Annotated in this window: 50 protein-coding genes and 9 pseudogenes (1 of these 59 cut by a window edge); 38 read left to right on the top strand and 21 right to left on the bottom strand. The window is 29.5% G+C overall.

Annotation, left to right across the window (positions count from 1 at the left end):
• Nucleotides 1–716 precede the first annotated feature (716 nt).
• From thrS to N5A56_RS02820, 9 genes and pseudogenes are all read left to right on the top strand, one after another.
• Nucleotides 717–2657, top strand: a complete 1941-nt coding sequence (gene thrS / locus N5A56_RS02780) for a threonine--tRNA ligase (protein ID WP_265726703.1) — start codon at nt 717–719, stop codon at nt 2655–2657.
• A 104-nt stretch (nt 2658–2761) separates the two neighbouring features.
• On the top strand, nt 2762–3289 hold the full coding sequence (gene infC / locus N5A56_RS02785; protein WP_265726702.1) for a translation initiation factor IF-3: 528 nt from the start codon (nt 2762–2764) through the stop codon (nt 3287–3289).
• Nucleotides 3290–3366: 77 nt separating this feature from the next.
• Nucleotides 3367–3564, top strand: coding sequence for a 50S ribosomal protein L35 (gene rpmI, locus N5A56_RS02790; protein ID WP_265726701.1), 198 nt, complete (start codon nt 3367–3369; stop codon nt 3562–3564).
• A 94-nt stretch (nt 3565–3658) separates the two neighbouring features.
• Nucleotides 3659–4002, top strand: a pseudogene (gene rplT, locus N5A56_RS02795) (50S ribosomal protein L20).
• Between the two features lie 166 nt (nt 4003–4168).
• Entirely contained in the window at nt 4169–4663 is a 495-nt protein-coding gene (locus tag N5A56_RS02800) for a hypothetical protein (protein ID WP_265726699.1), read from the top strand.
• Between the two features lie 143 nt (nt 4664–4806).
• Entirely contained in the window at nt 4807–6207 is a 1401-nt protein-coding gene (locus tag N5A56_RS02805) for a glycogen synthase (protein ID WP_265726698.1), read from the top strand.
• Nucleotides 6208–6210: 3 nt separating this feature from the next.
• Nucleotides 6211–7475, top strand: a pseudogene (locus N5A56_RS02810) (glucose-1-phosphate adenylyltransferase).
• 25 nt (nt 7476–7500) lie between these two features.
• Entirely contained in the window at nt 7501–9408 is a 1908-nt protein-coding gene (gene glgB, locus N5A56_RS02815; RefSeq protein ID WP_274270166.1) for a 1,4-alpha-glucan branching protein GlgB, read from the top strand.
• Between the two features lie 259 nt (nt 9409–9667).
• Nucleotides 9668–12073: a glycoside hydrolase family 31 protein gene (locus N5A56_RS02820; protein ID WP_265726697.1), complete on the top strand. Its 2406-nt coding sequence runs from the start codon at nt 9668–9670 to the stop codon at nt 12071–12073.
• Nucleotides 12074–12352: 279 nt separating this feature from the next.
• Here N5A56_RS02820 and prfA read toward each other — a convergent pair whose 3' ends face one another.
• The gene (prfA, locus tag N5A56_RS02825) at nt 12353–13429 is read right to left on the bottom strand and encodes a peptide chain release factor 1 (RefSeq protein WP_265726696.1); all 1077 of its coding nucleotides are present in this window, start codon (nt 13427–13429) and stop codon (nt 12353–12355) included.
• A gap of 104 nt (nt 13430–13533) precedes the next feature.
• Between prfA and N5A56_RS02830 the strand changes: the two genes are divergently transcribed.
• Complete coding sequence (locus N5A56_RS02830) at nt 13534–13935, top strand: DUF6265 family protein (protein WP_265726695.1); 402 nt, start codon at nt 13534–13536, stop codon at nt 13933–13935.
• Between the two features lie 7 nt (nt 13936–13942).
• Here N5A56_RS02830 and N5A56_RS02835 read toward each other — a convergent pair whose 3' ends face one another.
• Nucleotides 13943–15124: a pyridoxal-phosphate-dependent aminotransferase family protein gene (locus tag N5A56_RS02835; protein WP_265726694.1), complete on the bottom strand. Its 1182-nt coding sequence runs from the start codon at nt 15122–15124 to the stop codon at nt 13943–13945.
• A gap of 335 nt (nt 15125–15459) precedes the next feature.
• On the opposite strand from N5A56_RS02835, the gene N5A56_RS02840 reads away from it, so the two are divergent.
• Complete coding sequence (locus N5A56_RS02840) at nt 15460–16335, top strand: LytR/AlgR family response regulator transcription factor (protein WP_265726693.1); 876 nt, start codon at nt 15460–15462, stop codon at nt 16333–16335.
• Nucleotides 16336–16444: 109 nt separating this feature from the next.
• Nucleotides 16445–17590, top strand: coding sequence for an acyltransferase family protein (locus N5A56_RS02845; protein ID WP_265726692.1), 1146 nt, complete (start codon nt 16445–16447; stop codon nt 17588–17590).
• A 132-nt stretch (nt 17591–17722) separates the two neighbouring features.
• Here N5A56_RS02845 and N5A56_RS02850 read toward each other — a convergent pair whose 3' ends face one another.
• Nucleotides 17723–18694, bottom strand: a complete 972-nt coding sequence (locus N5A56_RS02850; RefSeq protein WP_265724304.1) for a transposase — start codon at nt 18692–18694, stop codon at nt 17723–17725.
• 357 nt (nt 18695–19051) lie between these two features.
• Between N5A56_RS02850 and N5A56_RS02855 the strand changes: the two are divergent.
• The 3 genes and pseudogenes from N5A56_RS02855 to N5A56_RS02865 all read left to right on the top strand — a co-directional run bounded on the left by N5A56_RS02855 (nt 19052) and on the right by N5A56_RS02865 (nt 21126).
• Nucleotides 19052–19890, top strand: a pseudogene (locus N5A56_RS02855) (helix-turn-helix domain-containing protein).
• A gap of 130 nt (nt 19891–20020) precedes the next feature.
• Nucleotides 20021–20419 carry a GlcG/HbpS family heme-binding protein gene (locus tag N5A56_RS02860; RefSeq protein WP_265726691.1) on the top strand — a complete coding sequence of 133 codons (399 nt, stop codon included), beginning with the start codon at nt 20021–20023 and terminating at the stop codon, nt 20417–20419.
• A 65-nt stretch (nt 20420–20484) separates the two neighbouring features.
• Complete coding sequence (locus N5A56_RS02865) at nt 20485–21126, top strand: MIP/aquaporin family protein (RefSeq protein WP_265726690.1); 642 nt, start codon at nt 20485–20487, stop codon at nt 21124–21126.
• A 157-nt stretch (nt 21127–21283) separates the two neighbouring features.
• Here N5A56_RS02865 and N5A56_RS02870 read toward each other — a convergent pair whose 3' ends face one another.
• The 3 genes and pseudogenes from N5A56_RS02870 to N5A56_RS02880 all read right to left on the bottom strand — a co-directional run bounded on the left by N5A56_RS02870 (nt 21284) and on the right by N5A56_RS02880 (nt 26034).
• Nucleotides 21284–22255 (bottom strand): transposase, encoded by a 972-nt coding sequence (locus N5A56_RS02870; protein WP_265724304.1) that lies wholly within the window; start codon nt 22253–22255, stop codon nt 21284–21286.
• Between the two features lie 345 nt (nt 22256–22600).
• Complete coding sequence (locus tag N5A56_RS02875; protein ID WP_265726689.1) at nt 22601–23779, bottom strand: AIR synthase related protein; 1179 nt, start codon at nt 23777–23779, stop codon at nt 22601–22603.
• A gap of 72 nt (nt 23780–23851) precedes the next feature.
• A pseudogene (locus N5A56_RS02880) lies at nt 23852–26034 on the bottom strand (glutamine synthetase III family protein).
• A gap of 171 nt (nt 26035–26205) precedes the next feature.
• Here N5A56_RS02880 and N5A56_RS02885 point away from each other — a divergent pair.
• Complete coding sequence (locus N5A56_RS02885; protein WP_265726687.1) at nt 26206–27219, top strand: glutamine synthetase beta-grasp domain-containing protein; 1014 nt, start codon at nt 26206–26208, stop codon at nt 27217–27219.
• Between the two features lie 69 nt (nt 27220–27288).
• On the opposite strand, the gene N5A56_RS02890 is transcribed toward N5A56_RS02885, so the two are convergent.
• Together N5A56_RS02890 and N5A56_RS02895 are read right to left on the bottom strand one after the other, a co-directional pair.
• The gene (locus tag N5A56_RS02890) at nt 27289–27834 is read right to left on the bottom strand and encodes a DUF4136 domain-containing protein (protein WP_265726686.1); all 546 of its coding nucleotides are present in this window, start codon (nt 27832–27834) and stop codon (nt 27289–27291) included.
• Between the two features lie 93 nt (nt 27835–27927).
• Nucleotides 27928–29948 (bottom strand): annotated as a pseudogene (locus N5A56_RS02895) (urocanate hydratase).
• A 464-nt stretch (nt 29949–30412) separates the two neighbouring features.
• Here N5A56_RS02895 and N5A56_RS02905 point away from each other — a divergent pair.
• A pseudogene (locus tag N5A56_RS02905) lies at nt 30413–33852 on the top strand (methylmalonyl-CoA mutase family protein).
• Nucleotides 33853–33967: 115 nt separating this feature from the next.
• On the opposite strand, the gene N5A56_RS02910 reads toward N5A56_RS02905, so the two are convergent.
• The 5 genes from N5A56_RS02910 to N5A56_RS02930 are packed head-to-tail and all read right to left on the bottom strand — an operon-like array spanning nt 33968 to nt 36146.
• The gene (locus N5A56_RS02910) at nt 33968–34369 is read right to left on the bottom strand and encodes a hypothetical protein (RefSeq protein WP_265726682.1); all 402 of its coding nucleotides are present in this window, start codon (nt 34367–34369) and stop codon (nt 33968–33970) included.
• A 22-nt stretch (nt 34370–34391) separates the two neighbouring features.
• The gene (locus N5A56_RS02915; RefSeq protein WP_265726681.1) at nt 34392–34883 is read right to left on the bottom strand and encodes a hypothetical protein; all 492 of its coding nucleotides are present in this window, start codon (nt 34881–34883) and stop codon (nt 34392–34394) included.
• Nucleotides 34880–35230, bottom strand: a complete 351-nt coding sequence (locus N5A56_RS02920; RefSeq protein WP_265726680.1) for a hypothetical protein — start codon at nt 35228–35230, stop codon at nt 34880–34882. The genes N5A56_RS02915 and N5A56_RS02920 overlap by 4 nt, the downstream gene beginning before the upstream one ends.
• Entirely contained in the window at nt 35227–35604 is a 378-nt protein-coding gene (locus tag N5A56_RS02925; protein ID WP_265726679.1) for a hypothetical protein, read from the bottom strand. Before N5A56_RS02925 ends, N5A56_RS02920 begins: the two co-directional genes overlap by 4 nt.
• Before the next feature lie 38 nt (nt 35605–35642).
• Nucleotides 35643–36146: a GbsR/MarR family transcriptional regulator gene (locus N5A56_RS02930; protein ID WP_265726678.1), complete on the bottom strand. Its 504-nt coding sequence runs from the start codon at nt 36144–36146 to the stop codon at nt 35643–35645.
• 103 nt (nt 36147–36249) lie between these two features.
• Here N5A56_RS02930 and N5A56_RS02935 point away from each other — a divergent pair, with 103 nt between their 5' ends.
• The 11 genes and pseudogenes from N5A56_RS02935 to N5A56_RS02985 all read left to right on the top strand — a co-directional run bounded on the left by N5A56_RS02935 (nt 36250) and on the right by N5A56_RS02985 (nt 42965).
• The gene (locus tag N5A56_RS02935) at nt 36250–36777 is read left to right on the top strand and encodes a hypothetical protein (protein WP_265726677.1); all 528 of its coding nucleotides are present in this window, start codon (nt 36250–36252) and stop codon (nt 36775–36777) included.
• A 41-nt stretch (nt 36778–36818) separates the two neighbouring features.
• Nucleotides 36819–37172 (top strand): DUF3703 domain-containing protein, encoded by a 354-nt coding sequence (locus tag N5A56_RS02940; RefSeq protein ID WP_265726676.1) that lies wholly within the window; start codon nt 36819–36821, stop codon nt 37170–37172.
• A gap of 222 nt (nt 37173–37394) precedes the next feature.
• A complete protein-coding gene (locus N5A56_RS02945) occupies nt 37395–37934 on the top strand; it encodes a sigma-70 family RNA polymerase sigma factor (RefSeq protein ID WP_265726675.1) in 540 nt (179 codons plus the stop codon).
• A gap of 10 nt (nt 37935–37944) precedes the next feature.
• Nucleotides 37945–38424, top strand: coding sequence for an HD domain-containing protein (locus N5A56_RS02950; RefSeq protein ID WP_265726674.1), 480 nt, complete (start codon nt 37945–37947; stop codon nt 38422–38424).
• Between the two features lie 123 nt (nt 38425–38547).
• Nucleotides 38548–38730: a hypothetical protein gene (locus N5A56_RS02955; protein ID WP_265726673.1), complete on the top strand. Its 183-nt coding sequence runs from the start codon at nt 38548–38550 to the stop codon at nt 38728–38730.
• Entirely contained in the window at nt 38714–39127 is a 414-nt protein-coding gene (locus N5A56_RS02960) for a class I SAM-dependent methyltransferase (protein WP_265726672.1), read from the top strand. Before N5A56_RS02955 ends, N5A56_RS02960 begins: the two co-directional genes overlap by 17 nt.
• 80 nt (nt 39128–39207) lie before the next feature.
• Nucleotides 39208–39540, top strand: coding sequence for a hypothetical protein (locus N5A56_RS02965; protein WP_265726671.1), 333 nt, complete (start codon nt 39208–39210; stop codon nt 39538–39540).
• A pseudogene (locus N5A56_RS02970) lies at nt 39540–40970 on the top strand (FAD-dependent oxidoreductase). Before N5A56_RS02965 ends, N5A56_RS02970 begins: the two are co-directional and overlap by 1 nt.
• Nucleotides 40971–41009: 39 nt before the next feature.
• A complete protein-coding gene (locus N5A56_RS02975; protein ID WP_265726670.1) occupies nt 41010–42203 on the top strand; it encodes a BaiN/RdsA family NAD(P)/FAD-dependent oxidoreductase in 1194 nt (397 codons plus the stop codon).
• Nucleotides 42204–42301: 98 nt separating this feature from the next.
• On the top strand, nt 42302–42610 hold the full coding sequence (locus N5A56_RS02980; RefSeq protein WP_265726669.1) for an exodeoxyribonuclease X C-terminal domain-containing protein: 309 nt from the start codon (nt 42302–42304) through the stop codon (nt 42608–42610).
• Nucleotides 42603–42965, top strand: a complete 363-nt coding sequence (locus N5A56_RS02985) for a hypothetical protein (protein ID WP_265726668.1) — start codon at nt 42603–42605, stop codon at nt 42963–42965. Before N5A56_RS02980 ends, N5A56_RS02985 begins: the two co-directional genes overlap by 8 nt.
• Before the next feature lie 2 nt (nt 42966–42967).
• On the opposite strand, the gene N5A56_RS02990 is transcribed toward N5A56_RS02985, so the two are convergent.
• On the bottom strand, nt 42968–44932 hold the full coding sequence (locus N5A56_RS02990; RefSeq protein WP_274270167.1) for a YgiQ family radical SAM protein: 1965 nt from the start codon (nt 44930–44932) through the stop codon (nt 42968–42970).
• Between the two features lie 212 nt (nt 44933–45144).
• The gene (locus N5A56_RS02995) at nt 45145–45891 is read right to left on the bottom strand and encodes a DJ-1/PfpI family protein (RefSeq protein ID WP_265726666.1); all 747 of its coding nucleotides are present in this window, start codon (nt 45889–45891) and stop codon (nt 45145–45147) included.
• 107 nt (nt 45892–45998) lie between these two features.
• On the opposite strand from N5A56_RS02995, the pseudogene N5A56_RS03000 reads away from it, so the two are divergent.
• The 5 genes and pseudogenes from N5A56_RS03000 (at nt 45999) to N5A56_RS03020 (ending at nt 50725) form a co-directional block, all read left to right on the top strand.
• Nucleotides 45999–47911 (top strand): annotated as a pseudogene (locus N5A56_RS03000) (CocE/NonD family hydrolase).
• Between the two features lie 45 nt (nt 47912–47956).
• Entirely contained in the window at nt 47957–49405 is a 1449-nt protein-coding gene (locus N5A56_RS03005; RefSeq protein WP_265726665.1) for a flavin-containing monooxygenase, read from the top strand.
• Between the two features lie 24 nt (nt 49406–49429).
• Nucleotides 49430–49594 carry a C1orf53 family protein gene (locus tag N5A56_RS03010; protein WP_265726664.1) on the top strand — a complete coding sequence of 55 codons (165 nt, stop codon included), beginning with the start codon at nt 49430–49432 and terminating at the stop codon, nt 49592–49594.
• 53 nt (nt 49595–49647) lie between these two features.
• The gene (locus N5A56_RS03015) at nt 49648–50358 is read left to right on the top strand and encodes a DUF4197 domain-containing protein (RefSeq protein WP_265726663.1); all 711 of its coding nucleotides are present in this window, start codon (nt 49648–49650) and stop codon (nt 50356–50358) included.
• A 178-nt stretch (nt 50359–50536) separates the two neighbouring features.
• Nucleotides 50537–50725, top strand: coding sequence for a hypothetical protein (locus N5A56_RS03020; RefSeq protein WP_265726662.1), 189 nt, complete (start codon nt 50537–50539; stop codon nt 50723–50725).
• On the opposite strand, the gene N5A56_RS03025 is transcribed toward N5A56_RS03020, so the two are convergent.
• From N5A56_RS03025 to pyrF, 3 genes and pseudogenes are all read right to left on the bottom strand, one after another.
• Nucleotides 50715–51596, bottom strand: a complete 882-nt coding sequence (locus N5A56_RS03025) for a sterol desaturase family protein (protein WP_265726661.1) — start codon at nt 51594–51596, stop codon at nt 50715–50717. The genes N5A56_RS03020 and N5A56_RS03025 overlap by 11 nt on opposite strands.
• Nucleotides 51597–51634: 38 nt before the next feature.
• Nucleotides 51635–52420 (bottom strand): ABC transporter substrate-binding protein, encoded by a 786-nt coding sequence (locus N5A56_RS03030; protein ID WP_265726660.1) that lies wholly within the window; start codon nt 52418–52420, stop codon nt 51635–51637.
• A 1-nt stretch (nt 52421) separates the two neighbouring features.
• Nucleotides 52422–53236, bottom strand: a pseudogene (gene pyrF, locus N5A56_RS03035) (orotidine-5'-phosphate decarboxylase).
• Between the two features lie 84 nt (nt 53237–53320).
• Between pyrF and N5A56_RS03040 the strand changes: the two are divergent.
• The 5 genes from N5A56_RS03040 to N5A56_RS03060 all read left to right on the top strand — a co-directional run bounded on the left by N5A56_RS03040 (nt 53321) and on the right by N5A56_RS03060 (nt 56072).
• The gene (locus tag N5A56_RS03040) at nt 53321–53815 is read left to right on the top strand and encodes a TlpA family protein disulfide reductase (RefSeq protein WP_265726658.1); all 495 of its coding nucleotides are present in this window, start codon (nt 53321–53323) and stop codon (nt 53813–53815) included.
• An 81-nt stretch (nt 53816–53896) separates the two neighbouring features.
• On the top strand, nt 53897–54655 hold the full coding sequence (tpiA, locus tag N5A56_RS03045) for a triose-phosphate isomerase (RefSeq protein WP_265726657.1): 759 nt from the start codon (nt 53897–53899) through the stop codon (nt 54653–54655).
• A 91-nt stretch (nt 54656–54746) separates the two neighbouring features.
• Nucleotides 54747–55583: a 50S ribosomal protein L11 methyltransferase gene (gene prmA, locus N5A56_RS03050; RefSeq protein WP_265726656.1), complete on the top strand. Its 837-nt coding sequence runs from the start codon at nt 54747–54749 to the stop codon at nt 55581–55583.
• Nucleotides 55584–55593: 10 nt separating this feature from the next.
• Complete coding sequence (locus tag N5A56_RS03055; RefSeq protein ID WP_265726655.1) at nt 55594–55869, top strand: ATP-dependent Clp protease adaptor ClpS; 276 nt, start codon at nt 55594–55596, stop codon at nt 55867–55869.
• Between the two features lie 2 nt (nt 55870–55871).
• Entirely contained in the window at nt 55872–56072 is a 201-nt protein-coding gene (locus N5A56_RS03060; protein ID WP_265726654.1) for a hypothetical protein, read from the top strand.
• Between the two features lie 341 nt (nt 56073–56413).
• Here N5A56_RS03060 and N5A56_RS03065 read toward each other — a convergent pair whose 3' ends face one another.
• The 3 genes in view from N5A56_RS03065 to N5A56_RS03075 are tightly spaced (at most 59 nt apart) and all read right to left on the bottom strand, a layout consistent with a single transcriptional unit that may run on beyond the window.
• On the bottom strand, nt 56414–56980 hold the full coding sequence (locus tag N5A56_RS03065; RefSeq protein WP_274270168.1) for a PAS domain-containing protein: 567 nt from the start codon (nt 56978–56980) through the stop codon (nt 56414–56416).
• 42 nt (nt 56981–57022) lie between these two features.
• Nucleotides 57023–57583, bottom strand: coding sequence for a hypothetical protein (locus N5A56_RS03070; RefSeq protein WP_265726651.1), 561 nt, complete (start codon nt 57581–57583; stop codon nt 57023–57025).
• Between the two features lie 59 nt (nt 57584–57642).
• Nucleotides 57643–57671, bottom strand: partial view of a hypothetical protein gene (locus N5A56_RS03075; protein ID WP_274270169.1) — the final stretch only. 448 nt of this gene lie beyond the right edge of the window; the window shows 29 of its 477 coding nt (coding positions 449–477); its start codon lies beyond the right edge, outside the window; the stop codon is at nt 57643–57645.

The raw sequence follows: 57671 nt of genomic DNA on the forward strand, positions 1-57671 counted from the left end.
TTTAATCTAACAATGACTTTTTTAATGTTTTTTTGAAAAATATTAATAGAAATTCTTAATCGCAAGAAAACGAGTATCTTACAATCTGAAAAAAAATAGGATTTAGAAAAACATTTTCCTTAAAACCATATTTTAGCAATAAATTTTTCTTTTTAGAATAAAACATCTTGAATTTATAATCATATAATTATAACATTTCACTAAAATGATTCCATATTTGTTATATAGAACAGCCTCTTATTTTATTGAACTTTACGCTTTAATTATACATAATTTACAAAAGAAGTGCATCATAGAGGAGAATAACAATCAATATCTTTATAATAAACATCATACAAAAGGGTTTATAAAAGTTTATTATAAATAACATAAAAAGATGTACTTTACATAAAGAACATCTCTTTATAAGATGATTATATCTGTTTGAACTAAAAAAATGAGATCCTAAATTTATTTTTACTATAATACTGAAATTAAAATACGTCTTAGTTTTACATAACTATTAACTCGTGTTAGGGATTGAAACGACATCCTTTTTAACGTGTTATTGAAGCGATAGCTGAAATAAAACATTAAAAAGATATAGTGTAAAGCCCGACCACGCCTTTTATGGCGTGGTAACATACAAGAAAAAGAAGAACTTTAATAAGTATGTATATATATTGTGTGAAATATTGTTTTCTAATATCTTTGCAACCTCAAATATTAAACATTAAATGATTAAAATAACTTTACCTGACGGAACTATTAAGGAGTTTGCTAAAAATAGCACTCCAATGGATGTTGCAAAAAGCATTAGTGAAGGGTTTGCTAGAAACGTAATATCTGCAAATTTTAACGACGTAACTGTTGAAACCACTACCCCATTAACCACGGATGGTTCTTTAATTTTATATACATTTAATGACGATGGTGGTAAGAAAGCTTTTTGGCATTCTTCTGCACACGTTTTAGCAGAAGCAATTTTAAGTTTTTATCCGAAAGCTAAATTAACTATTGGGCCTGCAATTGATAATGGTTTCTATTATGATATTGATTTAGGTGAAAATGTTATTTCTGATAAGGATTTCCCTGTTATTGAAAAGAAATTCTTGGAAATTGCGCGTGGAAAACATGAATTTTCTTTACGTTCTATTTCTAAAGCGGATGCGTTATCTTTATATAAAGAAGAAAATAACGAATATAAAGTTGAATTGATTGAAAACTTAACCGATGGTGAGATTACTTTTTGTGATCATAGCAACTTTACAGATTTATGTAGAGGAGGCCATATACCTAATACCGGTATTTTAAAAGCTATAAAAGTAATGAGTGTTGCTGGAGCTTATTGGCGTGGCGACGAGAAAAACAATCAATTAACACGTGTTTATGGAATTAGTTTTCCTAAACAAAAAATGTTAACTGAATATTTAGCTTTATTAGAAGAAGCAAAAAAACGTGATCATAGAAAACTTGGTAAAGAGTTAGAGCTATTTACTTTTTCTCAGAAAGTTGGCGCAGGTTTACCTTTATGGTTACCAAAAGGTGCAGCTTTAAGAAGTCGTTTAGAGGATTTTTTAAAAAAAGCTCAGAAAAAAGCAGGTTACGAAATGGTAATGACTCCTCATATTGGTCAGAAAGAACTTTATGTTACTTCTGGGCATTATGAAAAATATGGAGAAGATAGTTTTCAGGCAATAAAAACGCCTAAAATGGATGAAGAGTTCTTATTAAAACCTATGAATTGTCCACATCATTGTGAAGTTTATAATTTTAAGCCTTATTCTTATAAAGACTTACCAAAACGTTTTGCAGAATTTGGTACTGTATATAGATATGAACAAAGTGGAGAATTACATGGATTAACACGTGTTAGAGGTTTTACACAAGATGATGCCCATATTTTTTGTACACCAGAACAATTAGATCAAGAATTTAAAGAAGTGATCGATTTAGTTTTATATGTATTCGGTTCTTTAGGTTTTGAAGATTTTACAGCTCAAGTTTCTATTAGAGATAAAAGCAACCCTGATAAATATATAGGAGACACTGAAACTTGGGAAATAGCAGAACAAGCAATTATTAACGCAGCAACAGATAAAGGATTAGATTTTGTAATTGAAGAAGGTGAAGCAGCATTTTATGGTCCAAAATTAGATTTTATGGTGAAGGATGCTTTAGGTAGAAGTTGGCAGCTTGGTACTATACAAGTTGACTATAACTTACCTAAACGGTTCGACTTAACTTACAAAGGTGCAGATAATCAGTTACACAGACCTGTAATGATTCATAGAGCACCGTTTGGTTCTATGGAGCGTTTTATTGCTGTATTGCTAGAGCATACGGGAGGAAACTTCCCTCTTTGGCTAACTCCAGATCAAGTTATCTTATTGCCAATCAGTGATAAATATCAAAAATATTCAGAAAAAGTTTTAGAATCGTTAGAAAATTCCGAAATTCGCGCCCTGGCAGATAACCGAAGTGAGAAAACTGGACGAAAGATTAGAGATGCCGAAGTTAGCAAGATACCATTTATGGTTATTGTTGGAGAGAAAGAAGAACAAGATGGCACAGTTTCTGTGAGAAGACATGGAGAAGGAGACATTGGAACATTTACTATTGAAGAATTTATTTCTTTAATAAAAACAGAAGAAAGTAAAACATTGAAGAAATTTTAATTAATTTTGAATTTCAAGAAAAAATTAAAGGTTGGAGAACAGCCATAAGTTAAATTTTAAATTTATTAGCCATAGCAATACGTAGAAGTAGGTCGAGAAGGCCGTTGAGAGTAATCAAAGAAGATCAGCATAGAATTAATGAAAAAATAAGATATGTTGACGAAGTTCGTCTTGTAGGCGACAATATAGAAGTGGGTGTATATCCTTTAGATAAAGCTAAAGAATTAGCCAGAGAACAGGAATTGGATTTGGTTGAAATTTCACCAAAAGCAAAACCACCTGTTTGTAAAATTATTGATTACAAGAAATTCTTGTATGAGCAAAAGAAACGTGAAAAAGCTTTAAAGTCGAAAGCAACAAAAGTGACTATTAAAGAAATACGTTTTGGACCTCAAACCGATGAGCATGATTATGAATTTAAAAAGAAACATGCAGTTAAGTTTTTACAAGATGGTGCTAAATTAAAAGCATTTGTATTCTTTAAAGGACGTTCAATTATTTTTAAGGAACAGGGTCAAATTTTATTATTAAAACTAGCCCAAGAACTTGAAGAATATGGTAAAGTAGAGCAATTTCCTAAATTAGAAGGTAAACGTATGATTATGTTTATTGCTCCAAAAAAATTGAAATAAATAGAATTAACATTCTATGAGTACTGGACATTGTTCAGCATAAACAATCTTATAAGCAAGATAAAAACGAAGGATAGATGCCTAAAATGAAAACCAAATCTAGCGCCAAAAAACGATTTAAAGTTACTGGTACTGGAAAAATCAAAAGAAAGCACGCGTTTAAAAGTCACATCTTAACAAAGAAGTCTAAAAAACGTAAATTAAAGTTAACTCATGACGGTTTAGTACATAAATCAGATGAGTCTAACATTAAGCAAATGTTAAACTTAAAGTAAGTTTAACCAGGGAATTTAATTATTAACCATGGAGTTAGGCAAAAAATAAAAAGTATTCTTAATTGAATCGCCTACTACAAAACACATTGAAATTATGCCAAGATCAGTAAATTCAGTAGCCTCAAGAAAAAGAAGAAAAAAATCTTGAAGGCAGCAAAAGGTTACTTCGGACGTAGAAAAAACGTTTACACAGTAGCAAAAAATGCGGTTGAAAAAGGAATGCTTTATGCATACCGTGACCGTAAAAATAATAAAAGAAACTTTCGTTCTTTATGGATTGTACGTATTAACGCTGCAGCTCGTTTACACGGAATGTCTTACTCTCAGTTTATGGGAAAAGTTAAAGCCAATCAAATCGAATTAAACCGTAAGGTTTTAGCTGATTTAGCTGTAAATAACCCAGAGGCTTTTAAGGCAGTTGTAGAGAAAATAAAATAATTATAAATTACTTGCTTATAATAAAAACCCAAACGAATTCGTTTGGGTTTTTTTCATAAATTTACACTCTAAATAACATTATAATGAAATTTAAAATATTAATTGCTTTATTTTTTTCTCTATCACTGCCTCTTTTGCACAAGAAACGGTGCTAGAAGATAAAACTATGAAAGGTCAGTTTGAAAAGATATATCGAATTTCTACAACTTATCAAACTTATAAAGTAATAGGAAAGGATCGATTTCAAAAACTAAAAGAAAATGTTTTAGACTCTTTATTAAAATCTAAAAAAACAATTTCTGAAAAAGAAAGTTTATTAAAATCTGAAAGAAAAAACATTCAAAAACTAAACACAGAATTATCTAAAACTAAACTTGATTTAGAAGCTGCTTTGAAGAAAGAGAACTCAATATCTTTATTAGGTGCTCAACTTAACAAAACTACTTATAATTTAATTTTATGGTTTATAATTATTGCTCTTAGTTTAGCATTAAGTTTCTTTGTATTTAAATTTTCTCGAAGCAATATATTAACTAATAAAGCTCAAGGTAGCTTACAAGATGTTGAACTTGAATTCGAAAACCATAGAAAAAAAGCAATTGAAAGAGAACAAAAATTACGAAGACAATTGCAAGATGAAATTAATAAACACAGAAATTAGCAATCAAATTCTCAATAAAAAGAGAATTCTTAAAAAAAAATGATAAAAATTCGATATAACTGAATTTTTATCAATTCTTTTTAATTTAACCTAAACCGAACTTTTATTTCTTAGATTTGTTTTGAACCTATATGAAATAAAAAGTGAATTTACTACACATTACCGCAGAGTGCTATCCAATAGCAAAAGTTGGAGGTTTAGCTGATGTTGCTGGAGCTTTACCTAAATATCAAAAAGAATTAGGTATAAATAGTAGTGTTATTATGCCTTATTATAACAATGTTTTTACTCAGAAAAATGAATTCGAAAAAATATACCAAAGTAATTTAATTCTCGGAGATAATTATTTAGAATTTAGTATCCTAAAATTAACAAACAACTCACTTGGTTTTGACTTATTTTGTGTAGATGTACCCAATTTATTATATAAAGACTACGTATATTCTTTTGATGATACAGAACGTTTTTTAGCTTTTCAAATTGCTACTTTAGATTGGGTTTTAACATTAGAAAACAAACCTGATGTTATTCATACTCATGATCATCATACTGGTTTAATTCCATTTATGGTTTCTCAATGTTTTAAATATGAAACTTTAAAAAACACACCCACTATTTTAACAATACATAATGCTCAATATCAAGGTTGGTTTGCACATAACAAAGTGTATTTATTACCTCCTTTTAATTTTGACAATGTAGGATTATTAGACTGGGATGGAAGTATTAATCCTTTAGCTGCTGCAATAAAATGTGCTTGGAAAGTTACTACAGTTTCCCCTTCTTATATGGAAGAACTAAAACTAAAAGCCAACGGTTTAGAAAATCTTTTAAATCATGAAAGTAGTAAATGTGTAGGAATCTTAAATGGGATAGATTTCGAAGTTTGGAATCCTGAAACCGATAATTTTATAATAAAAAACTACAATAAAGATAGTTATATCTCTGGTAAAAGTGAAAATAAAAACTGGCTTTGTGAAAAGTATTCTTTAGACAATACTAAACCTCTTTTTGTTTTTATTGGTAGATTGGTTCATGAAAAAGGAGCTGATTTGTTTTCAGATATTTTTAAAATTGCCTTAAAAGAAAATGACATTTCAATATTGCTTTTAGGTTCTGGAGATAAAGAAAATGAAGAGTCTTTAAAACCTTTGATAGAATTAAAAAATTTTAATGCACATATTGGTTATAATGAAAAATTATCTCATATAATTTATGCTGGCGCTGACTTTTTATTAATGCCATCTAGAGTAGAACCTTGTGGTTTAAACCAAATGTATTCGTTGCGTTATGGAACAATACCTGTTGTTAATGAAATTGGAGGATTAAAAGACACAGTAATAGATATTAAAGATGATGGTTTTGGGATTCGTCATGATGGAGTTACAATAGAGAAAGCTACAGATGCCATAAAAAGAGCTTCAGATTTTTATAAAAATAAAAACGAATTCTTAAAAAATTCAAAAAAAATAATGGAAATAGACCATTCTTGGAATAATTCTGCCCAAGAATACTTAAACTTATATAAATCGTTAAAACAATAAACTATGAATGATAACAATGTACTATCAATTATTTTAGGAGGTGGACAAGGTTCAAGATTATATCCTTTAACTGCTGACAGGTCTAAACCTGCAGTGCCAATTGCGGGTAAATATAGATTAGTAGATATTCCAATATCAAACTGTATCAATTCGGATATTAAAAGAATCTATGTTTTAACGCAATTTAATTCAGCTTCTTTAAATCAACATATAAAAAATACATATCATTTTAGTTTTTTTAGTAACGCTTTTGTAGATGTTTTAGCAGCAGAACAAACTATGAAAAGTGACAAATGGTTTCAAGGAACCGCAGATGCTGTTAGGCAAAGTATGCATCATTTTTTACAAAACGATTTTGAATATGCATTAATTCTATCTGGTGATCAACTTTACAATATGGATTTACAAGATATGATTCAAAAGCATAAAGAGAGTGATGCAGAAATATCAATTGCAACCTATCCTGTAAACGCAAAAGACGCCACTGGTTTTGGCCTTTTAAAAACAAACTCAGAAAACCAAATTACTTCTTTTATTGAAAAACCTGGAGAAGATCTATTAAAAGATTGGACATCTGAAGTAAGTGATGAAATGAAAACAGAAGGTAGAAACTATTTAGCTTCAATGGGAATCTATATTTTTAATAGAGACTTATTAATAAAACTAATGGATAACCCAGATACTATTGATTTTGGTAAAGAAATTATTCCTCAATCTATTCATAAACACAAAACAGTTAGCTATCAATACGAAGGTTATTGGACAGATATTGGTACAATTGAATCTTTCTTTGAGGCTAATTTAGGTTTAACAGATGATATTCCTAAATTCGATTTATATGATAAAAAAGAGTTTATACAAGGGCAAGAATTTTACCTACTTCTAAAATTACAGGTACAAGAATTAATAAATCTGTAATTTCTGATGGTTGTATAATTCATGCAGATATAATTGAAAAAAGTGTAATTGGTATTCGTTCTAGAATTGGAAAAGACACTACAGTTACTAACACTTACATGATGGGTAATGACACCTATGAATTATTAAAAGATAAAGAAGTTTTAAAAATTGATAATCTTTTAGGAATTGGAGAAAGATGTAATATAAATAACTGTATTATAGATAAAAACTGCAGAATAGGAGATGATGTAATTATAAATGGAGGAACTCATTTAGAAGATACAGAAACCAACAGTTATTCAATTAAAGACGGTATTGTAGTAATTAAAAAAGGAGCAACCATTCCAAAAGGAACCATAATACAATAAATTCATTTTCACTTAAAACAACTAAATGTCTAAAGTTATAGCTCATAGTTTATTTACCGAATTTGATGTTAGCTTATTTAAAGCTGGTAAACATTATAGATTATACGAAAAATTTGGTTCGCATATTACTACTGTAAAAGGTATAGAAGGCACTTATTTTGCTGTCTGGGCACCTAGTGCAAAAGAAGTTTCTGTTATTGGAGATTTTAACTATTGGAACGATTCTGAACATCAACTTAATGTAAGATGGGATTCTAGCGGTATTTGGGAAGGTTTTATACCACATGTTGGTAAAGGGGACGTTTACAAGTATAAAATTAAAAGTAACAATAATAATATTGTTACAGAAAAATCTGATCCTTACGCTCGTAGGTGTGAGCATCCACCTAAAACGGCTTCTATAGTTTGGGAAGATAATTATGGTTGGAAAGACAAAAAATGGATGAAATCGCGTAAAAAGAATAATGCTTTAGACGCACCATATTCTGTTTATGAAGTTCATTTGGGTTCTTGGAAAAAGCAAATAGAAGATGATCGTTTTTTAAGTTACACAGAGCTAGCAACTGAATTAGTAGATTATGTTGATGAAATGAATTTTACACATGTAGAATTTATGCCTGTTATGGAATATCCTTACGACCCTAGTTGGGGATATCAATTAACCGGTTACTTCGCTCCTACTTCTAGATTTGGTTATCCTGATGAATTTAAATTTTTGGTAGATAAATTTCACGAAAAAGGTATTGGAGTTATTCTCGATTGGGTTCCTTCACACTTTCCTTCTGACGCTCATGGTTTAGGTAATTTTGATGGTTCAAACTTATATGAACATCCGGATGTTAGGAAAGGTTATCATCAAGATTGGAAAAGTTTAATTTTTAATTATGGTAGAAACGAAATAAAATCTTTCTTAATAAGTAATGCATTATTTTGGTTAGACCAATACCATGCAGATGGGCTTCGTGTAGATGCAGTTGCTTCTATGTTGTTTTTAGATTATTCTAGAAAAGATGGAGAATGGGAACCAAATGAATATGGTGGGAGAGAAAATTTAGAAGCAATTTCTTTTATCAAAGAAATGAACGTTGCAGTTTATGAAAACTATCCAGATGTACAAACAATAGCAGAAGAATCCACTTCATTCCCTAAAGTATCTAGCCCAGTTTTTTCTGGCGGATTAGGTTTTGGTATGAAATGGATGATGGGTTGGATGCATGATACCTTAGACTTTTATGCTAAAGAACCAATTTATAGAAAGCATAATCAAAATGAATTAACTTTCAGTTTAAATTACGCATTTACAGAAAACTTTATGCTACCACTATCGCATGATGAAGTTGTGTATGGTAAAAAAGCTATTGTAGATAAAATGCCAGGTGATGAATGGCAAAAATTTGGTAATTTAAGATTATTATATAGTCTTATGTTTATGCATCCAGGAACAAAATTATTGTTTCAAGGTGGTGAATTTGGTCAAACATCAGAATGGAATTTTAATGGAAGTCTAGATTGGCATTTACTAGAATATGATGTACATAAAGGCGCGCAAACCTTAGTAAAAGAGCTAAATAAACTATACAAAAAAGAACCTGCTTTACATGAAAAACAATTTTCTCATGAAGGTTTCGAATGGATAGATCATGGAGATCATAAAAACTCCGTTTTATCTTTTATTAGAAAAGGTAAAAATGAAGCTGATAACATAATTGTTGTATTGAACCTTACTCCTGTTCCAAGAGAAAATTATAGAATAGGAATTCCTAAAAAAGGAACACTAAAACAAGTTTTTAATAGTGATGACAACAAATATTATGGTACAGGAAACTTTAAAACAAAGAAACTTACTTCTAATAAAAAAGAGTGGAACGGTCGGAAAAACTCTATAGAATTAAACCTACCACCTTTGGGAATGATAGCATTCAAATATAAATAAATTAAAAGCTCTTTCTTTGCTAATAAATCAGCAAAAAAAGAGCTTTTAATTTTCATATACTTTAATAAAACTGCTCGATTTTAAGACTTTAAAAATTCTTTAACTAATAAACAAAAGAAGTTACAGAACCAATCAATTTAAAGATTAAAGCAATAAATTAACCATAATAAAGACGAATACGATATCGTAAAAAAAGAGGTTTTACCAAACTTTATATTCAAACTTTTACGATTTTTGTAAACCAAAAACAACCAAAATTATGATTGTTAATACAGAATTAGAACAGAAAGGAAATTTATTTCCTTCCGAAATAATAAGTTATAAAAAAGATGTAGATACGCTTTCTTTTACTGCCAAAAACAATGTGGTATTACAAGTTACAGTGGTTAGAGATAGTGTTATAAGATTCAGATATTCTACGACAGGAAAATTCGAAAATGATTTTTCATATGGAGTAACTGTACATGCAAGTAGAGGATATAGTTTTTTAGATGTATCCGAAGATGAAACTCATTATATTATTACTACTTCAAAATTAATTTGTAAAGTAGAAAAACTTAGCTTACAAGTAAGTTTATTTGATGCTATAGATTTAAAATTAATTAATGAAGACGAAATTGGTTTTCATTGGGAAGAATGTTATGAACATGGTGGAGACATCGTTAAAATGAGTAAAACCTGTCAAAAAGCAGAAAGTTTTTATGGTTTAGGAGATAAACCTGTAGACGTTAATTTAAAAGGTAAACGTTTTCAAAACTGGGCAACAGATTCATATGCTTTTGGTAAAAATACAGATCCTATATACAAGGCAATACCATTTTATACAGCAATACAAGACAATAAGTCTTACGGAATATTTTTTGACAATACTTTTAAAACATCTTTCGATTTTGCACAAGAAAGAAGAAATGTAACAAGTTTTTGGGCACAAGGTGGTGAAATGAATTATTATTTCATTTATGGTCCGCAAATGGAAGATGTAGTTAAAAACTATACAGATTTGACTGGTAAACCTCATGCTTTACCACCATTATGGGCTTTAGGGTTTCATCAATGTAAATGGTCTTATTACCCAGAGGCAAATGTTAAAGAGGTAACAAATACATTTAGAGATTTAAAAATTCCTTGTGATGCTATTTATTTAGACATCGATTATATGGATGGTTTCCGTTGTTTTACCTGGGATAAAAATTACTTTCCAGACCCAAAAAGAATGGTAAAGGAATTAGAAGATGATGGTTTTAAAACTGTTGTTATCATAGATCCGGGAATTAAAATAGATTTAGAATATGATGTTTTTAAAGAAGCATTAGATAAAGATTATTTCTGTAAACGTGCAGATGGACCATACATGAAAGGTAAAGTTTGGCCTGGAGAATGTTATTTTCCAGATTACACAAAGCCAGAAGTTAGAGAATGGTGGTCTGGTTTATTTAAAGAATTAATAGAAGATATTGGTGTAAAAGGTGTTTGGAATGATATGAACGAACCTGCCGTTATGGATGTTCCTAACAAATCTTTCCCAGATGATGTACGTCATGACTATGATGGAAACCCTTGTTCACATAGAAAAGCACATAATATTTACGGAACCCAAATGGCACGTGCAACGTATCATGGCCTAAAAAAATATGCATATCCTAAAAGACCTTTTGTAATTACAAGATCTGCTTATTCTGGCGCACAACGTTATACTTCTACTTGGATGGGAGATAATGTAGCTACTTGGGAGCATTTAGCAATTGCCAATAACCAAGCACAGAGAATGGCAATGTCTGGTTTTTCTTTCGCGGGTTCAGATATTGGTGGATTTGCAGAACAACCTCAAGGTGAATTATTTGCTCGTTGGATTCAATTAGGAATTTTTCATGCTTTTTGTAGAGTTCATTCTTCTGGTGATCATGGAGATCAAGAACCTTGGGTTTTTGGTGATGAAATTACTGATATTGTAAGAAAATTTGTTGAGATTAGATATCAACTTTTACCTTATTTGTACACCGCTTTTTGGAAATATTTAAACGATGGAACTCCAATTTTAAAGTCTTTAGTTTTATACGACCAAGAAGATACAGCTACTCATTATAGAAGTGATGAGTTTGTGTATGGTGAACAAATTTTAGTTTGTCCTATTCAAGAGCCAAATGCCAAAGGAAGAAGAATGTACATACCAAAAGGTAAATGGTATAATTTCTGGACAGATGAAGTTGTAGAAGGAGGAAAAGAACTTTGGGTTGATGCCGATTTAGATAGTATGCCAATATTTATTAAAGAAGGAGCTGTTATACCTAAATATCCTGTACAACAATATGTTGGTGAAAAAGAGTTTGATGAAATTACGTTAGATGTTTACTATAAAGAAGGTAAAGAATCTTCCAAATTATATGATGATGCTCATGATGGATATGATTATAAAAAAGGAAGATTTAGTTTACGAACGTTTAAAGTAACTGGTAAAAAAGAAGAATTTATTTTACAACAGCATAAAAGAGGAGATTTTAATGCAGGTTATACAAAGTTTAAAATTGTTTTACACAACTTACCTTTTACAATAACTTCTGTTCAAATTGATAATGTAGAAGTAGAACTAAATCAATCAGGAACTGATAGAACCCAAGCTATAACTGTAGATAAAGAATTTACAGAGCTACATTTATTCGGCGAATAAATGTAAATTTTTTAAGATTAAAAGAGAAGCCTCCCTAAAAACAGGGAGGCTTCTCCCCTTTTATAGGGAGGTTAAAATTTCATCAAAAATGGGGATTGTACAGTAACTATTTCTGTTGTAAATTTGAAGTATAAATATTAGTATCCCCCCAAAACTCATATTTTTATTTAATAAAGCGACGATGGTTCCCCCTAAAACCGGAGTCGCTTTTTTTAATTCTAGAACATAAAAAAAGCCTCAATTTACATTTGAGGCTTTTTATTTATTTTTGGAAATTAATTATATTCCATCAGCTAACCCTTTTAACTTTTGAGTATTCTCTGCTAGCATTAATTCATCTATAATTTTTTGAATATCACCATTTACAATATTTGGCAAATCATATAACGACAAACCTATTCTGTGATCTGTAACTCTACCTTGTGCATAGTTATAAGTTCTAATTTTAGCACTTCTATCACCGGAAGAAACCATAGAACCTCTTTTTAATGCATCCTCAGCATTCTTTTTTTCTAATTCCATATCATATAAACGAGAACGTAAAACTTTAAAAGCTTTTTCCTTGTTTTTATGCTGAGATTTTTGATCTTGACATTGTGCAACTAAGCCAGAAGGAATATGCGTTAATCTAACCGCAGAATATGTAGTATTTACAGATTGACCACCTGGACCAGAAGAACAGAAAAAATCTATTCTTACATCTTTAGGATTAATTTCTACATCAAATTCTTCTGCCTCAGGAAAAACCATACAAGTTGCAGCAGATGTATGTACACGGCCTTGAGTTTCTGTTTGTGGCACTCTTTGAACACGGTGAACACCAGCTTCAAATTTTAAAGTACCATAAACATCAGGTCCATTAACTTCAAACTGAATTTCTTTAAATCCTCCATTTGTACCTTCAGAATAATCTACCGTAGAAACTTTCCAACCTCTACTTTCGCAATATTTAGAATACATTCTAAATAAATCTCCAGCAAAAATACTTGCCTCATCTCCACCTGTTCCTGCTCTTAGTTCTACTACTGCATTTTTAGAATCTTCAGGATCTTTAGGTATTAATAAAAATTTTATTTCATTTTCTAATTCAGGAATTCTAGAATTGGCTTCTTCTATTTCCATCTTTGCCATTTCATTCATTTCTGCATCAGATCCATCTGCAAGAATTTCTTTTGCTTCTTCTATATTGTTTGTTAAAGTTTGGTATTCATCCCCTTTTTTAACAACATCTCCTAAATCTTTATATTCTTTCATCAAAGCAGCATAGCGTTTTTGATCCATGATAATATCTGGTTGAATAATCAAATCAGAAACCTCATCATAACGCTGCTTAACAATTCTTAACTTATCTAACATCTTCTACTCTTTTCTTGGATTGCGAATTTACGATTTTTATAAGTATATTTGGAATAACCAAAACATTTTTTATGAGATTGCTCTTCTTTTTTTGCTGTTTACTAATGATTGTTTCATGTAAAAACGAAATTAAAAAAACACAAAAACCTGTTTTTTTAATAGGAAATTGGATACGGTTAAATGACAAACCAGGTAATCAAACTTATGAAAATTGGGACTTGAATTTTAAAGGAATTGGCTATACAAAACAAGGAAAAAAAACATCATTTAAAGAAATACTAAGCATAGTTACTATAAATGATACTTTAAATTTAAAAGTAGAAGGTGTAAATGAAAAACCTACATTCTTTAAATTTACAGCACAAACAGACACTTCATTTGTTTGTGAGAATCTAAAAAATGAGTTCCCCAAAAAAATACAATACTATCTAGACAATCAACATCTAAAAGCAATAGTATCATCTGAGGACTTTAGAATTGATTTTGTTTTTAAAAAACAAAACTAAAGCCTCATTAATTGTTAATTGTGGTTTTGTAAATCTCTTCTTGAAATGTTTTTAAACTTATTCCAAATTCAAATTTATAATTTACAAATTTTAAAGCATTTTCAATTGCACTTAAAGTAGCTACTATATCTTTTGTAGAAACTGAACCCATATGACCAACTCTAAAATATATTGTTTTAAGTTCTGGCAATAATCCGCCTGCTACAATAATATCATTTGCTGCCATTTTAGCACAAAACTCTCCACCATTTACATCTTCTGGATAATAAATTGCAGATAAAGTATTAGCACAAATATTGTTAGAAATTGGCATCAACTTTAAACCTATACTTTGTATTGATCTTCTAAACGCTGCAGCAATTGTTTGATGGCGTTTTACTCTTTTTTGAATTCCTTCTGTAACAATAATCTCTAAACTTTTCTCTAGTGCAAAAATTAAATTTACGGGAGGTGTTCCAAAATATGAAGGCTTCCCTTCTTCATAAGCTTTCATAATTGGAAGCCAATTCTGCCAATCGCAATAATAATTAGACACCAAAGTTTTTCTTTGCTCCCAAACACTCATTGCTTTTTTTGAAACTACTAATAAAGCCAACCCTGGAGGAACACCAATTGCTTTTTGTGATGCTGTTAATACAATATCTAAACCCCATTCTTCTTGTTTAATTTCTTCTCCAGCAACTGAGCAAACACCATCTAGAATAGATAAAACATTGTATTTTTTTGCTAATTCAGCTATAGGTTTCGGGTTTACTAATACACCAGTGGAAGTATCTACATGTGTAAAAGTTAACAATTTATATTTTTTCTTTTTTAAAGCATCATTTACTCTATCAATTTCTATCGTTTTACCAGGAACAACATTTAAAATTGTAACATTTGCTCCATATCTTTCTAAAATATCTTTATAACGATCTCCAAAATATCCTGTAGAAATCACCAAAGCATTGTCTCCTTGCTCAATAAGATTTGAAGCAGCCATATCCATTGCTAACGTTCCACTACCAGAAATTATAAACGGTTGCCCATTTTTAGTTTGCCAAATTTTACGCATACTACGAATACAGTTTCCAAAAGTAGCTATAAAGTTTGGAGCTACATGGCTTGCAGTTTGTGCACCCAAAACTCTTAATACTTCTGGCTCAAATTCTATTGGACCTGGAATCATTAATAATTTTCTACCTTTCATTATGTTGCTTAAAAATTAGTATATAAAATATTTCTTTACAATAATAGTAAAACTAAACAACAAAAAGAAGCGAACGTTCGCTAATTATTTTAATTCATGTCTATTTTATACTATATTAAAGAATTTAATATAAATAATTAAGGTAATTTAAAAAATAATTGGTGGTTTTAAAATTGATTTTGTTTTTTAGAAGGAGAAGTAATTTAGTTTGTTTCTAAGGTCTTAAATCGCTAACTTCGTTATCGTCTGATATAAAACATTAGAACGATTTTATATCATTAAAGTTGGCAACAAGCTGAAAAAATATCTAAACCGAACTTGACTGAATAAATTTAATGCAAATTAAAGCCTACATAAAACAACCTTACCCATTTTATTATGAGCAATTAAAAAGAGTATTCTTATTGCTTTGCTTTCTTGCAATAGCAAGTTTTATTTTCACCTATTTATTTGAACCTTTTATTGTAAATATTGAAGAACATAAAATAGATAATTTTTGGATTATGGTAATACATTCCGTTATACCAATCCCTGTTGCTTTTACGTATTTTTTCTTGCTCAAAAAATCGATAAAAAATATTGAAAATTGGACATTAGGCAAGGAGTTTTTGCATTTGGCAGTAATTCTATTACTTATAGGTTTTGTTAGCTTCTTGATTCGAGATTTTATTTATACAAATCCTGATAATTGGTCTTTTCGCTACTTGTGGGAAGAAATAAGAAATACGTTTTTAGTCGGTATTTTATTGCTGATGATTATTTTACCATTAAATCTTCATCGTTTGATTATTAAGCACTCAAATGATTTAAAAAAAATATCCGTTACGCAACAATATATCAATGACGTTAATGCAACTGTTCAAATTGTTACGCCAATAAAAGAGGAGAATTTTGAGTTAAACATTCAGACTTTTCTTTATGCAAAAGTGGATAGTAACTATCTAGAAATATTTTATGACTATTCAAATACTAATGAAAAGGACTTAAAAAGATTAACTCTAAAAGAATTTTTAGACCAATTAAAGTCTTATCCGTTTATTTTTAAAACTCATCGCTCTTATGTTGTAAACCTTAACGCAATTGAATCTGTTTCTGGAAATGCCCAAGGATATGTACTTTATTTAAAAAACTACTCCAAAAGAACAATCCCTGTTTCTCGTTCTAAAATTGAAGAATTTAACCAAGTTCATAACAGTTTAAAAAACCAATAGCTTGTAATTCGACCTTTTCAGTTGTATTTCGTCACTTTCGGTTGCTATTCATCCCACTAGTATAAACCGTGTTGATTTTGTTTTTATCATTGCCAAAAAAACAAAATTAATGAGTATTTCAAAAAGAAGACACGATTTAGATTGGTTAAGAGTTATTGCTATTTTGGCTGTTTATTTCCATCATTTAGGTATGCCTTTTAATGGAGATGATTTTCATATTATGAATGCCGATTCTAGCAAATTATTAGACGACATAATGGTTTACTTTGAGCAGTTTAGACTTCCTCTACTATTTTTGATATCTGGTACAGGAACAGTACTCGCATTTTCTAAGCGGAATTGGAAGCATTTTTTAAAGGAACGTACGGGAAGACTTTTAATTCCACTCTTCTTTGGTGTGCTATTTATTGTACCACCTCAAACATATTATCAATACATCAATGAATTCAATTCTTACTGGCAGATATACACAGAAGGTAGATTTGAAACTAATCATCTTTGGTTTATAGAAAATCTTTATGTGATTTCTATAATTATAATTCCTTTAATTATTTTTCTTAAATCCAAAAAATCTGAGGGATTTATAAATTGGTTCGAAAAAATATCCTCTTATAAAATGGGACTTTTATTGAGCGGACTTCCTCTTATCATTTTAACAGTAATACTAAAAAGGTATTATCCAACTGGGTCTTCTTCATTAACTAATCTTTCAGAAACATTCTTTTACACTTACTTTTTTATTTCTGGTATTTTGTTTGCAAGTTCAAAAATGTTTTGGGAAAATTTGAAGAACTTTAGACTTGTTCATCTTAATAGTTTCATTATTAGCACACTATTATTCTACGGTTACTATTTCATACCGAATACTATCGTGGAGCCTTATTTAACCGTTTCTGTTCGTTGGGATATCTGGTATGTCCTGTGTAGTCTATTGGGCTGGTGTTTTGTTTTGACCATATTAGGATATGGACAAGTTTACTTTAATAAACCTAGTCTTTACCTTAAACGAATGAACGAAGCTATTTATCCATTTTATATTTTACATCAAACAGTTATTATAATTTGTGCATATTACATCATTCAACTAGACTTAAATATTCCTGCTAAGTTTATCGTTCTTTTAGTTATTTCATTTTTTATTATTGTAGTAATTTACCGTTTTGCCATTTACCCTTTTAGAATTATGAGAGTGCTTTTCGGAATGAAACCACGAAAAAGACCACTGAATAAAAGCCAGTTGCCAACAAAGAACTGAGTTAAAAACCAAACAAATTCTTCATTAAATTTAGGCAATAGTCTTCTAGCATTGTTGAAGTAGAATAAATCTCCTTTGGTCGATTTATTTCCAATTCAACAAGCTAAAATTATCATTATAACTTTTATTTTTTTATTTCACTTTTAAGACTGAAACGTGAGCTTCATCATAAGGAATTCCTGATTTAACTATCGAAAAACATTGTTTTAATAGTTTATTGGAAACTGCGATTAATGCTAGTTTTTTACTCTTTCCTTTGTTGGTTATTCGTTCAAATATTGCTGCACAACCCTTATTATGTTTATAGGCGCTAAAAGAACATAAGAAAAGTAAATTCCGTAATTTTCTATTACCAACTTTGCTTATTCTGGCTCTACCTCTTACACTGCTTCCACTTTCTCTAATTGTGGGTGTTATTCCTGCATAACTACACAATTGTGATGACGTCTCAAACTTCTTAAAACCATCTGTAACTACTATTAAAAACAACGCTGTCTTCAAACCAATACCAGGAATACTTTGCAATAGCGTCAACTGTTTTTGATGTTCTTTCTTTACTAAAGACAACAATTTATGCTCTATTCCTTTTAACTCTTTATCTAAATATTTAAGCGTTCGTTTTAGTGAACGATACACATAAGGTGATGGGATTCCTAAAACTTTTTCGCCGTGAATTTTGTTTTTTGTAGCCGTTCTTATTTTTAATTGATTATCCATCAAGCGAAACAACTGCAAACATTCACTTTGAACATCTGTAAGTGCAGTATAAAAAGGTACTTCTTGGGTTAATCCATAATTACAAATCGCTTTTGCATCAGCCTTATCCGTTTTTATCTTTGCTAATTTCATCTGTACAAATCGCTTGATAGACAAAGGATTTACAACTGAAACACAAATACCTTGCTTGTACAAAAACTGAGCAAACCTGTAATGATAATAACCTGTAGCCTCCATAACTACTAAACTATTTTTGGGTAGTAATTTGCGAAACTTTTTAAAGCCTAATTCATCATTCTTGAATTGTAAATGACCTTGTATACTACCATAACAATCGAAGACATTTTTACTAATGTCAATTCCAAAAATTTCACTATATTTATTCATAAGAAAATGTTTTATGAAAGAATAACCTACTGGAATCACAACAACTTAAAATCGAGATCTAAAGTCTCACAGAACTGAACGTAATTTTAGTAGAAAAGAGAGAGGATTATCAGTGTTGTCTGAGTCTAAACTCAACCGTATATAGTAACCTTAATTCTCTCTTTTATTCTTTCTGATTAAGTATCAAATTTATTAAAAGACAAACTTAAGCCGTATATAATTTATTGCTGGCTTCTCGCCTACTTACGAAAGTCCTCGCGGACTTTCTTGGTTGGTAATTATTTACTAAATTAGTTGCTTAAAACACGCAACAAACCATATACAACAACGTTACCTGCAAGCTGAAAAAACATCTAGATGCTAATAGAAAATATACCTGAAATTTACATTAAGGACAATCAAAAAAAACTTGACTTGTTCGTGTATGACTTTAAAATGACCAATGATGTTGTTAAAAGTAAGGTCAATTTGGGAATGAATATGTTTAGCTTTTTACAAGTTGGAAAAAAACAAGTACACTTCGCAGGAACAACAGTAGCAGTAAACAAAGACCAATCTTTATTATTAAAAAAAGGAAATTGGCTTTGGACAGAGTTATTAGATACAGAGACTATTTATTATTGTAAACTTTTCTTTTTTTCAGAAAAAAACTAAAAGAGTTTCTAGAAAAGCACACAGAAAACAGTAAAATAGTAAAAGAAGAAACACCTTATTTCATAATTAGAAATGACTCATACATTAGTTCATATCTAAATTCATTATCTACAATTAGTGAAGCACCAACAGTTTTTGCTAATAATTTACTTTCAGTAAAATTTGAAGAATTGATGCTTTATCTTCTACAGAAATATGGAAGAAAATTTGAACTTTACCTTCATTCTTTAATCATTAAAGAAACTTCACCTTTTAAAAAAATTGTTGAAAGCAAAATACATTCAAATCTAAAGTTAGAAGAAATTGCTTTTTTATGTAATATGAGTTTATCTACTTTTAAACGCCATTTTATTAAAGAATATAAAACATCACCCGGAAAATGGCTTCAAGACAAACGACTTCAAAAAGCAAAAGAAACTTTAGAGCGCGATAATTTAAAACCTTCAGACATCTATTTGGATTTTGGTTATAACAATCTTTCAAACTTTAGTATTGCCTTTAAAAACAAATTCGGATTTAATCCAAGCGAAATAACTTCATAAGTATCTTATTTCAGCTTCATTTTTAAATTTGACCTTTTTTCATAAGTTATTGAACTGTTTTAGTAATTCATAAAGACAACTCTCATTGTAGATTTGCATCAGAATAATAACAATACTAAAACATAAAATTATGAACATTACATTAGAACAAGCAGAAAAAGCAATTGTAGCAGCAAAACAAAAATCTACAGCAATTGACACAAAAATGAATATTGCAGTTGTAGATGCTGGAGCAAATTTAGTAGCATTTGGAAGAATGGATGGTGCTTGGTTAGGCTCACTTGATATATCGATTAAAAAAGCAAAAACAGCTCGTTTTTTTGATATGAATACTGGAATTATTGGAGAGTTATCTCAACCAGGACAGCCTTTATTTAATATCGAACATTCAAATAATGGGTTAATTACTTTTCCAGGTGGTGTACCAATTAAAAACGCAAATGGCGAAATTATTGGAGCTATTGGAGTAAGCGGAAGTTCGGTTGAAAACGACCATACTGTTGCAGAAGCTGGAGCATCAGCAATTTAATAACAGACTAATTAATATAAAGAGGATAATTAAAACAAATTATCCTCTTTTTTTATCAAATAATTATGAAAAAATATTTAGCTGAATTCATTGGAACGTTTGCTTTGGTATTTTGTGGTACAGGAGCAATTATTGTAAACGAGCAATCTAATGGAAGTTTAGGATTAATAGGAATCGCTTTAACTTTCGGAATAATAATAAGTGCTATGATTTATGTTTTCGGAAACATTTCTGGAACACATATAAATCCTTCAGTAACTATAGCTTTAGTAATTGGAAAATTAACATCATTAAAAGACGCATCATTTTATATTTTCGCACAAATTTTGGGAGCAATATTAGCAAGTGTTTTACTTAAATTTATGTTTTCAGAAAACCTAACATTAGGTGCTACAATTCCTTCTGGCGAATTAGTGCAATCATTCATTTTAGAATTTGTTCTGACCTTCTTCTTAATGCTTACAATTTTAGGAGTAACATCAAAAAAAGAATTTTCCAATGTAGCAGGACTTATAATTGGAATAGTCGTTACTGGAATTATCCTTTTTGCAGGACCAATTTCTGGTGGCTCATTTAATCCTGCAAGAAGTTTAGCACCTGCAATTGTATCAGGAAACCTTACAGCACTTTGGATTTATATTACTGCACCAACATTAGGAGCAATAGTAGCTATGTTTGTTTGGAAAGGAATTAACAAAACGGAATAAAAGCCTGTTGCCAACAAAGAACTGAGTTAAAAACCAAACAAATTCTTCATTAAATTTAGGCAATAGTCTTCTAGCATTGTTGAAGTAGAATAAATCTCCTTTGGTCGATTTATTTCCAATTCAACAAGCTAAAATTATCATTATAACTTTTATTTTTTTATTTCACTTTTAAGACTGAAACGTGAGCTTCATCATAAGGAATTCCTGATTTAACTATCGAAAAACATTGTTTTAATAGTTTATTGGAAACTGCGATTAATGCTAGTTTTTTACTCTTTCCTTTGTTGGTTATTCGTTCAAATATTGCTGCACAACCCTTATTATGTTTATAGGCGCTAAAAGAACATAAGAAAAGTAAATTCCGTAATTTTCTATTACCAACTTTGCTTATTCTGGCTCTACCTCTTACACTGCTTCCACTTTCTCTAATTGTGGGTGTTATTCCTGCATAACTACACAATTGTGATGACGTCTCAAACTTCTTAAAACCATCTGTAACTACTATTAAAAACAACGCTGTCTTCAAACCAATACCAGGAATACTTTGCAATAGCGTCAACTGTTTTTGATGTTCTTTCTTTACTAAAGACAACAATTTATGCTCTATTCCTTTTAACTCTTTATCTAAATATTTAAGCGTTCGTTTTAGTGAACGATACACATAAGGTGATGGGATTCCTAAAACTTTTTCGCCGTGAATTTTGTTTTTTGTAGCCGTTCTTATTTTTAATTGATTATCCATCAAGCGAAACAACTGCAAACATTCACTTTGAACATCTGTAAGTGCAGTATAAAAAGGTACTTCTTGGGTTAATCCATAATTACAAATCGCTTTTGCATCAGCCTTATCCGTTTTTATCTTTGCTAATTTCATCTGTACAAATCGCTTGATAGACAAAGGATTTACAACTGAAACACAAATACCTTGCTTGTACAAAAACTGAGCAAACCTGTAATGATAATAACCTGTAGCCTCCATAACTACTAAACTATTTTTGGGTAGTAATTTGCGAAACTTTTTAAAGCCTAATTCATCATTCTTGAATTGTAAATGACCTTGTATACTACCATAACAATCGAAGACATTTTTACTAATGTCAATTCCAAAAATTTCACTATATTTATTCATAAGAAAATGTTTTATGAAAGAATAACCTACTGGAATCACAACAACTTAAAATCGAGATCTAAAGTCTCACAGAACTGAACGTAATTTTAGTAGAAAAGAGAGAGGATTATCAGTGTTGTCTGAGTCTAAACTCAACCGTATATAGTAACCTTAATTCTCTCTTTTATTCTTTCTGATTAAGTATCAAATTTATTAAAAGACAAACTTAAGACGTATATAAAAAATAGCGGTTTTAAAGTTTAAACGAAATTTAATTTTTTAAATTTATCGTTAGTAATAAACCGAAAAGTAGTGCTTAAAAATCCGCTACTTTTCATATACAAGACCGATAACGAGAGTCATTTTCTAATACTCAAAAACGCCAAATTCGCTTTTAATAGTCAATTTTTTAGTTGATGATGCTTCTACTCTCCCTATTATTTTAGCATCCACATTAAAAGATTTTGAGATTTTAATAATATCCTCTGCAATTTCTGATGACACATAAATTTCCATTCTATGACCACAATTAAATACTTGATACATTTCTTTCCAATCTGTTTTAGATTGCTCTTGTATCAGTTTAAATAATGGAGGAATTGGAAACATATTATCTTTTATAATATGTAATTCATCAACAAAATGTAAAATTTTGGTTTGCGCACCACCAGAACAATGTATCATTCCATGAACAGTATCTGAATTAAATTTTGATAAAATTTCTTTAATAATTGGTGCATACGTTCTTGTAGGTGATAAAACTAATTTACCAGCATCTATTGGAGAATTCACAACCTTATCAGTTAATTTTGTATTACCAGAATATACTAACTCTTCAGGAACAGCAGCATCAAAACTTTCAGGATATTTATCTGCTAAATATTTATGAAAAACATCGTGTCTAGCAGAAGTTAATCCGTTAGAACCCATTCCTCCATTATATTCAGTTTCATAACTTGCTTGTCCAAAAGATTCTAAACCAACAATTACATCACCCTCTTTTATATTTGCATTATCAACAACATCTGTACGCTTCATTCTTGCAGTAACTGTAGAATCTACAATTATGGTTCTTACTAAATCGCCAACATCTGCAGTTTCTCCTCCTGTTGAGTGAATGGTTACTCCAAAACCTTTTAAGTCTTCGATTAATTCTTCTGTTCCGTTTATAATTGCTGATAAAACTTCTCCAGGAATTTTACTTTTATTTCTACCAATAGTAGAAGACAACATAATATTATCTGTTGCTCCAACACAAAGTAAATCGTCAATATTCATAATCAAAGCATCTTGTGCAATGCCTTTCCATACAGAAATATCACCAGTTTCTTTCCAATACATATAAGCTAAAGAAGACTTTGTTCCTGCGCCATCTGCATGCATTATTAAACAATAATCTTCATCATTTGTTAAATAATCTGGCACAATTTTACAGAATGCTTTTGGAAATAAACCTTTATCTATATTTTTAATTGCATTATGCACATCTTCTTTAGATGCAGATACACCTCTTTGTGCGTAACGTTTAGAAACTTCTTTACTCATGTTGTTGTGTTGTGAATTGCAAATTTAATCTTTTACATAAAAAATCCTACCGAAAAGTAGGATGTTTTTATATTACTTTGTAAACAATAATTCTCTATACTTTGTTAAAGGCCATAAATTATCATCCACTAACGTTTCTAACTGGTCACAATGGTATCTAATATCAACAAAAAAGGGTTTTACTTTGTTGCAAAAATGTTCTGCTAGTTTTAAACCTAAAAGCTTATTTATTTTTATAATTTCTGCCTCCATTTTAATAACCAGTCCATTAATTTGAGTAATATGATTAGAAATAATCATAATTAACTCAATTTGCTCTTTGGCGATATTTTTATATTCATCTCCAAAAATTTCTTTTAAATTTTTTGTGTTTTCAAGTAATGTGTTTTGATATATAATCGCAGTTGGCACAACTTGATTTCTAGCTATATCACCTAAAACCCGCCCTTCTATTTGAACCTTTTTAGAATAAGATTCTAAATCAATTTCATAACGTGCTTCTAATTCTATCTTACTCATTACTTCCATTTCTTCAAATAAAGAAATAGTTTTATTTGAGACTTTAACTTTTAAAGCTTCTGGTGTTGCTTTATTATTACTTAAACCACGTTTTTTAGCTTCTTTTTCCCAAGCTTCTCCATAACTATCTCCTTCAAAACGAATTTCTTTAGAATCTTTAATATATTCTCTTAAAATATTAAAAACTGCTTCATCTTTTTTAAGACCTTTTTCATCAATTAAGGCATCTACTTCAATTTTAAATTCTTTTAATTGTTTAGCTACAATAGTATTTAAAATGGTCATAGGTATTGCGCAATTAGCAGATGAACCTACTGCTCTAAACTCAAACTTATTTCCCGTAAATGCAAATGGTGATGTTCTATTTCTATCTGTATTATCTAATAAAATTTCTGGGATTTTACCAATAATATTCAACTTTAAATCAGTTTTTTCTTGGGGAGATAATTTCCCTTTAGTAACATTTTCTAATTCATCTAAAACAGCCGATAATTGCTTTCCTATAAATACTGAGATAATAGCTGGTGGTGCCTCATTTGCACCTAATCTGTACTCGTTACTTGCAGATGCAATTGAAGATCTTAACAATTCTTCATATGTAAACACTGCTTTTATTGTGTTAATAAAGAAAGTAAGAAATTGTAAATTCTTCATAGGGGTTTTACCAGGACTTAATAAATTAATCCCTTTATCTGAAGATAATGACCAGTTATTATGTTTCCCAGAACCATTAATTCCTGAAAATGGTTTTTCGTGAAATAATACTTTAAATTTATGTCTTCGAGAAACTTTCTGCATCACATCCATTAACAATGAATTATGGTCTACTGCTAAATTTGCTTCTTCAAAAATTGGCGCAACTTCAAACTGATTTGGCGCAACTTCATTATGCCTTGTTTTTACAGGAATGCCCAACAACATACATTCTTGTTCTAAATCTTGCATAAAACTCATGGCTCTTGCAGGAATTGTTCCAAAATAATGATCGTCTAATTGTTGTCCTTTAGCTGGAGAATGACCTAAAAGAGTTCTACCTGTTAACTGCAAATCGGGTCTTGATAGCATTAAAGCATCATCAATTAAAAAAATTCTTGCTCCCAACCTAAAGTAGCATTTACTTTGTTTGCATTTTTATCAAAATATTTACAAACAGCTGTTGCATGTGTATCTACCGCTTGTAAAGCTCTTAATAAAGGAGTTTTATTATCTAATGCTTCACCAGTATAAGCTACAAAAATAGTAGGAATACATAAGGTTGTTTCATATATAAATGCAGGTGAGGTTGGATCCCAAGCGGTATATCCTCTTGCTTCAAAAGTATTTCTAATTCCGCCATGAGGAAAACTAGAAGCATCTGGTTCTTGCTGTACCAATTGTTCTCCATCAAACTTTTCCATGGCTAAACTACCATTTATAGATTCGAAAAAAGCATCGTGCTTTTCTGCAGTAGCACCAGTTAATGGCTGAAACCAATGTGTATAATGTGTTGCACCTTTAGACATTGCCCAATCTTTCATACTAACAGCAACTTGGTCTGCAATTTTTCTATCTATTTTAGTTCCATGTTCTATTGCATTCATTACACTTTCATAAGCAGCACGTGTAAGATACTGTTGCATAGCGTGTTTATTAAAGACGTTTTGTCCAAAAAGTGTTGACCTTTTTTCATTTTGTACTACTTTTATAGGACTTCTATGTAGAGTTTCTTGCAATGCACTGAATCTAATTCTTGACATATTACTAAAATTTTATGCTTTTTTTAATTTTAAACAAATATACCCTTTAGAAATTAGGGATAAAACTATTTTTTAATCATTTTTAATATTTTACCCCTCTTTTTTTTGATATAAAGTAAAAATATTTGATTTTTGCGGTAAGTTTATCATTACACAAATAATTACATAATTATGGCAAAAATTAAATTAGAATACATTTGGTTAGATGGATATTTTCCAACTCAGAACATGAGAAGTAAAACCAAAGTTGAAGAACATGAAAATTTTCAAGGAACTGTTGAAGAATTAGGACTTTGGTCTTTTGATGGCTCATCAACTAAACAAGCTTCAGGTGGAGCATCTGACTGTATTTTAAAGCCAGTTGCAATTTACCCAGATCCAGATAGAATTAATGGATACTTGGTAATGACAGAAGTTATGAATGCTGATGGAACTCCACACATTTCTAATGGGCGTGCAACAATTGAAGACGATGATAACGATTTCTGGTTCGGTTTTGAGCAAGAATATTTTATTATGGACTCTAAAACACAATTACCTTTAGGTTTCCCTGTTGGTGGTTATCCAGGTCCTCAAGGAATGTACTATTGTTCTGTTGGAGGAAAAAACACTTTTGGAAGAAGTTTTGTTGAAGAGCATGCTGATCTATGTATTGATGCTGGTTTAAACTTTGAAGGAATCAATCAAGAAGTTGCTTCTGGTCAATGGGAATTTCAATTATTTGCAAAAGGAGCTAAAAAAGCTGGAGATGAAATTTGGATTGCTCGTTATTTATTAGATCGTTTAACTGAAAAATATGGATGGTATATTGAATATCACCCAAAACCAATTAAAGGAGACTGGAATGGTTCTGGAATGCATGCAAACTTCTCGAATACAATTTTAAGAACTTGTGGTTCTGCTGAAAAATATGCAGAAATTTGTGAAGCTTTTAGACCAGTAACAAAAGAACATATTGCTGTTTATGGTGAGTTTAACGACCAACGTTTAACTGGTGATCATGAAACTGCATCTATAAACGATTTCTCTTGGGGCGTTTCTGATAGAGGAGCTTCAATTAGAATTCCAATTATCGCTGTAGAAAAAGGATACAAAGGATGGTTAGAAGATAGAAGACCTTCTTCTAACGGTGATCCATACAAAATTGCTGCAAGAATTATTAAAACAGTTAAGCCTGTTAAATAATTTTATAGTTATTCTATAAAAAACGCTAACAAATAATTGTTAGCGTTTTTTTTATCGATTTTTTTATAATTATTTATTATTACCTGGAGGAAATTTAGAAACTATTTCTTTTACAAACTCTTTAATTCTAGCTTCCTTTTTTTCAACATTATTAACTCTTAAAGCACCAGTGCCAATACCTTGCCAAACTAATTCTTTTTTTGATTTATCAATAAAATCAATAAAAAGTGTTCCTTCCGTATATTCATTTATATTCAAATCATTATTACGCATTCCTATCATCCAAGGACTTCTACCCCAACCAAAAGCATAACCGAAACTATTTCTATTTTGATTGATATTTACTTTTCTTCTTGATTTTGTAAAAATACTTACAAGCATATCTGGTTCATTTGATTTTCTTAAACCCTGAGCTAATAACTCTACTTCTATTGCTTTTAATACTCTTTTCTTATCTAAACTAGAAATATCTGCTTTATCAATACCAGGTTTATAAAATGCAAATGTTTTATATTTAGTAAAATCTACTTTAGTATCATAATCAGAAGCAACATTAATAGAACTACAAGACATTAATAAAATAGTACTAAATAATATAAATGATATTTTTTTCATAATAGTAATTTAAAAATGATTAGTATTCAGTATTATATAATTAACAATTACTATGCCATACTTTGCAAATTCTTAACAGTAAACAAAACATCATTAATAGTTAAATAAAGCATCATCAACCAAATTTGGAAGTGTTACTTTTAATTTATTTCCCCCTTTCATAGCTCTTTTAATTGCAAAAATAGCTTCATTATTTCTTGCCCAACTTCTTCTTGATATTCCGTTATTTACATCCCAAAAAAGCATTGATTTTAAACGTTTTGACGCTCCTTTACTACCGTCAAGAAGCATGCCAAAACCACCATTTATAACTTCTCCCCAACCAACGCCGCCTCCATTGTGAATTGAAACCCAAGTTGCGCCTCTAAAACTATCGCCAATTACGTTTTGAATTGCCATATCTGCCGTATAACGAGAACCATCATATATATTAGAGGTTTCTCTATAAGGTGAATCTGTTCCAGAAACATCATGATGATCTCTTCCTAAAACTACCGGACCAATTTCACCATTTTTAATAGCTTTATTAAAAGCTTTGGCAATTTTAATACGTCCTTCTGCATCTGCATATAAAATCCGTGCTTGCGAGCCAACGACTAATTTATTTTCTTGAGCTCCTTTTATCCACTGAATATTATCAGCCATTTGCTGCTGGATTTCTTCTGGAGAATTTTCTTTTATCTTCTCTAAAACAGCACAAGCAATTGCATCCGTTTTTGCTAAATCTTCAGGCTTTCCCGAAGCACAAACCCATCTAAATGGCCCAAAACCATAATCGAAACACATTGGCCCCATAATATCTTGTACATAACTCGGATAGGCGAAAGCTTCGCCACCAAATTTTGAATCACTTGCGGAACAAAAATTACCTTTATTATCTTTATGAACTGTTGCTCCCGCTCTACTTGCTTCTAATAAAAACGCGTTTCCATAATCGAAAAAATACGTTCCTTTATCTGTGTGTTTATTTATTGCTTTGGCGTGTCTTCTTAATGTTTCTTGAACTTTCTCTTTGAATAAATCAGGATTTTCTGCCATCATACTATTGGCATCTTCAAAAGAAATATCAACCGGATAATAACCTCCTGCCCAAGGATTGTGTAAAGATGTTTGATCTGAACCTAAATCTATATAAACATTTGCTTCATCAAACTTTTCCCAGACTTCTACAATATTCCCTAAATAGGCTATAGAAACTGTTTCTTTGTTTTGTTTTGCTGATTTTACTCTCGTAACTAATTCATCTAAATCGGTTATTTTTTCATCAATCCAACCTTGATCTAAACGAACTTGTGTAATCTTCGGGTTTACCTCAGCACAAACCGTAATACAACCCGCAATATTTCCTGCTTTTGGTTGCGCTCCAGACATTCCGCCCAAACCTGCAGTTACAAATAAACCTCCTTTTGGATCTTTTTTTATTTTTCTGAATCCGTTTAAAACGGTAATTGTTGTTCCATGCACAATTCCTTGTGGACCAATGTACATATAACTTCCAGCAGTCATTTGTCCATATTGAGAAACGCCTAAAGCGTTCATTTTCTCCCAATCGTCTGGTTGTGAGTAATTAGGAATTACCATTCCGTTAGTAACCACAACTCTTGGTGCATTTTTATTTGAAGGATACAATCCCATTGGATGACCAGAATACATTGTTAACGTCTGTTTATCAGTCATTTCTGATAAATATTGCATCGTTAATAAATATTGTGCCCAATTCTGAAAAACCGCTCCGTTTCCGCCATAAGTAATTAGTTCGTGCGGATGTTGTGCAACAGCATAATCTAAATTATTCTGAATCATTAACATAATAGATTTTGCTTGCACAGATTTTCCAGGGTATTCTGCAATATCTCTTGCTTTCATCTCATAATCTGGACGAAATCGATACATATAAATTCGTCCATATTTTTCTAATTCTTCAGCAAATTCTGGTAATAATTCTGCATGATGTTTTGCTTCAAAATAACGTAATGCGTTTTTAAGAGCTAACTTTTTTCTTCAGCAGATAAAATATCTTTTCTCTTTGGTGCGTGATTTATAGCTAAATCATACACTTTTTTTACTGGTAAAACAGCTGGAATTCCTTGTTGTATTTGCTCTTTAAATGTCATTACTAAACTTCTTTTGTATCTGTAAACAAATATATTTATTTTGGACTGATATTTGTTTATTTTACAATTAATGATTTTTATTTCTAAATATATTGTTCCAAAAGGGTTTGTTGGAATCACCTTATTTCCCTTTATCTTTCTAAAAAAGAGAGTGTTAAAAACGAACAAGATTTTAATCAATCATGAAAGAATCCATCTAAAACAACAACAGGAATTATTAATTATTTTCTTCTATATTTTTTACGGATTGGAGTTTTTAATAAAATTCTTCAAATATAAAAATGCATTTATTACTTATAAGAACTTAAGCTTTGAACGAGAAGCTTATATAAATGAAGCCAATTTTAAGTATCGAGAAAGTAGAAAATTTTGGGCTTTTATTAACTATTTATAATTGATAAAGAATTCTTGTTTATTTTAAGAAATTCGTAAATTGCGACATCAATTTTCTATAAATTTTACGAATGGAACAAATTACACCTTATAAACCAACATACAAAGTTAGAATTGTAACTGCAGCTTCGCTTTTTGACGGACATGATGCCGCCATAAATATTATGCGACGTATTATTCAATCTACCGGAGTTGAAGTAATTCATCTTGGACATGATAGATCTGTTGAAGAAGTGGTAAACTGCGCAATCCAAGAAGATGCAAATGCTATTGCAATGACATCTTACCAAGGAGGTCATAACGAATACTTTAAATACATGTATGATTTGCTAAAGGAAAAAGGTGCTTCGCACATCAAGATTTTTGGCGGCGGTGGCGGCGTAATTCTTCCTGAAGAAATTAAGGAATTGATGGATTATGGAATTACGCGAATTTACTCTCCAGATGATGGCCGTGAACTTGGTTTACAAGGAATGATTAATGATTTGGTACAACAATCTGATTTTGCTGTTGGAGATAAACTAAACGTAAAAATTGAAGATTTAGCAAAAAAAGAAATTGGAAGCATTGCAAGAACTATTTCTTCTGCGGAAAATTTTCCTGAAGTTGCCAAAGAAACTTTAGATGCAATTCACGAAAAAAATAAAAATTCTAAAACGCCTGTTTTAGGAATTACTGGAACTGGTGGCGCAGGAAAATCTTCTTTAGTTGATGAATTAGTTCGTAGGTTTTTAATTGATTTTCCAGGAAAAACTATTGGTTTAATTTCTGTAGATCCTTCAAAAAGAAAAACGGGCGGCGCACTTTTAGGTGATAGAATTAGAATGAATGCTATTAATAACGAGCGTGTTTATATGCGTTCTTTAGCAACACGTCAATCTAATTTGGCATTATCTAAATATGTAAACGAAGCGGTACAAGTTTTAAAAGCTGCTGAATACGATTTAATTATTTTAGAAACTTCTGGTATTGGACAATCGGACACTGAAATTATAGAGCATTCTGATACTTCTTTATATGTAATGACTCCTGAATTTGGAGCGGCAACACAATTAGAGAAAATCGATATGTTAGATTTTGCTGATTTAGTTGCCATCAATAAATTTGATAAAAGAGGTGCTTTAGACGCCATTCGCGATGTAAAAAAGCAATACATGCGCAATAACAATTTATGGGATGTTCATATGGATGATATGCCTGTTTTTGGAACTATCGCGTCGCAATTTAACGATCCAGGAATGAATACGTTGTACAAACGCATTATGGATAAATTGGTTGAAAAAACCAATGCAGATTTAAAAACGAGCATGGAAATTACCAAAGAAATGTCTGAAAAGATATTTGTAATTCCGCCAAGTAGAGTTCGTTATTTATCAGAAATATCTGAAAGCAATAGAGCTTACGACAAAAAAGTTGACGATCAAGTTATTGTTGCTCAAAAATTATATGGAATTCATCAAACAATTTTATCTGTCATTCCGAACGAAGTGAAGGAATCTTTCATTTCTAAAAACGGATTAGATAATGAAGAAATCCTGAAACAAGTTCAGGATGACAATCAACAATTTGCTAAATTGTTGATTGCACAATTCGAAAAAGTAAAATTAAATTTAGATCCACACAATTGGGAAGTTATTTTAAACTGGAACGATAAAGTAGCTAAATATAAAAATCCTATTTACACATTTAAAGTTCGTGATAAAGAGATTAACATAGAAACACATTCAGAATCGCTTTCACATTCTCAAATACCTAAAGTAGCATTACCAAAATACAAAGCTTGGGGAGATTTATTACGATGGAACTTACAAGAAAATGTTCCTGGTGAATTTCCATTTGCATCTGGATTATATCCGTTTAAAAGAACTGGTGAAGACCAACAAGAATGTTTGCTGGTGAAGGTGGTCCCGAAAGAACCAACAGACGTTTTCATTATGTAAGTTTAGGAATGGATGCAAAGCGTTTATCAACCGCTTTCGACTCAGTTACTTTATACGGAAACGATCCTGGAGAAAGACCCGATATTTACGGTAAAATTGGAAACGCAGGAGTTTCAATTTGCTGTTTGGATGATGCTAAAAAATTATATTCTGGTTTCGATTTAAGTCATGCCATGACATCGGTTTCTATGACAATTAATGGTCCTGCGCCAATGCTGTTAGGTTTCTTTATGAATGCGGCAATCGATCAGAATTGTGAGAAATACATCAAAGAAAACAAGTTAGAAAAACAAGTTGAGGCGAAATTTAAAGAAATTTACGATTCAAAAGGATTAGATAGACCAACATACCAAGGAGATTTACCAGAAGGAAATGACGGTTTAGGATTAATGCTTTTAGGATTAACAGGTGATTTAGTTTTACCTGCTGAAGTTTATTCAGAAATCAAAAAAACAACACTTGCACAAGTTAGAGGAACGGTACAAGCGGATATTTTAAAGGAAGATCAAGCCCAAAATACGTGTATTTTTTCTACAGAATTCGCGTTGCGTTTAATGGGTGATGTTCAAGAATATTTCATCGAAAAACAAGTTCGAAATTTTTATTCGGTTTCTATTTCTGGATATCATATTGCAGAAGCGGGTGCAAATCCTATTACACAATTGGCTTTGACATTATCAAACGGATTTACCTATGTTGAATATTATTTATCAAGAGGAATGGATATTAATAAATTCGGGCCGAATTTATCGTTCTTTTTCTCAAACGGAATTGATCCAGAATATTCAGTAATTGGTAGAGTTGCTCGTAAAATTTGGGCAAAAGCCATGAAAAATAAATACGGTGCAAATCCGAGAGCACAAATGTTAAAGTATCATATTCAGACTTCTGGACGCTCTTTACACGCTCAGGAAATTGATTTTAATGATATTAGAACTACGTTGCAAGCGTTATACGCAATCAACGACAACTGTAATTCTTTACATACAAACGCGTATGATGAAGCAATTACAACGCCAACGGAAGAATCTGTAAGAAGAGCAATGGCAATTCAGTTGATTATCAACAAAGAATTAGGATTGACAAAGAATGAAAACCCGATACAAGGTTCATTTATTATTGAAGAATTAACCGATTTAGTAGAAGAAGCTGTGTTGATGGAATTCGACAGAATTACAGAACGTGGCGGTGTTTTAGGCGCAATGGAAACCATGTATCAGCGTTCTAAAATACAAGAAGAAAGTTTGTATTATGAGACGTTAAAACATACAGGAGAATTTCCAATTATTGGTGTAAACACCTTCTTAAGTTCTAAAGGTTCTCCAACGGTTCAACCTGCGGAAGTTATTAGAGCTACTGAAGAAGAAAAGCAATTCCAAATTCAAACAAAAGAAAACTTAAACAAAGCAAATCCTGATAAAGTAGCTGCTCAAATTGCAATTTTACAAGAAGCAGCAATTCAGAATGAAAACTTATTTGACAAATTAATGGAAGCAACAAAGTTCTGTTCTTTAGGACAAATTACGGAAGCGTTATTTAAAGTTGGCGGACAGTATAGAAGGAATATGTAAGCAGAGAGAGCAAGTTTTTTTTATTTTTAAAAAACTTTACGAATCGCTTATTCTTGTAAAGACAGGAATCTCAATAAATTAAAAACCCACTCAAATTGAGTGGGTTTTGTTTTTTTTAAGAATAATCTTTTTTTAGTAAGTTTTCTTGTTTTTTCATCTTCAAATTATTCTCTTTACTTGCTTTTCTACCCTTTAAAAAGAAAAGGATAAAAAGAATCATTACAACCCCTAAATAGATAGAAAATCCGCCAATTTTACTACTTAAAACCTCAACTAAATCTTTATATTCTAGCAGACCAGAAATTTTAATAATTCTTAATGCAAAACCAATATTTAATAGGTAAAATCCTATTTTAAAAAGCTTATTTGTTGCCATTGCAATTTCTACTTTCTGATGAAAAATATCTAACATAAAAATTTTACTATTTGTAAATAAATGTTGAGATACCAAAGTTGTTAAACCGATTGCAATTGGTAAATAAATGATGTACGCAATTAATTCTAATGAAGTGTTCATAATTACTGATTTTAAGATTAACTTATAATTCCTTAGTCATTTTTCCTAAGTTGATTTTCTCTCCTTTTGTAAATTTAATTTCTCTAACCAAACTCATATCTTGCCATAAATATTTACTTCCTTTCAACATTTTAGTTTGCCTTATTCTTCTTTGAAAAACCCTAGATTCTTTTTTAGTTGCTTCTCTTTTAACACCCAATTCTCCATATAATTTAATTGCAGGATATTCAGAAAAATTCATTTTAAACAACGATTTAAACCACAACAATTTGCTACTATTTACTGCTAAAACACAAATATTTTTATTTACTTTTGAATTTACATTTAGTTTTGTTGCAAACTTTTCAAAATAAAACCCAGTTAAATCATCATTTAAAAACAAAGAACCAATTGGAGTAACTGTTGGCTGATTTTCTTCATTAACTGATGCTATAGAAACATGCATATTTGCACCAAAAGATTTGCTAAAATGTCTTCTTATTTTTTGCCAATTTTCTTCTAAATTAATCTTCATTTTGTTTGACTTTTAAAATGTTTATGAATTAAATACACATTATAAATATTGATAAAATGTAAACTTGCAATTATGAGTAAAATGTAACTTAACCTTGTTGAAATTTCTAAAATCATTTCTGTTGATGTATCAATTTCTCTCATGAAGTGTAAACTCCAAACTGCTAAACCAAGGTTTAATAAATAGTAAGCAATTCTTAATAATTTATTAATTCCGTTGCCAAAATTAATTTCATTTGGGAAGTAACTTAAGATGTAAACTTTTCCGTTTTTATAACACCAATTTCCTACTAGAATTACAATTGTACTCGATATTAAAATATAGCATATGTAAGTTATTTGGTTCATAATTCTTTATTAATTGATTCTAATATGTATGTCCAAAAAATGGATAGTAAAATAGGTATAGAAACTAAAAGAATTATTAAAGGGATGCTTTTTCCTCCATCATTATAATTGCTAGAAATCATAAAACCTATTAGAAAATAAAATCCAACTATACTTATGTAGGTTGCAATTTCTTTTTTTCTATTCAATTTATATCTTTTTAAAAATATAAGAGAAATTAAAAATGATACTAATTGATAAATACCTAATACAAAAGCGATATACAATGCATAAACAAAAATTTCATTTTGTATAATTGAAATCAATAAGACTAATACAAAAGGTAGCATTATTAATCTGTTAATCCAGTTTGATATTTTAATCGTATTTTTCATAGTTTCAGAAATTATTGAAAGTTTATAATCAAATTTTTTTACTTTTTTATTGCTTTGGTAAAGTTGGATAATAACCAATGTTCATCTGCTTTTATAGCTTTATCTAAAATATTATTTACAGTATTTGTTACCTTAGATAAATCTCCAAGAACTTGTTTAAATTGTTGAGCTTCATCAGAATTATCATCAACTTGTTGCAACTCTTCTAATACTTTTAAAACAGGTTCAATTTCTCTTTTCTTACGCTCTTTGGTAATTTGTTTAAACAATTCCCAAATATCTTTATCAGCAATAAAAAACTCCTTACGCTCACCAACTACAAATTCTTTATTTACAATTCCCCAATCTATTAAAGCTCTCACATTCATGTTTACATTTCCTCTAGAAATTTGTAAAGTTTCCATAATATCTTCCGCAGAAAGAGGCTTTGTAGAAACTAATAACAACGCATGTACTTGTGCCATTGTTTTATTAATACCCCAAGAAGTTGCTAAACTTCCCCAAGTATGAATGTATTTTAATTTTGCCTCATCTAATTTCATACAGCAAATATACAATATCTTTTTAAACTTTCAATAATTACTGAAAATAAAATAATTTATTATAATTGATAGATGTATTATCTTCCAATAAAATTAATTAAAAATGAAATTATTAGGAATAGGCTCTAGAATTGAGCATTCAGAACTTGGATTAGGTGTTGTTACCAATGTTACAAATAAACATTATTGGGTAACTTTTATAAAAGACGGATTAGAAACTATAGATATCGATAGCGAATTTGAAGTGATAGAAGCCGTTGAAGACGAAGTAGATACTATTAGTTTTTATGAGGTAGAAAAATCTTTAAAAAACCTATTGCAAAAATGGTCTGATGTTACAGAGATTTCTCCTATTGCAGATAAATGGAAAAAAGGAACTCTTATTTTTAGACCTGAAGACTCTAATTTAGCTGATAAAGAAATACCAATTGATACATTTTTTCATAAAATTGTAATGGTTAGAGACAAAATTAGAGTAATGGAGCAAAAAATTAATGCTAGTAAAACTTTAGATGATCAAGATAAAATTGATTTACAGCAATACATTACCAGAATTTATGGAAGTTTAACCACTTTTAATGTTTTATTTAAAGTAAAATCTGATCAATTTGTAGGATCAAGATCTAAATAATGCATCTTTTTTGATGAAATATTGTCTATTTTTAAAACAAGATGAGCAATCAAGATTTAAAAACAGCATTTTATTATCAACTAAAACTAGGTAAGAAAGCTTTAAAACTACACAATTTTGAAGCCTCTTTTTATCATTTAGAAAATGCACATATTTTAGGGCAAAAACATTTAATTAGACATACAATCAGTCATTATTGGATGTTAATTTATGCCATGAAATCTAAAAAAAGTAAAGAAATTATTGGGCAAGTTATTAGAATTATAGCTTCTCTCCTTTTTACATTAATTTGGGTTCCAAAAGGAAATACAGGTGGTACAAATGTTTCTCCCATCAAAAAAATGCCTATTAGAAAAGAATTAAAAAAATATTTTAAATTTAATGCATCTTTTTAAAGGTTTTACTGTCTATTAAATGAACTTTAAAACGAATATTATGAAATATAAAAACGAGTGTACTTGTAATTGTGAAGGTTGTAAAACTGGAGAATGTAAAAACTGCACTTGCACAAACTGTACTTGCAACAATTGTAATTGTTAATTTATATTGAACTTGTTTCAATAACTTATAAAAAGAAACTGAAACAAGTTCAGTTTAACGAATTTTAATAAAATTCTATGACTACAAAACAAGTTTGGACTTCTTATTCTGCAGATTTAAAACGATTTATCATCAGTAAAGTAAAAGATGTTACTATTACTGATGATATTTTGCAGGATACTTTTATTAAAATCCATACAAAACTTCATACTTTAAAAGACATCACTAAATTAAAATCTTGGTGTTTTACTGTTGCAAGAAATTCTATTTTAGATTATTGGAAGTCTACAAATCAAACTTTTGAAATCTCTAATTTTGAAACTGAAACAGAAATCTCTGAAAACTTACATACCGAAAAAGATTGTTTACGTGGTATCTTAAAAAACTTACCTAAAAAATATAGAGATCCTTTATTTTTATCAGACATAAAAGGCTTAAAACAGCAAGAAGTTGCAAATCAATTAAAACAAAGTTTACCAACTACAAAATCTCAAATTCAAAGAGCAAGAAAGTTAATTGCACAAGGTTTTATGGATTGTTGTGGATTTGTTATGAATGATAATGGAAATCTTGTTGGTGAAATTCAAGAAAAAGATGATTGTAAGGTTTGTAATTAAGTATTATTAAATGATGAATCAGCTAATAGAAAAAATAATTTCACCCTACAAAAGTATAATAGGTAAAGACTATTTAGCATATAAAAATCATGTTCACAGAATATCCTTTTTAACTTTAAAATTAAAAAGAAAAGTTGAAAAAGATGATATCGAAAAAATTGCAATTGCTGCAGGGCATCATGATATTGGCATATGGACAGCAAAAACATTTGATTATTTAGAACCTTCAATAAAGACTGCAAAAAAATATTTAACTGAAAATAATTTAGAAAAATGGACAGATGAAATCAGTTTAATTATTGATATGCATCATAAAAGAAGTGTTTACAAAGGCAAATATTCTGATAATGTAGAAAGTTTTAGAAGAGCAGATTTCATAGATATCACAAGAGGAAAGAAAGATTTTGGTGTCTATTCAGAAGTATTGAAAAAGAATTATGAAAACTATCCTATGCTAGGTTTTAGAAGTTTAATTTTAAAAAAATCTTAAAAAATTTATTTCTGCATCCTTTCAACCCTTTACCAATGATGAAGAAATAAATTCTAAAGTTTATAACTATCATTTGATTTTATTAAGAATACTACTACATTTGTTAAAACTGCCTTTTAAACAATGAGTATTTTTAAACACAACAAACTTAAAATAAACCTAAAAATAATTCATTGTCCTAAATGCAATGAAGAACAACCAAAAATTAGAAAACCTAAAGGTTGGACAGAAATTCTTTGGGGAGGAAATACGTGTAAAAATTGTGGTTGTAAAATGGATAGACTAGGTAATGAAAGAGAGAAATAAAAAATTAATTAGCAAAGAATTAAACGACTTTTATAACAAAGCCTCTGAAGAAACCAGACTTGAAAAAGGAATGGGGATATTTGAATTTGAGCGCATAAAAGATCTTATTCAACAACATATTTCTAAACCAAATAGTACAATTATTGATGTTGGTGGCGGAACAGGTAAATACTCTGAATGGTTAGCAAAAAACAAGCATACAGTTCATTTAATAGAACCTGTTTTAAAACATATTAAACTCGCAGAAAATAGAGCCAAAAAATTAAAGAACCCTTTTTCTGTTGCTATGGGTGAAGCTAAAAAACTACCTTTTAAAGACAATTCTGCAGATTTAGTAATTTTACATGGTCCATTATATCATTTACAAAAAGAGAAGATAGAGTTACAGCTATTTTAGAAGCTAAAAGAATCTTAAAAAAAGGCGGAATTATTTTAGGTTTCGCAATTAACGCAACAGCTTCAACAGTTGTTGGTTTAATGAACGGAATGATACATGCCGATTCGTTTTTTGATATGTGTAAAAAAGAATTAACAACAGGTGTTCATGATGCTCCTAAAGATTTTCCTTTTTTATTAGCGGATGCTTTTTATCATAAACCAGAAGGTTTAAAAGCAGAATTTTTAGAGCAAAACCTCAACTTTATAAACCTTTTTGCAGTTGAAGGAATGATTTGGTTAGACAATGAATATTTTGCTAATATGTTAGACAAGAAAAAATCTAAGACGTTAAAAGTATTACAAACACTTACTCAAAACGATGAGTATTTATTGCCTTTTAGTCCGCATATGATGATTGCAGTAAAAAAATAGTGGAGAATTTAGAAAACAAAGAAAATTATTGGAATGTTTGCCAAAACTGTAGTGGTAATGGCAAAAAGAGAAAGAGTGTTCGAAAAAAATACGGTTAGATTATCAAAAAGCACTAGATAATTTTGAAAAATCAAACGGAAAAGGAACTGCACCAATTAAACCTATCAGACTTTTACAAACTTGTACTAATTGTAACGGTACAGGATTAATTCAATCTAATAATAAACCCAAAGTAAACAAAGAAAAATACCCTCATGTTGCTATTATTGGTGGCGGAATTGGTGGAGTTGCATTGGCTGTTGCTTGTTTGCATCGCGGAATTCCTTATACTCTTTATGAACGAGATAATAGTTTTAACCAAAGATCTCAAGGTTACGGTTTAACTTTGCAACAAGCTAGCAAAGCAATGGCAGGTTTAGGAATTACCTCTTTAGAGAAAGGAGTAACATCAACTAAACATGTTGTACACACAACAAATGGTGAAATTATTGGTGAATGGGGAATTAGAAAATGGGGAAGATCAGTTAAAAAAAATCACCCAAAAGAACCAACATACATATTGCACGTCAATCTTTACGTTTAGAGTTACTTGAGCAACTTGGTGATGATAGCTCTGTAAAATGGGGACATCAACTCATCAATTTTGATGAAACAGACAGCGAAAATGTTACGTTAAAATTTAATGTGAATGATAAAATCATAACTGAAAAAGCAAATCTTATTGTTGGAGCTGATGGAATTAGAAGTACGGTAAGAAAACAACTTATTGGTGAACAAATTTCTCCGCTACAATATTTAGGCTGTATTGTAATTTTAGGTATTTGTCCTTTAAAGAACCTTAAAAATATTGAAAGTGATTTGTTAGACTCAGCAACAGTTTTTCAAACTGCAAATGGTACAGAAAGAATTTATATGATGCCTTATGATTCTGAATCAATTATGTGGCAACTTAGTTTTCCGTTACCAGAAAAGGATGCAAAAAAACTAAATCTTAAAGGTACAAAAGCACTTAAGGAAGAAGCATGCAAAAGAACTAAATGGCATTCACCTATTCCGAAAATTATGAACGCTACAAACGAAGCTCAAATTTCTGGTTATCCAGTTTATGATAGAGCATTACTACAACCAGAGTTATTAAAAAAAGGAAAAAAATTACGCTTATTGGTGATGCAGCACATCCTATGAGCCCTTTTAAAGGACAAGGTGCAAATCAAGCATTATTAGATGCATTGTCTTTAGCTAGAGAAATTGCAAAAAGTTCTAAATGGCATGAAAACGGAATAAGAGAAAGCGTTTTAAATATTTTTGAAGCTGAAATGTTAGCGCGTAGTGCTACAAAAGTACAAAGTTCTGCAGATGCTGTAAAATTATTACATTCTGAAAATGTGCTTGATAAAGGTAATGGTCCTAGAGGAAAATATCGAGAATAAAAAGAACCTCATAGTTTAAAAAACAACTATTTTTGTTTTATGAAAAAACAAGTTGCCGTTATTGGTGGTGGACCTTCAGCTTTATTATTGGCTTCATTTTTAGATGCTAATAAATTTGCAATCACCATATACGAAAAGAATAAAACTTCTGGACGTAAATTTCTAGTGGCAGGAAAAGGTGGTTTTAACTTAACGCATTCTGAACCGATTGAGCAACTTGTAAAACGTTATACTCCAAATGATTTTTTAGAGAATGCATTAACTAATTTTACAAATATCTATTTTAGAAATTGGCTAGAAGGAATTGGCATTCCAACATATATTGGAAGTAGTAAAAGAGTGTATCCAGAAGAAGGAATTAAACCGATTCAAGTTTTAAATGCAATCTTAAAAGCATTAAAAGAAAAAGGTATTACTATTAAATATGAACATGCTTTTTCTGATTGGGATCAACATAATAATCCTATTATAAACAACAAACCAATACAAACAGATTACACTGTATTTTCTTTAGGTGGAGGAAGTTGGAAAATTACAGGTTCTGATGGAAGTTGGCTAGATACTTTTACTAAAAAAGGAATTAAAACAAAATTATTTGAGGCTTCAAATTGTGCAAATCAAATAGACTGGAAAACTAATTTTATTCAAAAACATGAAGGTACTCCTTTAAAAAACATTGCTATTTATTGTGATGATAACGTTCAAAAAGGAGAAGTAGTAATTACTAAATTCGGTTTAGAAGGTAATGCTATTTATGGCTTAAGTCCGCAAATTAGAGAAGAATTAAAAACGGTTTCTAAAGCAACAATTTTTATCGATTTTAAACCTTCATTAACTTTAGAGAAAGTAAATTCAAAGATAATTTCATCCATATATAAAAACACAACTCAAATTTTAAAAAAAGAGCTAAAGTTAAGTACATCTCAAATCGACTTACTAAAAACCTATGTATCTAAAGAGTCTTATTTAAATACAGAATTATTATCAGAAAAAATAAAAAAATTTCCACTAGAAATTCTAGATACTGCAACAATAGATGAATCTATTTCTACAGTTGGTGGAATCGATAGAAATGCCATTTCTAAAAATTTTGAGCTTAAAAAAATACCCAATCAATTTTGTATTGGCGAAATGCTAGATTGGGACGCTCCTACCGGAGGATATTTATTACAAGCTTGCGCTAGTATTGGTGTTTACTTAGCAAAATTTTTGAACAATAAAGAAAACTTGTAAAAATTACCTTCTTCTCTTTTTAGAAGAACTTCTACTAACTTTGTAAATAAGAATGATTTTCATTAAGTTAGTAAACTAAATTTAAAATATTAATATTTTTGAAATTATATAATCTAAACACAGTTTTCAATTTTGGAAAACATAAAGGTAAAACTTTACAAGAAATTGTTGAAATTGAAAACTATGTTCCTTGGGGAAATGAATTAGTTAAGGTAAGAGATGAAAATAGTTATTTAAATTGGTGTATTATCAAAATTGAAGATTTTTGTATCAGTAACCATGTAATTGAAAAAATTAAACATATAAAACCTGGCTTTTATTTATCTGATGATGCTAAAAGTTCATTAAAGCTTAAATATGAAATAATTATTGATACTTATAACCAAAAAAATAATTTCTATGGTTGAATCTGAAGAATTATTAATAGAGCCTTTATTTAAATTTGTTGAAGAAAAAGGGTCAATAAATACTTTAGTTACTGTTTCTGAAAGAGCTTTGCACACTAAAATTAATGGTGAATACATTGAAATTATACACCCTATAAAAAAAATAACAAAAATAATTAATAAAAATAAATTGTGTGTTGATGATGAATTTATTGCTGAAATCTGTTGGATTAAAGCAAACAATAATATTTCTGAAAATGATTTAATAAATTACCATAAGTTGGAAGGTTCTATACTATATCATTATAAATTAGACTTACTTTTAGGAACTTCTCGATTGTTTTTATTAAAATCAGAATTCGAAATTAATAAATAAAATTACCTTCTTCTCTTTTTAGAAGAACTTCTACTTACTTTTTTCTTTCTTCTATTAAAAGGTACAGCATCATCAAACGTATTTTTAGTTTCTTGTGCTTTTTTGTTCTTTTTCCAAGAATTTGTTTCTGGTAATAAAACTTTTAGTAAATCTTGTCTTCCTACTTTGTTTAAAGTATTACGAATCCAATCTTTGTTTTCTTTTTTATACCAAAAGAAAAATTTATGTTGGTCTTCTCGCTCCTTTTTAGTCTTTGGAGTTTTTGTAGGTTTTAATGTATATGGATGATAACCAGAGTAATAAATTACCGTTGCCACTGTCATTGGCGTTGGTGTAAAACCTTGTACTTGTTCTAACTGAAAGCCCATGTCTTTGGTTTCTGCTGCTAAATTTGCCATATCTTCTACTTCACTGGCAGGATGACTAGAAATAAAATATGGAATCAATTGAAGATTCAATCTTTTCTTTACATTTATTCTGTCAAAACGTTCTTTAAACATATGAAAATACTTAAAAGACGGTTTACGCATCAACTTTAAAACAGGATCAGAAGTATGTTCTGGCGCCACTTTTAATCTACCAGAAACGTGCTTTGTCATTACCTCTTCGGTATACGCATCTAGCTCTTTTGGATCAGCGTTTTTATTAAATTCTGGCACCAACATATCATGTCTAATTCCACTTCCAATAAAAGATTTTTTTATCTTCGGATGTTTATCAACTGCCTGATATAATTCTGTTAAAGGTTTATGAGACGTATCTAAATTAGAACAAATTACTGGAGATATACAACTAGGTGCAACACATTTATCACAAATAGATTGTACTTTTCCTTTCATCTGATACATATTAGCAGAAGGCCCACCAATATCAGATAAATACCCTTTAAAATCTGGCATGTTTGCCACTTTATCTATTTCTTTTAAAACAGATTCTTGACTTCTACTTGCTATAAATTTTCCTTGATGAGCAGAAATTGTACAAAAACTACAACCACCAAAACATCCTCTGTGAATGTTTATAGAAAATTTAATCATTTCAAACGCAGGTATCGGTCCACGTTTATTATATTTTGGATGCGGTAATCTTGTGTAAGGCAAATCGAAAGAACCATCAATTTCCTTTTCTGTCATTGTTGGGTAAGGCGGATTAATAACCAAAGTATTATCTCCAATTCCTTGTAACACTCTACGTGCTTTTAATTTATTAGACTCTTGCTCTATTACTTTAAAGTTAGAAGCAAAAGTTTTTTTATCTTTTAAACAAGCTTCGTGTGAGTTTATTGTTACGTCTTCCCAACCTTTTACAATTGGTAATTTTTCTTGACTTTGATTAACAAAAACTGCTGTTTGTTTTATATTTTTTAAACTAGAAAAAGGCACTCCTTTTTGTAATAATTCTACAATTTCACGTAAAGGTTGTTCTCCCATTCCGTACACCAACATATCAGCTTTAGAAGTTTCTAAAATAGAAGGCAACAATTTATCAGACCAATAATCATAGTGTGTTACACGTCTTAAAGAAACTTCAATTCCTCCAATTAAAACTGGTACATCAGGAAATTTTTCTTTTAATATCTTAGAGTATACAGAAGTTGCATAATCTGGTCTAAATCCTTTATCTCCATTTGGCGTATATGCATCTTTATCACGTCTTTTTTTACTAGCTGTGTAATTAGAAACCATAGGGTCCATACATCCGCCGGTAACACCAAAAAATAAACGAGGTCTCCCTAACTTTTCAAAATCTTGTAAATTATCATTTACACTAGGTTGTGGTACAATTGCTACACGTAAACCATAACTTTCTAAAATACGACCAATTACTGCTGGTCCAAAAGATGGATGATCTACGTAAGCATCTCCACTAAATAAAATAACATCTAACTCTTCCCAACCACGAATTTTAACTTCCTTGTTTGTAGTTGGTAACCAATCGGTTAATTGATGTTTTTTAGTTTCTTGCATAGTTTGCAAAAATACAAGATTTTTAATTGATTAAAATATTTATTGGAAGCTATTTCCTGCTTTACACTATATCTTTTTATTTTGTTCTCGATACAAATCTGTTCTTACATCACAGATTCACTCGAACTGACAATAAAAAGGATGCCGTTTCAATCAGGGTTAGAAATTTTTGCCAACTTTTAGTAAGCATAAAGCCCATGTCTTTTTAATTATTATTCGACAATTAAATGCGGAACCGTATTTAAATCCCAATCTATAACTAACCCTTCAGCTAAAGCATTAGCAACTTTTTTTCCATACAAGATCTCACATAAATACAATGCAGCTTCAAATGATTTAGCGCCACCGGCAGAAGTAATATATTTACCATCGTGTACAAATAAAACATCTTTTCTAACATCTAATTCTGGGAACATTTTTCTCATTACATCAATATCCGAAGGAAAAGTTGTAGAAATTTTACCTTTTAACAATCCTGCTTTTGCTAATACAAAAGCACCATCACAATGTGAGGTTATATACAAAGCTTCCTTATCTACTTGCTTAACAAAATTAATCATAGTTTCATCTTCTAAATCTGTATCTAAATGATGTTCTGCACTCGGAATCACCAAAATATCAATTTTTGGTAATGAATCTTTTAAATAGTTAAAATCTGGTAGAATTCTTATTCCTTCAAAAGTAGAAATTGGTTTATAGGTATTTGCCACCATAAAAACATTCATTGCTTTAATATTTTTTCTAAATATTGTATGCTGAAAAATATCAAAAGGAGCAGTTAACTCGGTGTTAAAAGTACCATCCATAATTAAAAAAGCAACATTATATCTATCTTCAACTATCTTCGGAAAGATTTTTTTATCTAACTTATTTTTAGAAATTACATTATTTTCTTTTTCGTTTTTAATCTGACAATTAGATAATATTATAAAAGATATTAGAAATAGTATTTTTTTCATCAAGCTGATTTTTGAACTATAAAAATAACCAAATCATTTTAACAGTCTTTTTCTCTTACAAACTCTTTTTGTTTTTGTAATTTTATAAAAACTACTTAACCAACAATATGAAGACAATTTTCTCATTACTTTTTGCATGTTTATTTCTTTTTTCTGCATGTGAATCGTCAATAAAAAATAATCAAAAAAAAGATACGTATGTAATTGATAATTACACAAAAAAAGAAGTAGATATTGAAATGAGAGATGGAGTTAAACTTCACACAACAATTTATTCTCCAAAAGATACCAGTAAAGAATACCCAATTTTAATGCAAAGAACTCCCTACAGTTCTGCACCTTATGGAGAAGGAAAAATGAAAACTAAAATAAGCCCTAATATTCATTTAATGAAAGAAGGGAATATTGTAGTCTATCAAGATGTTAGAGGTAGATGGATGAGTGAAGGTGTCTATGATAATATGCGTGCTTACTTACCAAATAAAAAAGAAAATGAATCAGACGAAGTTTCTGATACTTATGACACAATTGATTGGCTTGTAAAAAACGTTGAAAACAATAATGGTAATGTTGGTACTTGGGGAATTTCTTATCCTGGTCATTATGCTACAGTTTCTGCAATTGATGCACATCCTGCTTTAAAAGCTGCCTCTCCACAAGCTTGTATTGGCGATTTTTTCTTTGATGATTTTCATCATAATGGAGCCTTTTTATTAAGTTACTTTAGAGCAATTTCACTTTTTGGAACTTTTAAAGATACTCCAACAGATTCTGCATGGTATTCTTTTCCTAAAATGAACACACAAGATCAATATCAATTTTTCTTGGATAAAGGACCTTTAAAAAATTTAAACGAATATTTTCAGTATGATAAATTAGATGTAAATTCAACTGCGTCTAAAGATAAGATTGATGATTTTTTTGGAAAGAAATAGTTGAACACCCAAATTACGATTCTGTATGGAAAAGCAAAGGAATTATTCAGCATATGAACAAAGTTCCTTCTTCTGTAGCTACTATGATTGTTGGTGGTTTTTATGATGCAGAAGATTTATATGGACCTTTAGAAACCTACAAAGGAATCGAAAAAAACGGAAAAGAGAATTACAATACATTAGTTTTTGGACCTTGGGATCATGGCAAATGGGCAAGAAATACAGTAAGAAACACCGTTGGTAATTATTATTTTGGGGATTCTATTTCTTTAAAATTTCAAAAAAATATAGAAACAAAATTTTTTAATCATTTCTTAAAAGGAAAAGGTGATAAAAATTCTGGTTTACCAGAAGCCTATGTTTTCGATTCTGGAAGAAAAAAATGGAAGTCTTATGAATCTTGGCCACCACAAAATGTAGTAAAACAAGATTGGTTTTTGTCTGAAAACCAAGAATTAACTTCATCAAAAAAAGCTATAAATAGGATATCTTTTATTAGCGATATAAAAAATCCTGTTCCTTATTCAGAAGATATAAAAACTGTTTTTACACCGCGTAAATACATGACCGACGATCAACGTTTTGCTGCAAGAAGACCAGACGTTTTAGTTTTTGAAACCGATTTGTTAACGGAAGATTATACGCTAGCTGGAGATATTTTAGCAAAATTAAAAATTGCAACAACTGGTTCTGCAGCAGATTGGATTGTAAAAGTTATAGATGTACATCCTGCAGATGCAGAAGAAAACAATGACAAATTACAAAATCATTTAAAAATGAGTAATTATCATTTAATGGTAAGAAGCGAAGTTTTAAGAGGTCGTTTTAGAAATAGTTTTGAAAAACCAGAACCTTTTACTCCTAATAAAAAAACGGATGTAAACATCAAATTACAAGATGTTTTTCACACGTTTAAAAAAGGCCATAAACTACAAATTCAGGTGCAAAGTACTTGGTTTCCTTTAATAGATTTAAATCCTCAAACGTATGTAGACAATATTTATAAAGCAGATGAAAAAGATTTTAAAACTCAAACTCATACTATTTTTACAGATTCTAGTATCGAGTTTTCTGTATTAAAATAAAAGCATCTTTTAAAAATTTAAAAGTCTATTAGGTAAAAACAGAGTATGAGTACAAATCAAACAGATATCATTATTATTGGAGCTGGTTTATCTGGTATTGGAGCTGCATGTCATTTAAAAAGAAAAAATCCGGGTAAAAACTTCTTAATTCTAGAAGCAAGAGAAGAAATTGGTGGAACTTGGAGTTTATTTAAATACCCAGGAATTCGTTCAGATTCTGATATGTATACTTTTGGCTACTCTTTTAAAACTTGGGATGATGACAAATCTTTTGCTGATGCACCATCAATTTTAAAGTATCTAAATGAAGCTACCATTGAATATAAAGTAAAAGATAAAATTGTTTTTAATCAGAAAGTAGTTTCTTATAATTTTGATACAAAGCAAAATTTATGGACTATTAAAACAATAAATTCAAAGACAAAAAAAGAAGAGAATTACGTTTCTCAATTCATTTTTAATGCTAGTGGATATTACGATTATGACAATGGATTTACCCCAATTTTTAAAGGTTTAAATAAATTTAAGGGGATATTTATTCATCCTCAAAAATGGGATAAAAACTTAGATTATAAGAATAAAAAAGTGGTAGTTATTGGTAGTGGAGCAACTGCTGTTACTATTGTACCAAAAATTGCAAAAGAAGTTGAAAAAGTAACAATGTTACAAAGATCTCCCACATATATTGCTGCCTTACCGAATAAAGATAAAGTTGCCAAATTCATTAAAAAAATATTACCAAGCAAAGCAGCTCATAAAACTATTAGAACAAAAAATATTTTAGCCGATATGATTTTCTATAATTTATGTAGAAAATATCCTAATAAAATGAAAAAAATTATTTTAAAAGGGATTAAAAAAGTATTAGGAGATTTCCCAATAGAACCACATTTTACCCCTAATTACAAACCTTGGGATCAACGATTTTGTTTGGTTCCTGATGGCGATTTTTTTAAAGCAATTAAATCTGGTAAAGCAGATGTTAAAACCGAAATAATTGAAACGTTTACAGAAAATGGTATCGAATTAAAATCTGGAGAAACCCTTGAAGCTGATATTATTGTAAGTGCAACAGGTCTTAAATTGCTTCCTTTTGGAGGTGCAAAAATTTCTTTAAACAATCAATCTTTTGATATTACAAAGCAATTTATTTATAAAGGATTAATGCTAAGTGAACTTCCTAACTTTTTTGTCTTTGCAGGGTATACAAATGCTTCTTGGACTTTAAAAAGCGATTTAACAAGCGAATACATCTCTAGAGTTTTAAAATTTATGGATAAAAAGAACTATCAATCTATAAAATCTAAAGTTATTGAAGAAAATCTTGGTGAATTACCTTTAATTAATTTAGATTCTGGCTATATTCATAGAGCAATGGATATTTTACCAAAACAAGGAGATAAATTTCCATGGAGATTGTATCAAAATTACATTTTAGATTACAAAGTTTTAAGAATAAATTCTGTGAAAGACAAAAGAGTAATATTTAAATAGAGCTAATTCGCTTATTTTTGCAATATGTTTAAACCAAGAATAGAACTAGAAAAAGAAGATTTTTACCTTAACGAACAGGGGTATAAAGTTTTTACAGAAAAATTTCATTTAAAAAGAGGTTATTGTTGCAAAAGTGGTTGTAAACATTGCCCTTATGGATATGATAAAAAAACAGATAGTTTTAAATAAAAGTGTGACTTTTAATTATATAAAGTTTCTTATAAAGTATAAATAAAAATATAATGATAAAAAGAATTTTAGTTTTAGTAATTGCCTTACAGTTTACGGGTTGTGCAGAATTACAAAAAGTAGTTAATAGTTTACCTAGTGGAGGAGCTTTATCTCAAGAACAAATAGGAAACGGATTAAGACAAGCTTTAGATAATGGAATTAAAAACCAAGTATCTAAACTTACTTCTAAAGATGGTTTTTATAGAAATAAATTAGTTAAAATCTTATTACCAGAAGAATTACAAGCTGTAGACAAAGGTCTACGTAAAATTGGTTTAAGTAATTTAGCAGATGAAGGTATTAAGGTTTTAAATAGAGCTGCAGAAGATGCTGTAAAAACTGCAACACCTATTTTTGTTAATGCTGTAAAAGAAATTACTTTTAATGATGCTAAAAATATTTTATTAGGAGAACAAAATGCGGCAACTACTTATTTACAATCTAAAACATCAGAAAGTTTATATAACAGTTTTAGTCCCGTTATTAATAAATCTTTTTCTAAAGTTGGAGCAGATAAAGTTTGGAGTAATTTAATTGCTAAATATAACAGAATTCCATTTGTAAAAAAGGTAAATCCAGATTTAACAGGTTATGTAACTAACCAAGCCTTAAAGGGTGTTTTTACAATGATAACTGCTGAAGAAAAAGGAATAAGAGAGAAAGTTGGTTTAAGAAATACAGCACTTTTAAAACAAGTTTTTGCACTACAAGACAATAGGTAATTATTAAAAAAACATATAAGTAAGACTCGTTATTTTAACAATAACGAGTCTTTTTATTTTATATATAAAAAACGATAAGAATAGTTAAAACAGTAAAAATATATTTGTTTTATATATTGTAATTTCTATTAAAAATTTTATTATATTTACTGTAGTTATTCCCCCCAAAAAAATTAAAATGTATCCAAAAAAACAATTTTACAGCTTTAAAAAACAATTAAAAGAAAGATATCTTAAACTTGTTGAAAAATCTAATAACTACAGATTTGAAGATGAAGTGAAAAGTGATATTGCTGCTTTTAAAGCTATGAAAGTTTTAGAGAAAATGAATAGATTAAGTTACCTAGAAAGAAAACTTACTGTTTAATTTTTTTATAATCTACATTAGGATCATAATCTTTACTAGTTTTTATTGAATACAACTCACTTTTAGTATCTTTAGATCTTATAAGAGGAAACAATAACTGCACATACCAAGGCTCTTTCATTTGGTTCCAAGCACCAAATTTTTTAGGATACTTTCTTGTAATTTTCGAGGTTCCAAATAGTACATCCCAAAAAAATAAAAGATTTCCGAAGTTACCATTAGGATGACTAACACCATCTTCTGCAGTTAAACCATGATGCGCAAAATGTGTAGCAGGTGTAGAAATTATACGTTCTATTACCCAAGCTAATGGTCTTAAAAATTTGTGCTTATATAAAAATCGATCCCATTTTGTTTCACTATGAGCAAAAATTATTACAATCAGTTTTACAGCTAAATAATAAATATAAACTTCTCCCATTCCTAAAAATACCAGAATTGCAGAAAACCATATACCAGGCATTAAACCATAAAATAAAGTAGCATTTCTATAGGTAACTAAAACCCCCATTTCTTCTACAACATGGTGAGGCCTATGAAGTTTCCATAGTGTTTTGTTTTTATGAGAAAGTCTGTGCCACCAATATTGGGTTAAATCATCAAAAATTAAGAAACTTATAACCTGTAACCAAATGGCAATGTTTGACAAACTATTATTTGTTAACGGTAAAAATATTTCCAACAACCAAAACACTGTTAAAAAAATACCTGGTTGCACCAAAGTTGGTAAAACGGCTAAACTAACTAACTCAATAGTAAAATCATTTTTAGTACGTTTACTATCAAAATACAAACCACCAAAAGATTCAATAAATCCTAAAATTAATAAAACTGCAGTTGGTATTAATTTACCAATAATTTCTGTCGTCATTTTTTAATAAAGTTGAATGACAAGTTAATAATAAATTTTTAGGCCAATAATTTTTGAAGTTTTTTAAAATAATCGAATGATTTTAATAACCTACTACCATACCAAGAAAACATCTCTCCGTCTACTAATAAAATTTTAGTTTTAGGAAAGTTTACTTCTAACTCTTTAATATGATTTTCTTTAAATGGAAATGGTTCTGAAGACAATAAAATTGCGTCTAATTTTTTAAGTTTAAGAATATCAACTTCTGGATAACGTTCTTTATTACTATAAACATTAACAAAGTTATTAAGCTTAAGAAGATGATTGATAAAAGTATTATTACCAGCTACCATCCATGGGTTTTTCCAAATAAAATAAGCTACTCTCCTGCTTTGTTTATCTTTAATAAACTGTTTAAAATCAGTTACTTTTTCTATTAGGCTTTCAATTATTTTTTTAGATTCACTTTTACATTTAAAGATTTCTCCATATAAATTCATTAATTCAAAGGTATCATCAATCGTATAAATTTCTGAAACATGAGTTGGTGCAATTAACTTACAGTTTTCTACAATATCCTTTGTATTTTCTTCTTTATTGCAAAGAATAATATCTGGCTTTAAAGCTTTTATTTTATTAAAGTCAATATTTTTTGTTCCTCCAACTATTACTTTTTCTTTTCTAAGTTTAGAAGGATGAATGCAAAATTTAGTAATACCAATAATATCTTCTTCTAAACCTAAATCTACTAAAAGTTCTGTTTGACTTGGAACAAGAGAAACAATTCTTTTAGGAGTATTTTCTAGTTGCAAAACATTGTTAATCTGATCTATAAATATCAAACTATGCTTTTAAAATTTCTTGCATTTGAACTTGTAATTCCATTGCTTTTAATGCCGCTTTTTTAGCAAAATCTTTTTCTTTAGAAGCGTAAATAATACCTCTAGAAGAATTTATAAGCAATCCTACATTATCAGACATTCCATATTTACAAACATCTTGTAAATTACCTCCTTGTGCACCTACACCAGGCACTAATAAAAAAGAATTCGGAACAATTTTTCTTATTTCTTTAAAATATTCAGTTTTAGTTGCACCTACTACATACATTAAGTTTTCGGAATTCTTCCATTTTTTTGAAGTTTCTAAAACAACCTTATATAATTCTTTCTCATCAATACTTTTTGTTTGAAAATCGAATGCACCTTCATTTGAAGTCAAAGCTAACATAATGGTATGTTTATTTTCAAAAGCTAGAAAAGGCTCTACAGAATCTTTACCCATGTATGGTGCAACTGTTACAGAATCGAAAGCTAAATCTTCAAAAAAAGCTTTCGCATACATTGTAGAAGTATTACCAATATCTCCGCGCTTTGCATCTGCAATTGTAAAAATATCTGGATAACTTTTATTTAAATAATTAATTGTTTTCTCTAAAGACTGCCAGCCTTTTATACCATAGGCCTCATAAAAAGCAGTGTTAGGTTTATAAGCAACACACAAATGATGTGTAGCATCAATAATAGCTTTATTAAATTCAAAAATAGGGTCTTCTAATTCTAATAAGTGAGAAGGAATTTTGTTTAAATCAACATCTAAACCAATGCATAAAAAAGATTTTTTTGATTTATTTGTGATACTAATTGTTGTGTTGTCATTACTTTTACTTAAAGTTACACAAAAATACTATTTTTAACTTTTAGCCTCTGTAAGATATCCGTTTTTTAATAGACAAATTTCACATGAAAAAAATATTTCTTTTAATAATTCTTGTTTTTGTAAGTTGTAATACAAAAAAACCCACACAATTTTCTGAAAAGGCTTTACAAGACATGCTAATTAGTGTTGATGGTTCTAAAGTTACATTAAGAGAAGTACTTTATTATAAAAAAGGTAAAAAAGTATTAATTGATGTTTGGGCATCATGGTGTGCAGATTGTATTAGAGACTTTCCGAAAGTAAAAGAATTACAAAAAGATTTCCCGGAAGTTGATTTTCTTTTTTTGTCTGTTGATAGAAGTAATCCTTCATGGAAAAGAGCAATCAAAAAATATAAATTAAAAGGAGAACACTATAATTTACCTAAAGGAATGAAAGAAGGAGATTTTGTAGATTTTGTGAATTTAAATTGGATTTCTAGGTTTATGATTATAGATGAAAAAGGAAAAATACAACTCTTTAAAGCAACAAAAGCTACAGATAAATCTATAATTAGAGCTTTAAAAAATAAAATATAAATCGTTTTAGTAACTATTTAAGTTAATAAAGAAGAAATCGTTTTTCATTTATTAATTTTACAACTTTAATAAAAAACAATTATGAGACAAAAAATAGTAGCTGGAAACTGGAAGATGAATAATGATAAGAAAGCATCCAAACAACTTATCAAAGAAATTAAAAATTCTATTAAAAATTTATCTTTAGAAAATACTAGAGTTATTGTTGCTCCTACATTTGTTAATTTATCTTCTTCTGTAAAAGAGGCTAAAAAATCTGATGTAGAAGTTGTTGCCCAAAATATGCATCAAGCAAAAAATGGAGCTTATACAGGTGAAATTTCTGCAGATATGTTAAAAGCTGTAGGTATTAAAACTGTTATTTTAGGTCATTCAGAAAGAAGAACTTATTTTGGTGAAACAGATGCTATTCTTGCCGAAAAAGTTAATGCAATTTTAGAAAATGATTTAGAAACCATTTTCTGTTTTGGAGAATTACTAGAAGATCGAAAATCTGAAAGTCATTTTGCTGTGGTAGAAAGTCAAATCTCTAATGCATTATTTCATTTAGATGCAACTAATTGGAAAAATATTGTTTTAGCATATGAGCCCGTTTGGGCAATTGGAACAGGAGAAACTGCAAGTGCAGAACAAGCCCAAGAAATGCACGCTTTTATTAGAAGTATTGTTGAGAAAAAATATAATAAAGATATAGCAGATGCAGTTTCTATTTTATACGGAGGAAGTGTAAAACCAGCTAATGCTAAAGAAATTTTCTCTAAACCAGATGTAGATGGTGGATTAATAGGTGGAGCTGCTTTAAAAGCTGAAGACTTTACTGGTATTATTAAAGCAATTTAAAATAGATAAATTAGTAATTCTTCTAAAGAAAACTAATAAATTTGCATTAAGGTTTTTAAACCTTGATGCATTTTTTTATTGAAAACAATTTATGGATAATATATATATAGAATATAACTTTACAATATCGCCTAAAGAACCAGCAACTGAAATTTTAATTGCTGAATTAGGAAATGTAGGTTTTGAAAGTTTTGTTGAAACTGAAAATGGAGTAACTGCTTACATTCAAAAAAATGATTATAAAGCAGAAATTCTAGAAAATATATTTATTTTAAATTCAGAAGATTTTAATATTGAGTATAATAGTAAAGAAATAGAGCAAACTAATTGGAATGCAGAATGGGAAAAGAATTTTAAACCGATTCAAGTAGATGATTTAGTAAGCATAAGGGCTCCTTTTCATGAAAACCCAAACTTACAATATGATATTGTAATAGAACCTAAAATGAGTTTTGGAACTGGTCATCATGAAACAACACACATGATGGTTCAACACTTACTAAAGTTAAATTTAGAGGATAAGAAGACGTTGGATATGGGTTGCGGAACCGGTATTTTGGCAATTTTTGCCGAAATGAAAGGTGCAAAACCTATTGATGCAATTGATATAGATAACTGGTGTTATGAAAATTCATTAGAAAATGTAGAACGCAATAAATGTACTAATATTTCTGTGCATGAAGGAGATTCATCACTTTTAATTAATAAAAAGTACGATTTAATTATTGCTAACATTAATAGAAATATTCTATTGATGGATATGAACATTTATACCAATTGTTTAAATGAGAAAGGAATTCTTTTGTTAAGTGGATTTTATGAACAAGACATCTCTACAATTGATGCTGAAGTTTCTAAATACAATTTAAAATTAGAAACTTTTATAGAAAGGAATAATTGGGTTGCATTAAAATACAATAAGTTGTAATTTTGTGATTATGAGTACAAAAGAAAAAATACAAGAAGATGTTGATGTTCTAGAACAAGAAACTTATCAGCATGAAATAGTGTTACATAATGATGATGTAAACACATTTGACCATGTTATAGATTCTTTAATTGATGTTTGCGATCATACTTTAGTACAAGCAGAACAATGTGCAACTTTGGTTCATTACAAAGGTAAGTGTACAGTTAAGTCTGGAGAATTTAAAGATTTAGAGCCAAGATGCTCTAAACTATTACAACTAGGATTATCTGCAGAATTAATATAATAATGGAAAACGTTTTTAAATACTACGAATTTTCTCTTTTTAAAAAAGATGAATCTGGTTCTTTTTCTGGAAATGATATTGCTTTTACAGAATTAAATAGTACTCATTTTTTAATTTTTGAAAAAAAGATAACTCCTATAATTTGTTTGTTTCAAAGTACAGAAACAAAAATGAAATTGGCAACAAACCTCCAGAAATACTAGAGTTACTGGTAGAAAATTATGACAAAAGTATACCAGAACATAGAATAGCAATTAAACAATATTTAAACTAAACTCGATAATTTATCGAGTTTTTTTATTTTTAAATAAAAATGTGACCTATTAAATTTAATTGTGTCATAACAATAGAGAATAAGAAATATTATTTTAATTAAATTAAAATATAACAATATTTGAAAGAGGAAAATAGTAGTAGTTAGTTTTATACTAAGTTTGGTTAGACGAAAAGGCTTTGAACATTGTTCAAGGCCTTTTCTATTTATAGGTAACAACTTCCATTACGATTGCAATAAATAATTTTCTAACAAAAGTATTATAAAAGTCTATTCTTTGCTCTTAAAAAATTCTTTTACCATACCATATATAAGAGTGTCTTTATTATTTCTTATCTCTCTCCACTTTATCGTATTGGCAAATAAAGGCTTGCCATCTTTACCAATAATACTTCCCATAACTTCTAATTTATCACCTGTAATAGCTACAGAAATATCCTTTTCATAAAAGTCTTGTGCATATTTTTCTGGAAATAACTCAAAATTATTTTTTCCTATTTGTGCTAAAGGATCATAATTAAACAGATGCCCAAAACGTTTTACATACTCTGGGTTTACATATTGCATTATAAAATGATTACCTCTTTTTACCTTTTGCCAAACGGGTAAAGGTAAACTTTCATAACTCTTATTAAAAAATAGCATTTGTTCTTTTAAATGTAAATTATTTTCTTTTAAAGTTGCACTATTAACATTAACATTTTTATTTTCACTTCTTAATAAATAACCTAACATTGTAAGTAGTAACAAAGCTCCATAAGTCATCATTTTATGCCTTTTTTCTATATTAGAAATAAAGTATAATAATTTCCTTAATTTTAATGTTAACTTTTTCATTTTAATTTTATTAAAACTCTAAAAGAATTTTTGATATCTATTCTAATGTGATAAAATTTCTTTTATAATACCAAACACAAGAGTATCTTTATTATCTCTAATTTCCCTCCACTTTAAAACTTTAATCTTTATAAGTTTACCATCTTTATCTACAGAAGCATGAAAACTTTCTAAAGTTTTTCCAGTTATTGCAACAGCAACATCGCTTTCATAATAACTTTGTGCAATATTACCTGTAAAAGCTTCAAAATTACTCTTACCAATTACTTCAAATTGATTGTTATTAATTAAGTGCCCAAAATTATTCACATAATTGGGGTTAACATATTGAAGAACAAAACGATTTCCTCTTTTTACTTTTTGCCATACAGGGATTGGCAAATTTTCATAGCTTCTATTAAAAACAACCATATCTCCTCTCAGGTGGAAGTTTTTTTCAGTTAATATTGCAGACTCAATATTAACAATTTTATTCTCAGTCCTTAAAAAATAACCTATAACCGTTAAAATTATTAGAGAACTATACGTTATTACTTTGTGTCTCTTTTCTAAGTTTGAGACAGAAAATAAAATTTTTCTAGATTTTGTAATAATCCTTTTCATATTTTTTTGGTAACATAAAAGGATATTATTTATTAAAATTATTTCAAAATAGTTTCAAATTAATTTAGATTTGGTAAAATTTCTTTTA

The organism is Polaribacter ponticola, assembly GCF_026191475.2.
GTDB classification, from domain to species: Bacteria; Bacteroidota; Bacteroidia; order Flavobacteriales; family Flavobacteriaceae; genus Polaribacter; species Polaribacter ponticola.

What these genes read in the sequence shown, in the direction of transcription:
- thrS (WP_265726703.1), top strand. Translation starts at nt 717, where the DNA reads ATGATTAAAATAACTTTACCTGACGGAACTATTAAGGAGTTTGCTAAA.
- rpmI (WP_265726701.1), top strand. Translation starts at nt 3,367, where the DNA reads ATGCCTAAAATGAAAACCAAATCTAGCGCCAAAAAACGATTTAAAGTT.
- N5A56_RS02800 (WP_265726699.1), top strand. Translation starts at nt 4,169, where the DNA reads ATGAAAGGTCAGTTTGAAAAGATATATCGAATTTCTACAACTTATCAA.
- glgB (WP_274270166.1), top strand. Translation starts at nt 7,501, where the DNA reads ATGTCTAAAGTTATAGCTCATAGTTTATTTACCGAATTTGATGTTAGC.
- N5A56_RS02820 (WP_265726697.1), top strand. Translation starts at nt 9,668, where the DNA reads ATGATTGTTAATACAGAATTAGAACAGAAAGGAAATTTATTTCCTTCC.
- prfA (WP_265726696.1), bottom strand. Translation starts at nt 13,429, where the DNA reads ATGTTAGATAAGTTAAGAATTGTTAAGCAGCGTTATGATGAGGTTTCT.
- N5A56_RS02830 (WP_265726695.1), top strand. Translation starts at nt 13,534, where the DNA reads ATGATTGTTTCATGTAAAAACGAAATTAAAAAAACACAAAAACCTGTT.
- N5A56_RS02835 (WP_265726694.1), bottom strand. Translation starts at nt 15,124, where the DNA reads ATGAAAGGTAGAAAATTATTAATGATTCCAGGTCCAATAGAATTTGAG.
- N5A56_RS02840 (WP_265726693.1), top strand. Translation starts at nt 15,460, where the DNA reads ATGCAAATTAAAGCCTACATAAAACAACCTTACCCATTTTATTATGAG.
- N5A56_RS02845 (WP_265726692.1), top strand. Translation starts at nt 16,445, where the DNA reads ATGAGTATTTCAAAAAGAAGACACGATTTAGATTGGTTAAGAGTTATT.
- N5A56_RS02850 (WP_265724304.1), bottom strand. Translation starts at nt 18,694, where the DNA reads ATGAATAAATATAGTGAAATTTTTGGAATTGACATTAGTAAAAATGTC.
- N5A56_RS02860 (WP_265726691.1), top strand. Translation starts at nt 20,021, where the DNA reads ATGAACATTACATTAGAACAAGCAGAAAAAGCAATTGTAGCAGCAAAA.
- N5A56_RS02865 (WP_265726690.1), top strand. Translation starts at nt 20,485, where the DNA reads ATGAAAAAATATTTAGCTGAATTCATTGGAACGTTTGCTTTGGTATTT.
- N5A56_RS02870 (WP_265724304.1), bottom strand. Translation starts at nt 22,255, where the DNA reads ATGAATAAATATAGTGAAATTTTTGGAATTGACATTAGTAAAAATGTC.
- N5A56_RS02875 (WP_265726689.1), bottom strand. Translation starts at nt 23,779, where the DNA reads ATGAGTAAAGAAGTTTCTAAACGTTACGCACAAAGAGGTGTATCTGCA.
- N5A56_RS02885 (WP_265726687.1), top strand. Translation starts at nt 26,206, where the DNA reads ATGGCAAAAATTAAATTAGAATACATTTGGTTAGATGGATATTTTCCA.
- N5A56_RS02890 (WP_265726686.1), bottom strand. Translation starts at nt 27,834, where the DNA reads ATGAAAAAAATATCATTTATATTATTTAGTACTATTTTATTAATGTCT.
- N5A56_RS02910 (WP_265726682.1), bottom strand. Translation starts at nt 34,369, where the DNA reads ATGAACACTTCATTAGAATTAATTGCGTACATCATTTATTTACCAATT.
- N5A56_RS02915 (WP_265726681.1), bottom strand. Translation starts at nt 34,883, where the DNA reads ATGAAGATTAATTTAGAAGAAAATTGGCAAAAAATAAGAAGACATTTT.
- N5A56_RS02920 (WP_265726680.1), bottom strand. Translation starts at nt 35,230, where the DNA reads ATGAACCAAATAACTTACATATGCTATATTTTAATATCGAGTACAATT.
- N5A56_RS02925 (WP_265726679.1), bottom strand. Translation starts at nt 35,604, where the DNA reads ATGAAAAATACGATTAAAATATCAAACTGGATTAACAGATTAATAATG.
- N5A56_RS02930 (WP_265726678.1), bottom strand. Translation starts at nt 36,146, where the DNA reads ATGAAATTAGATGAGGCAAAATTAAAATACATTCATACTTGGGGAAGT.
- N5A56_RS02935 (WP_265726677.1), top strand. Translation starts at nt 36,250, where the DNA reads ATGAAATTATTAGGAATAGGCTCTAGAATTGAGCATTCAGAACTTGGA.
- N5A56_RS02940 (WP_265726676.1), top strand. Translation starts at nt 36,819, where the DNA reads ATGAGCAATCAAGATTTAAAAACAGCATTTTATTATCAACTAAAACTA.
- N5A56_RS02945 (WP_265726675.1), top strand. Translation starts at nt 37,395, where the DNA reads ATGACTACAAAACAAGTTTGGACTTCTTATTCTGCAGATTTAAAACGA.
- N5A56_RS02950 (WP_265726674.1), top strand. Translation starts at nt 37,945, where the DNA reads ATGATGAATCAGCTAATAGAAAAAATAATTTCACCCTACAAAAGTATA.
- N5A56_RS02955 (WP_265726673.1), top strand. Translation starts at nt 38,548, where the DNA reads ATGAGTATTTTTAAACACAACAAACTTAAAATAAACCTAAAAATAATT.
- N5A56_RS02960 (WP_265726672.1), top strand. Translation starts at nt 38,714, where the DNA reads ATGAAAGAGAGAAATAAAAAATTAATTAGCAAAGAATTAAACGACTTT.
- N5A56_RS02965 (WP_265726671.1), top strand. Translation starts at nt 39,208, where the DNA reads ATGAACGGAATGATACATGCCGATTCGTTTTTTGATATGTGTAAAAAA.
- N5A56_RS02975 (WP_265726670.1), top strand. Translation starts at nt 41,010, where the DNA reads ATGAAAAAACAAGTTGCCGTTATTGGTGGTGGACCTTCAGCTTTATTA.
- N5A56_RS02985 (WP_265726668.1), top strand. Translation starts at nt 42,603, where the DNA reads ATGGTTGAATCTGAAGAATTATTAATAGAGCCTTTATTTAAATTTGTT.
- N5A56_RS02990 (WP_274270167.1), bottom strand. Translation starts at nt 44,932, where the DNA reads ATGCAAGAAACTAAAAAACATCAATTAACCGATTGGTTACCAACTACA.
- N5A56_RS02995 (WP_265726666.1), bottom strand. Translation starts at nt 45,891, where the DNA reads ATGAAAAAAATACTATTTCTAATATCTTTTATAATATTATCTAATTGT.
- N5A56_RS03005 (WP_265726665.1), top strand. Translation starts at nt 47,957, where the DNA reads ATGAGTACAAATCAAACAGATATCATTATTATTGGAGCTGGTTTATCT.
- N5A56_RS03010 (WP_265726664.1), top strand. Translation starts at nt 49,430, where the DNA reads ATGTTTAAACCAAGAATAGAACTAGAAAAAGAAGATTTTTACCTTAAC.
- N5A56_RS03015 (WP_265726663.1), top strand. Translation starts at nt 49,648, where the DNA reads ATGATAAAAAGAATTTTAGTTTTAGTAATTGCCTTACAGTTTACGGGT.
- N5A56_RS03020 (WP_265726662.1), top strand. Translation starts at nt 50,537, where the DNA reads ATGTATCCAAAAAAACAATTTTACAGCTTTAAAAAACAATTAAAAGAA.
- N5A56_RS03025 (WP_265726661.1), bottom strand. Translation starts at nt 51,596, where the DNA reads ATGACGACAGAAATTATTGGTAAATTAATACCAACTGCAGTTTTATTA.
- N5A56_RS03040 (WP_265726658.1), top strand. Translation starts at nt 53,321, where the DNA reads ATGAAAAAAATATTTCTTTTAATAATTCTTGTTTTTGTAAGTTGTAAT.
- tpiA (WP_265726657.1), top strand. Translation starts at nt 53,897, where the DNA reads ATGAGACAAAAAATAGTAGCTGGAAACTGGAAGATGAATAATGATAAG.
- prmA (WP_265726656.1), top strand. Translation starts at nt 54,747, where the DNA reads ATGGATAATATATATATAGAATATAACTTTACAATATCGCCTAAAGAA.
- N5A56_RS03055 (WP_265726655.1), top strand. Translation starts at nt 55,594, where the DNA reads ATGAGTACAAAAGAAAAAATACAAGAAGATGTTGATGTTCTAGAACAA.
- N5A56_RS03060 (WP_265726654.1), top strand. Translation starts at nt 55,872, where the DNA reads ATGGAAAACGTTTTTAAATACTACGAATTTTCTCTTTTTAAAAAAGAT.
- N5A56_RS03065 (WP_274270168.1), bottom strand. Translation starts at nt 56,980, where the DNA reads ATGAAAAAGTTAACATTAAAATTAAGGAAATTATTATACTTTATTTCT.
- N5A56_RS03070 (WP_265726651.1), bottom strand. Translation starts at nt 57,583, where the DNA reads ATGAAAAGGATTATTACAAAATCTAGAAAAATTTTATTTTCTGTCTCA.